Raw genomic sequence first — 55,879 nt, forward strand, 5'->3', positions numbered from 1 at the left:
GCGGCAGGCGCCTCTCCCCCCGCCATGGCGGGCGCCGCCAGAGCGCCGCTGGCAACGGCGGCCTCGATGCGTTTCACCAGCTGGCCCGGATCGGGCATATCGGCGGCATGGACGCAGCGCAGCAGCGCCATTTCAGCTGCCACCAGCGGATCGGGCGCGGTCTTGACCTCCTCGAAGCCCTTGAGCAGCAATTGCCACAGCCGATGGAGCTGGCCGGGCGTCAGGCGTTCGGACCAGTCGCGCAGGGCAGCGCGTTCGTCGTCGGAAATGGCCGTGGCCTGCCCCTTGCCCAGCTGCGTCACCGTCACGCGATGGGTCAATTCCATCGCGCTGCGCATCAGCGAGAGCGGCTCGACACCCAGCGCGAATTGCGCCGCCACCACATCGAGCAGCGCCGCACCATCCCCGCCCAGCAGGGCAGTGAACAAGCGGCGCTGCACCGTTTTGTCGGCCAGGCCCAGCATCTCCTGAACCTGCTGCGCGGTGACAAGCGTGCGGCCAGCCTCGGCGTCACCCGCCAGATCGGCATGGGCAATCGCCTGATCGAGGATCGAGAGACCGTCGCGCACCGAACCCTCGGCGGCCTCGGCGACCATCGCCAAAGCCTCGGGCTCGGCCTCGACGCCTTCCTTCTTGCAGATGCCCGCGAAGTGATCGGCCAGCAGCGGCGCCGGAATGCGCTTGAGGTCAAAACGCTGGCAGCGCGACAGCACCGTCACCGGCAGCTTGTCCACCTCGGTGGTGGCGAAGAGGAACTTCACATGCGCCGGCGGCTCCTCAAGAGTCTTCAGCAACGCATTGAAAGCATTGCGCGACAGCATGTGAACTTCGTCGACAATATAGATCTTGTAACGCGCCGAGACCGCCGCATAGCGCACCGCCTCGATGATCTCTCGCACGTCGTCCACGCCGGTGTTGCTGGCGGCGTCCATCTCGATCACGTCGATATGGCGGCCCTCGGCGATGGCGACGCAGGGCTCGCAGACGCCGCAGGGATCGATCGTCGGCCCACCCTTCCCATCCGGCCCCACGCAGTTGAGCGCCTTGGCGATCAGGCGCGCGGTGGAGGTCTTGCCCACCCCGCGAATGCCGGTCATCAGGAACGCATGCGCCAACCGCTCGCGCCTTATGGCGTTGGCCAGCGTCTGCACCATGGCGTCCTGGCCGATCAGCTCGGCAAAGGTCTGGGAACGATATTTGCGCGCCAGCACGCGATAGGGCTGCGCCGGGGCAGCGGCCACGGCAGGCGGAGCAACAGGCTTGGGCGAAGGTTCGGGCCCAGTGTCCAGAGCGCCGAACATCGCCGATTGCCCGGCAGCCTCCAGCTCGGCGGCGGAGGGGGCTTCGTCGTCGGCGAAATCGCCGGAGATGTCGGATGAATCGACCATATGGCCTTATGTTAGGCGCGCGCGGGCCATTTGTCGAACAGCGGCCCGCTGCCATCCACGCTTAAAGCAACAAAAAAGGCCGGTGTTTCCACCAGCCTCTTTGCTTCGATAGGAGCCGGCCGACCCGCCGCAACCCGTTGTGGCTGCTTCCTTCCGGACCTGACCAGGTTGGCGAGCGCAAACGTCCGACCGACTCCCGGAGCGCCCTATGGCGATGCAAAATGCATTAGGCAAGGCCATTTGTGACAGTTCCCGCAAAGCCCACAACGCAAAAGGCCCGCGCTCCATCTGGAAGCGCGGGCCTTTTAAGTGCCGTAACGGCGAAACAATCAGCGGAAGTTGTCAGCGTAGGCCTGAATCTTCAGGCGGCGCGGCGGCGTGGCGTGCACCGTGGCGGCAATGCCATAAAGATCGGCATAGGCCTGAGCCTCCGCCTGCGAGCCGAACTTCAGCTGCACCTGAGCCTGCGTGTCGCTCGACCCGGCCCAGCCCATCAGCGGGTCAGGCCGACGCGCCTCGGCAGGCGCGAATTCGAGGATCCACTGGCCAAGCAGGGCCTTGCCCGACTGCATGGCGTTCTTGGGGCGCTGATAGATGCGTGCGGTCATGGGCGTTTCCTTGACCGCGAATCACGCCAAAATCAAGCCGGAGTTAAGGCCTATGGAGGAAAGAACGACGTAGAAGGACAAAGGAAATGCGAGGGTCATCACCCTCGCGCTCCCTTGTGTTGTCAGCATCGCGCCACGGGTTCGGCCTTGAGGTCGGTCGCAGCCTCGGATTCAAGGCCTGCGCTGGGCCTCGAAGGCGTTCTTGGTTTTCAGGCTCGGGTCTTCATCCCATGGCGCATCGGGCCAGCGGTGTTTGGGGTAACGGCCCTTCATGTCCTTCACCACATCGCGCCAGCTTCCGCGCCAGAAACCCGGCAGATCCCGCGTGGTCTGGATGGGCTTGCCCCCCGGCGAGGTCAGTTTGAGCAACAGAGGCTGGCTGGGCTGCCCAAAACCCGGATGGCGATCCAGGCCGAACAGCGCCTGCACGCGAATCTCGATCGAGGGGCCACCCGGATCATCATAATCGATGGCATGGCTGGTGCCCGCGGGGCTGCGGAACTCCTGAGGGGCAAGCTTGTCCAGCGTCTGCTTGCCATCCCAGCCCAGCCGGTCGAGCAAGGCCTGATGCAGCGCCCCGGTGTTCACATTGTCCAGACGGCGCACCAGATGCGGTGCGGCCCAGTCTTCCAGATCGGCCAGCAGGCTTTCATCGGACAGCGCCTCGATTCCCGCATAGCGCGCACGGCGCAGCAGCGACTGGCTGGTCTTGCCCAAAGGCAGCAAATCCAGCCCATCAGAGCGAATTCGCGCGCAGAGGAAAGCAGCAATCGCCTTGGGATCGGGCGACGGATCGCTCCCCCGCGCGAAGGTAATCGCCCCCAGCCGCTGCTCCAGCAGAGCCTCGACCCGGCGTTCATCCGCCATCCAGCGCAAGGCAGGGCGGCGCTCGATGCGATGGCGCAGATGCTGCAACACCTCGGCCTCGGTCAAAGCGATGGCTCCGGTGATGCGCGCGCCCTTGGCCTGCCCCTGAGCCTCGCCCACAGCCAGATACTCCGCGCGGGCCAGAGGGCTGAGCGGATCGAGAATCAGCCCCCTGCCCCCGGCGGCGATCCATTCCTCGCCCCTGGCATCGCGGCGCTTGGCCAGATTGTCGGGGAAGCCCTCAGCCAGCAGCACGCCGGGCGGCGGGGCATCATCATCCACCTGCTTTGCCAGAGCACGCGCCCGCCTGGCCCAGCCACGCGCCATCTGCCGCGCCGCATCAGCCTTGGCGCCACGATCATGGCGCCAGCGGTCGGCCCGCGCGGCCAGATCCTCACCCCGCCCGCCTAAGCTGCGTTCCTGAAGCAGCAAGGCCAATCCCGCAGCCTCCTCGCTCGCCCCATGCGCGGCGGCGTAGAGCAGCATATGCGCCTGCTCCGGCCCCATCGGCAGAGCCGCCATGGCGCGACCATGATCGGTGATGTGGCCTTCCTCATTCAGCGCATTCAGCGAGGTCAGCTTGGCCCGCGCGGCGCCCATGGCGGCGGAGGGCGGCGGATCGATCCACGCCATCGCCTGAGCATCGCCCGCGCCCCATTGCGCAAGGCTCAGCGCCAGAGGCGCCAGATCGCTGGTCAGGATTTCAGGCGGATCATAGGCTGCGCGACCGGCATGGGCCGCTTCCTCCCACAGGCGATAGGCCACGCCCGGGCCCTGACGCGCCGCGCGCCCCGCACGCTGGGCTGCCGAAGCCTGCGAGGCCCGCGTGGTGATCAGCCGTGTGACGCCCGCCGCCTTGTCGAACTCCGGGCGGCGCGAAAACCCGCTGTCCACCACCACGCTGACGCCGTCGAGGGTCAGCGAGGTTTCCGCGATGCTGGTCGCCAGCACGATGCGGCGGCGGCCTTCGGGATCGCGGCGGATCGCGGCGCGCTGGGCGGCGGGCTCGCACTGGCCATGCAGCGGCAGGATCGGCACATCGCGCAGGCGTTCGGTCAGGCGGTCACGGGTGCGTCCGATCTCGCCCACGCCGGGCAGGAAGGCCAAGAGATCGCCTTCCGTTTCGCGCCATGCCGTCAGGATGGCGGAGGCCATCGCCTCATCGGTGCGCTTATCCGGCGCGGCGCCCAGCCAGCGGTGTTCGAGCGGCCAGGCCTTGCCCTCGCTCTCGATCACCGGGACGTTTGCCCCCAGCAGGCCGGCGAAACGCTCGCCATCGATGGTGGCGGACATCGGCACGATGCGCAGATCCTCGCGCAGCACCTGCTGGCATTCCACCGCCAGAGCCAGGCCCAGATCGGAATCGAGATGCCGCTCATGCGCCTCGTCGAACAGCACGGCGGAGATGCCATTCAATTCCGGATCGCCCAGAATGGTCGAGACGAAAATCGCCTCGGTGACGATCAGGATGCGTGTGGCGGCGCTCTGCCTGCTGTCCATGCGGGTGAGATAGCCAACGGTCTGCCCGGCCTTCTCGCCCATCACCTCCGCCATGCGCTCGGCAGCAGCGCGCGCGGCCACGCGGCGGGGACTGAGCAGGATGACCTTGCCCGTGCACCACGGCTGATCGAGCAGGGCAGGCGCCACGCTGGTGGTCTTGCCCGCGCCCGGCGGGGCGATCAGCACGGCATTGGGCCCGGCCCTCAGCGCGGAGAGCAGGTCTGGCAGGACGGCATGGATCGGCAGGTTCGTCACGCAGCGGGCTTTGGGCGAATTGCGGAAGAAAGGGAAGATGCGAGGGCGCCATCGCTTGTGCCACAAAAAATACACGCCCGAAAATCGGCGGCGCGACGGATCGGATGCGTCTAGATGCACGCCATGCTGTTTGACCTTCCCGACCGCGACACGCTCTACGCCGCCCTTCTCGCCCGCGACGACCGCTATGATGGGCAAGCCTTCGTCTGCGTGTCCTCGACCGGCGTGTTCTGCCGCCTGACATGCCCGGCCCGCAAACCGAAGCTGGAGAACTGCACCTTCTTTCCCACCATCGGCGAATGCATCGATGCGGGCTTCAGGGCCTGCAGACGATGCCATCCCCTGCAGGCGGCGGCGCAAGCCGACCCGGCCATCGGCGCACTGCTTCGCGCCCTGGATGAACGCCCGAACCTGCGCTGGACCGAGCAGCATATCGAACGCCTCGGCTATGACCTTTCAACCGTGCGGCGCGCCTTCAAGCGCCATTTCGGCATGACCTTCCTCGACATGGCCCGCCAGAGGCGCATGCGCGAGGGCTTCGAGACGCTGGCCTCGGGCGGCAAGGTGATCACCGCGCAGCATGAGGCCAGCTTCGAATCCCCCAGCGCCTTCCGCGCCGCCTTCGCGCGCCTGCTGGGCTGCGCGCCGAGCGATCTGCAGGCCGGCGGCCTGCTGCGCGCGACATGGATTCCCACGCCTCTGGGCGACATGATTGCGGTCGGCAGCCGCAGCCATCTGCATCTGCTGGAGTTCCTCGACCGCAAGGGGCTGCCCGCCGAATTGAAGCGCCTGCAGGCCTCTTGCAAGGAAGGGATCGGGATCGGCGGGTCGTCGCCCTGCGAACAGGCCGCGCATGAACTGGCCGCCTATTTCGCGGCGCGCAGCGGTGTGTTCGAAACGCCGCTGGCGCCGGGCGGAAGCGCTTTTACCCGGCAGGTCTGGGATGAACTGCGGGGCATCCCCGCAGGCGAAACCCGCAGCTACAGCGAGATCGCCCGCAGGATCGGCCGCCCTTCCGCGACCCGCGCCGTGGCCCGGGCGAATGGGGCCAATCAGATCGCCTTGATGATCCCCTGCCATCGCGTGATCGGCGCCGATGGCTCGCTGACGGGCTATGGTGGAGGCCTGTGGCGCAAACAGCGGCTGATCGAGATCGAGCGGGCGCTCAAATCATAAAGACTGGAAGATAAAGATGAAATGCGAGGGTGTTACACCCTCGCGCTCCCATAACTGTCTACGTGGGCGTCAGGGGTTCAGCCATTGAGCAACGTCGCGGCGGCGCAGGCAAATATCCCAATAACAGTGCTATCGGATTGAGAGCCTGCGGCGCCATAGGTCACGCAAATGGAGGGGCAAGGCGCAACATTGCGTCGGGAGACGTCATGGGAGCGCGAGGGGGTACCCCCCTCGCACCTTCTTAATACCTGCGGGAAACCGCGAACAAAGCCGCCTCGCCCATCGCAGCGCGCGCCTCACTGGCCGGGAACCCGGCGATGGCATCAATCGCCCGCTGAGCGAAATGCCGCGCCCGCTCACGCGTCGCCGACACCGTATCGTATTTCGCGATCAGCTTCACCGCGTGAGCCAGATCCTCGTCGCTGGTGCAGAAGCCCGCGATGGCGTCGCGCCAGAACTGGCGCTCCTCGTCATTGCCGCGCGCGTAGGCCAGAATCACCGGCAGGGTCATCTTGCCGTCGCGGAAATCGTCGCCCTTGGCCTTGCCCATCTCGTGAGCATCCGAATCGTAGTCGATGGCGTCATCGGCCAGCTGGAAGGCAATGCCCAGATTGCGGCCATAATCGTCCAGAGCGCGCTCCTCGGCCTCGCCACGCTCGGCCACGACCGCGGCGATGCGGCAGGCGGCGCAGAACAGCGCGGCGGTCTTGGCGCCGATGATCGAGAGATAGCGCTCCTCGCTGGTCTCGATCTGGCGCTGGGCGGTCAGCTGGTCAACCTCGCCCTCGGCGATGATCGCGCTGGCGCCCGCCAGGATCTTCAGCACTTTCAGGCTGCCGTCTTCCACCATCAGCTCGAAAGCGCGCGAGAAGAGGAAATCGCCCACCAGCACCGTGGCCGGATTGCCGAAGACGATGTTGGCGGTTTCCTTACCGCGCCGCAGATCCGAGCCATCGACCACATCGTCATGCAGCAGCGTGGCGGTGTGGATGAACTCCACGGCGGCGGCCAGCTTGTGGTGGCGGTTGCCCTGATAGCCGATCAGCTCGGCGCAGGCGATCGTCAGCATGGGGCGCATGCGCTTGCCCCCGCCGGAGATCAGATGCCCGGCCAGCGCCGGAATCAACGGAATCTCGCTCTGCATCCTGTCCAGAATCACCGCGTTCACGGCGTTCATGCCCGGCGCGGTCAGCGCCAGGATGGGGTCGAGCGAGGGCTTGGCGGGCGTATCGCCCTTCTGGCCACGGAGGGGGATAATCTGGGCAGTCATCACCGGTGAGCCATTGCTCGCCTGAGGGCCCGATGGCAAGTCCTATCGGGCTGGCCGAAGGTCGAATGAGGCGAATACCGGGATTGAGACCTGACAGGTGGCGCAACAATGCGCGCATCGCTGCATCCTGTCTTGGAATTTACGGACAGGCCGTGTAGCTGGCAGAGCATGTCCGATCTCTCCGCCACGTCCGACCCGGTGCTTGCCGGTTTCCGCAACAGCATCGACAACATTGATGCCGCGCTGATTCACATGCTGGCCGAGCGATTTCGCATCACGAAGGCCGTGGGCGCCTACAAGGCCGAGCACGAGCTGCCCGCCAGCGACCCGGGCCGCGAGGAGCGCCAGATCGAGCGTCTGCGCAAGCTGGCCGAGGACGCGCATCTCGATCCGGATTTCGGCGAGAAGTTCCTGCGCTTCATCATCGATGAAGTGATCCGCCATCATGAGCAGGCCAAGCAGGTTGGTTGATTTTCAGGAAGTTTAAAGGGGAAGGTGCGAGGGCCATCGCCCTCGCGCTCCCTTTGGTTGTCCGCCTTGGCGCCATGGTTTCGGCATTGGGTGTTGCTTGCAGAGTTGCGAGCGGTTTGGCGCCTGCCACGCCATGATGCTTCGCACGCGAATTTAAAGTACGCTAAAACGATTTTCAAATCGAAAGCGGACTGTCGGGACAAGACAACGTTGCGGACATTCGATAGCTGATTTGGCAATCCAGCGCACCGCGTGTTAGCCTGAAGTTATGGGCGATCCCGTGCCGGGCACGCAAGAGCTTTGGTGGCGAAGAATTCCGATTTTCCTACCGACAATCGCAGTAGTGACGATGAGCTTCTTCATAAGCAGAGCATTAATTCGTCTGTTCAAGAGGGATAGCAGCTAACCCAACTTAGCCGCCATTCCCTGCTGCGAAGCAGCCTTCAAAAGCTGCCACACTGCGTTATGCTCCAAGGCTGATCATTCAGCGCAGCGCAAACAATAAAGGGATGGCAAAGGGCGCCCCAGCTTGTCGCGTGCGACACGTGCGCGCTTAGGGCCCTTTGCCCGCCGGAGGCAAAACTCCGAAAAACCTTACCCCTTCGTCCGGGGCAGCTTCATCTTCACGAGCAACCCGCCCATATCCTCGCTCTCGCCAAGTTCGACGGTGCCGCCGTAGATTTCCACCACATCGCGCACGATGGCCAGCCCCAGCCCGGTCCCCGGCTTGCCGGTGTCCAGACGCGCGCCGCGATCGAAGATGCGGGTGCGCTCGGCCTCGGGGATGCCCATGCCGTCATCTTCCACCCAGATCTCGCAGACATCGGCGTCGCCCGGCACGGCATCGACGGTGACGAACACGCTGCCCCCGCCGTATTTCGCGGCATTCTCGATCAGATTGCCCATCAGGTCGTCCAGATCCTGCCGCTCGATGGCGACGCTGGCGTCGTGATTGCCGTCGAGGTCGAAGCGCGCCTGCTCATAGAGGCGCGTCACCGCGCGCACCACGGCCTCGGCGCTGGCCCAGACACCCGCCCTTGCCTGCCCTGCCCCGCGGCGCCCCACGGCGCGGGCACGCGCCAGATGATGGTCGACCTGGCGGCGCATCGCCGCCGCCTCGCGCAGCACGGTCTCGGCCAGATCGGGAGCCTGCGCGCTGGCGGCCGTGGTCACCACCGCCAGCGGGGTTTTGAGCGCATGGGCCAGATTGCCCGCATGGGTGCGCGCCTCTTCCGCCTGCCGCTCATTATGAGCCAGCAGTGTGTTCAGCTCTTCCACCAGCGGCTGCACCTCCAGCGGCAGGGCTTCTTCCATGCGGCTCGCGCCGTTCGAGCGCATCTTCTGCAGGGCCAGCCGGATGCGACGCAGCGGCGACAGACCATAGAGGCTCTGCATCGCCGCCATCAGCAGCAGGCCAAGGCCCAGCACGGCGAAGCTCTCGATCAGGATGGTGCGGATGCGGTGGATCTGTCCGGCCAGTTCGGTGCGGCGCTCGGCCACGGTGAAGCGCCAGACGGTATCGCTGCCCGGCAGGATGATCGAGCGCTCGATGATGCGCAGCGGCTCGCCCTCGAACTGTTCCGAATCATAGAAATGCGGCACATTGTCAAAGTGGTTGGTGGTGACCTTCAGGCTGCGGTCCCACAGGGATCGGCTGGGGTAATCCTCATGCCCCTTGCCGGTGATCTGCCAGTAGAGACCCGAATTGGGCTCCATGAAGCGCTGATCGCCAAGGGGGCGGTTGAAGAAGATTTCGCCGTCCGGGCCGATCTCGGTGCTGCCCACCATGGCGGTCAGCGTGTTGGCGAGCTGCTCGTCGAAGCTGCGGGTCACGAAGGAGGTCAGGGCGGAATCGAGCGCCACGCCCCCGGTCAGCAGCAGGATCGAAATCCACACCGCCGCGATCATCATCATGCGCTGGGCGAGCGAGCCGGTGTGCGAACGGTTGCGCGCCCTGCGCCACAAACCCCGGCGCGAAGCAGGCGCGCCCTGGGCGGCGGACGCGCCACCAGCAGCAGACACGGGGGAGCGCTGATCGCTGTGCGCCTCCCCGGTCATCGCCGCCTCCATGTCCTGCTCCGCTTAACGCCTCAGCCGCGCTGGCCGACGGGCTCGTCCAGGCTGTAGCCCAGGCCGCGAATGGTGGTGATCACGTCCGAACCCAGCTTCTTGCGGATGCGGGTCACGAAGACCTCGATGGTGTTCGAATCGCGGTCGAAATCCTGATCGTAGATATGCTCGATCAGCTCGGTGCGGCTGACCACTTTGCCCTTGTGATGCAGCAGGTAGGACAGCAGCTTGTATTCCTGCGCCGTCAGCTTCACCGGCTCGCCATCCAGCGTGACGCGGCCCGAGCGCGTGTCGAGGCGCACCGGCCCGGCGATCAGCTCGCTGGAGCTATTGCCCGAGGCGCGCCGGATCAGCGCGCGCAGGCGGGCGATCAGCTCTTCGGTCTGGAAGGGCTTAGCCAGGTAATCGTCGGCGCCGCCATCGAGGCCCGCCACCTTGTCCGACCAGCCATCGCGCGCGGTCAGCACCAGCACGGGGAAGGTGCGGCCTTCCTTGCGCCACATGCCCAGCACGGTCAGGCCATCGATCTCGGGCAGGCCAAGATCAAGCACCACGGCATCGTAATCCTCGGTGGCGCCCAGGAAATGGCCGTCCTCGCCATCGGTCGACAGGTCGACGGCATAGCCGTTCTGCTCCAGCGTGTTCTTCAGCTGGGGGCCCAGCGTCGGTTCGTCCTCGACGATCAGAATGCGCATGGAATAAGTTCCTTGATGAGTGGCCCGCCGCAGCGGGACTGATGGAAATGGGCGTGAGGGCGCGTAACGTCAAGCAAATGGGCGTCAAGCAGGCTGACGGTCAGAAGCCGTCGCTGCCTGTCAGCGGCCACGCGGCGGGGCATGCATGATCTGTCCGGTGCGCGCATCGACATCGACGAACACCACCCGGCCCTGACGGATGAATTTGAGGCGATAGGCCATGGCGGCCGGATCATACTCCGGCCCCAGATATTGCATGCCGCCCATGCCGGGCAGCACTTCCCGCTCGATCTGACGCAGGGAGCGCACCGCGCCCGAACGCGCCGCCATGCGGGCTTCGGTCTGGGGATCGGGCGGCCCGGCGAGCGCCGCATCGCCATAGGCCAGAGCGCCGGCGATCACGCCGCCAGACAGCACCAGCGCCACCATTATGCGAGAAAGCGAAACTCTGCTCATGATCCAAGCATTATGAAGCGGCATTTGAACCCTGTGTGAATATCGATGCCGTCAACACCGGCGACCTGCGAAATCATGGCCCTTGCCACCTTAAAGCCCGGTTTACGGCTCCGGTTCCCTCATCGAGGGGCCACTTCCCCTTGCCATGGCATGGCGCTGGGGGCTAGGGCGCGGCTCTATGGCAGCAGCACCTATTCTCAGCTGGGAAGGGCTTGGTCTCATTCAGGGATCGGGTTGGCTTTTCCAGGGTCTCGACATCAACATCGCCCCGCGTGACCGGCTGGCGCTGATCGGCCGCAATGGCGCGGGCAAATCCACGATCCTGAAACTGATCGCGGGCACGGTGGAGGGTGACAAGGGCAAGCGCTCGGTCCAGCCCGGCACGCGCGTCATCACGCTGGAGCAGGCGCCCGATTTCACCGGCTGCGAGACGCTGATGGATTACTGCCTGCGCGCGCCCGACGCGCCGCCCCGGCACGAGGTGGAATCGATCGCGGGCCAGTTGGGCATCGACCTCACCCGCGTGGCTTCCAGCGCCAGCGGCGGTGAGCAGCGCCGCGCCGCGATCTGCCGCGCTCTGGCCAGCGAGCCCGATCTGCTGCTGCTCGACGAGCCGACCAACCATCTCGACCTCGACGCCATCGACTGGCTGGAAAGCTGGCTGCAGCGCTACAATGGCGCCTTTGTGGTCATCAGCCACGACCGTACCTTCCTCACCCGCCTGACGAAGGCGACGCTGTGGCTCGATCGCGGTTCGCTGCGCCGCCGCGAGATCGGCTTCGGCGGCTACGAGGCCTGGGAAGATCAGGTCTATGCCGAGGAGGCCCGCGCCGCCGAGCGGATGGACGCCAAGCTCAAGATCGAGGAGCACTGGAAGGAGCGCGGCGTGACCGCGCGGCGCAAGCGCAACATGGGCCGCCTGGAAAAGCTCTACGAAATGCGCGAGGCCCGAGCGGCGATGATGACGCCGCAGGGCGTGGCCAAGATGCAGATCACTGGCGATGGCTCGAAAACCAAATCGGTGATCGTGGCCGACAAGATCGTGAAGCGATTCGGCGAACGGACTGTCATCAAGGACTTTTCCCTGCGCATTCAGCGCGGTGACCGCATCGGTCTGGTCGGCGGCAATGGCGCGGGCAAATCGACGCTGTTGAAGATGCTGATCGGCGAGCTGGAGCCCGATGAGGGCACGGTGACGCTGGCGCAATCGCTCTCCGCCGTGGTGATCGACCAGCAGCGCAGCCTGCTCAGCCCCGACAAGCGCGTGCGTGACATCGTGGCCGAGGGCAGCGACTGGGTCGATGTGCGCGGCACCCGCAAGCATATCCACGGTTACCTAAAAGACTTCCTGTTCGATCCCGGTCTGGTCGAGGCGCGGGTCGGCACGCTGTCGGGCGGTGAGCGGTCTCGCCTGCTGCTGGCGCGGGAATTCGCGCGCTTTTCCAACCTGCTGGTGCTGGACGAGCCGACCAACGATCTCGATCTGGAAACGCTCGATCTGCTGCAGGAGGTGATTTCCGATTACGACGGCACCGTGCTGATCGTCAGCCATGACCGTGACTTCCTCGACCGCACCGTCACCGTCACGCTGGGGCTGGATGGCAGTGGCAAGGTGGACATCGTGGCGGGCGGCTATGCCGATTGGCAGAAGCAGCGCACCCAGCGCAATGCGGTCAAGCCCAAGGCCGATGCCGGCGAAAAGGCCCCGCCGCCCCCGCCGATGCCGGTGAAGAAGGGCAAGCTGAGCTACAAGGATCAGCGCGATTACGACCTTCTGCCCGCCCGCATCGAACAGCTGGACGCGGATATGGTGAAGCTGGAGGCTGCTCTGGCCGATCCGGCGCTTTACAGCAGCGATCCAAAGCGGTTTGCCCAGCTGACCGCCGCGCTGGACAAGGCCCGCGCCGAAAAGGACGGCTCGGAAGAACGCTGGCTGGAACTGGCCGAAATGGTGGAAGGCTGAAGCGGCATGGATCAGCGGTGGCGGAGAATCATCCGCCACCCGATCCGGCGCCTGCTCATCGCTGCATCCGGGCGCTTCGTCCAGATTGGCCGCCGCGGCCCCCGCAGCGCGCCTGTTTCGCGCATGCAGCGCCGCCTTGCCCCGGCGCGATGACAGTTTCGCGCACTTCCAGCAGGGGTCTTGTTCATTTTCTCTCTATTGCAGTGCAACATTTGCGAGACAACATGCCAGAAGCACGCTAGTGTAGGGCATAGTTAAACCATATCGGTTAGAGGCCCTCCCGCTCATGATTAACCGCATCCGCGACATCCGTAAGCAGAAGGGCCTGACTCTGGCCGATGTGGCCGCCCGCTGCGTGCCCGCCACCACGGCGCAGACCATCGGCCGCCTTGAGACCGGCACGCGCAACCTCTCGCTGGTGTGGATGAACCGCATCGCCGCCGCGCTGGAGGTCGAGCCCGAGGTGCTGGTGCGCTCGGAAACCGACAGCCAGACACGCATCGTCGCCCGTCTGGTCGAAAGCGGCGCAGAAGCGCTGACCGCCCCGCGTGACGCCATCCTGCCCACCGCGCTGTCGGGCGACGCCACGCTGGTGGCCATGGCCGTGGAAGCCAGCGCGGGCGAGTATCGCGCCGGGGACCAGATCTGGCTGCGCCATGTCTCGGCGGAAGACTATCCGCGTCTGGTCAACCGCGACGTGCTGGCCCCCCGCCCCGGCGGCCGCTTCGCCTTCGGTCGCCTGATCGACCGTGACGACCACCGCGTCGCCCTGCTGCCCCCCGGCGTAGGCCAGCGCCAGCTGGTGATCGACAGCCCGCCATGGCTGGCCGTGGCCGAAATGCTGGTGCGCCGCCTCTGACGCGGATTTAACGGCTGATCCATAAACCCTGCGTAGGAATAGCGGCATGACCAACCCGCCCTTGCGCATTCTCTCGATCAGCACGCTGTTTCCCGCGCCCATGCGCCCGGCGTTTGGCGGCTTTGTCGCCAATCAGATGAAGGCGGTGGCCGCTGGCGGTCTGGCCCAGGTGACGGTGGTGAACCCCATCGGGCTGCCGCCCTTTCCGCTCTCCCGCCGCGAGCCTTATGCCACGCTGGCGACTTGCCCGGAGCAATCCTCGCTGGGCGGGATCACGGTTTATCATCCGCGTTTCACGCTGATCCCGCTGATCGGGGGCGACAGCAATCCCGCGCGCATCGCCCGCGCCATTCTGCCGCTGGTGAAGGGATTGCATGCTCAGGCGCCGTTCGATGTGGTCGATGCGCAGTTCTTCTTCCCCGATGGGCCGGCGGCTGCGCTGATCGCCAAGGCTTTGGACCTGCCGCTGACGATCAAGGCGCGCGGATCGGATATCCATTACTGGGCCACCCGCCCCAAGGCTCTGGCGCAGATTCGCGCGGCGGCAGATCAGGCGGCGGGGATGCTGGCGGTGTCGGGGGCGCTGAAAGCCGATATGGCCGCTTTCGGCCTGCCCGAAGGCAAGATCACCGTCCATTACACCGGGCTGGATCATCAGCGCTTCACGGTGACGCCGCGCGCGCAGGCCCGCGCCTCGCTCACCGAGATCGCCCTGCCCGCAGGGGCACCGCTTTTCGTCACGCCCGGCGCGCTGATCGCCATCAAGGGGCAGGCGCTGACCTTATCCGCTCTGGCACAGATCCCGCAGGCCCATCTGGCGCTGGCCGGGAAAGGCGCGGATGAAGATGCCCTCCGCGCTCAGGCCCAGCAGCTGGGCATCGCAGACCGCGTCCATTTCCTCGGCCAGGTCAGCCATGATCGCCTGCCTCTTCTGATGAGCGCCGCCGACGCCGTGGCACTCCCTAGCGAACGCGAGGGCCTCGCCAATGTCTGGATCGAGGCGCTGGCCTGCGGCACGCCTCTGGTGATCCCGCCCATCGGCGGCGCTGCGGAGGTGGTGAAGGCCCCCAGCGCGGGCCGTCTGGCCCAGCGCACGCCGGAGGCCATTGCTCAGGCCCTGCAGGCGATTCTGGCCGATCCTCCGGCTCAGCAGGATGTCGCCGCCAATGCCGCCGGTTTCAGCTGGCACGCCAATGCGCAGGCCATCGCCAGCTTCTGGCGGAACGCCTCACGCTGACAGCAAAACGCCGGGCCAGTCCAAAAACCGCCCGGCGTTTCAAAACCCGCGAAAGCGCTGAACCCAATCAGCGCTGTTCGCGCGCCAGCCGTTCCTGACGGTCCAGCTTGCTCTCGGTGGCGACAAAGCTGGAGGGCGTCACCTTCAGCCAGATCAGCATCGGGGCCGCGGCATAGATCGAGGAATAGGTGCAGACGAAAATGCCCAGGATCAGCGCGGCCGAGAAGCCGAAGATCACCTTGGGGCCCAGCACCGCCAGCGCCAACAGCGTGATCAGCATCGTGCCCGAGGTCACCACGGTGCGCGCCAGAGTCTCGTTGACCGAGAGGTCCAGCAGCTCGGGCAGAGGCATCTTGCGGAATTTCTTCAGATTCTCGCGGATGCGGTCATAGACCACGATGGTGTCGTTGAGCGAATAGCCGATCACCGTCAGGATCGCGGCCACAGTGGTCAGGTCGAACTCCATCTGCGTGATGGCGAAAAGGCCCAGCACCAGCGTCACGTCGTGAATAAGGCTGATCAACGCGCCCACGCCGAACTGCCATTCGAAACGATACCAGATGAAGATCGAGATCGCCAAGGCCGCCGCGCCCAGCGCCTTGATGGCGGTGGTGCCCAGCTCGCCCGAGACCTTGCCCGACACCGAATCGACGCCGTCGATGCGCGCATCGGCATGGGCCGCCTTCACCTTGGCCGAAACGGTCTTGGCCATGGCCTCGGCGGCGGCGGGGTTCTTGTCGGAGCCTTCGGGCAGGCGCAGGCGGATCGAGATCTCATTGGGCGCGCCATAGGTCTGGATGATCGGCTCGCCGAAGCCTAGCCCTTCCACCTCGCTGCGCAGCTGCGCCAGCGGGGCCGAAGCGCTCTGGGTGAAGGTGACGCGGATCATCTGGCCGCCCACGAAATCCACGCCAAGGTTCAGGCCGTGCGTGAGGATCAGCACCCAGCTCAGCACCATCAGCGCGACGCTGATGATGGTGGTGGGCCACTGCCACTTCAGAAAGTGGATGTTGGTGTGATCGGGAACGAGTTTGAGCAGGCGCATGAAACAGGCCCCCTTAAATGGTCAGATCGCTGGGGCGCGTCTTGCGCAGCCACGACGCCACCCACATGCGGGTGAGATAGACGGAGGTGAACACCGAGGTGACGATGCCGATCATCAGCACCACGGCGAAGCCCTTGATCGGCCCCGAACCCAGCACGAACATCAGCACGGCCGAGATGATATGGGTGATGTTGGCGTCGAAGATGGTGCGGCTGGCTTCCTTGTAGCCCAGCTCCACCGCCTGGAACACCTTGCGGCCCCGGTGGCGCTCCTCGCGGATACGCTCGTTGATCAGCACGTTGGCGTCGACCGCCGCGCCGATGGTCAGCACGAAACCGGCAATGCCCGGCAAGGTGAGCGTGGTGTTGAACACCGCCATGATGCCCAGGATCATGATGACGTTGATGATGACCGCGGCATTGGCATACATGCCGAAGCGGCCATAGGTGACGGCCATGAAGACCACCACGGCCAGCGTGCCCACGCCCATGGCGATGGCGCCCTTGTTGATCGAATCGGCGCCAAGGTCGGGGCCGACGGTGCGCTCTTCCACCACCTTGAGGTCGATCGGCAGCGCGCCCGAGCTGAGCGCGATGGCCAGCTGACTGGCGCTCTGCACGGTGAAGCTGCCCGAGATCACGGCGGTGCCGCCCAGAATCGCCTGATTGATGTTGGGAGCCGAGAGCACCTTGCCGTCAAGGATGATGGCGAAGGGCTTGTGAACGTTCGCGCTGGTCAGCGCGGCGAATTTCTCGCCACCTTGCTGGTTGAAGTTGATCTGCACCTGCGGCTCGCCGGTCTGCTGATCGAAGACCTGATGCGCGCTCGCCAGCTGGTCGCCCTTGATGCCGCCCAGACGCTTGACCGCGATGTTGCCCGCGCCAGCGGCGTAGGGCACGATCTCGTCACCCGGAGGGGCCACGCCCGACTGCACATCGGTGGGCGAGGCGGCGGTGTCGACCAGCTTGAACTCCAGCTTGGCGGTCTGGCCCAGCAGGGCCTTGAGCTGCGTGGGATCCTTCAGGCCGGGCACCTGCACCACGATGCGGTCGGCGCCCTGACGGATGATGGTCGGCTCACGGGTGCCCAGCGCGTCGATGCGCTTGCGCACCACTTCGGTGGCGGTGGTCATCGCGTCGGAGACGGCCTGATCGATGCCGGCCTTGGTGGGCGTCAGCACGATGCGGGTGGTGTCCACCACCTTGATGTCCCAGTCGCGCTGGCCCGAAAGTCCCGCGCCATTGGTCAGCGGCAGGATGGCTTCGCGCGCGGCATCGATGTCGGCCGGGTTGCTCACCATGAAGCTGAGCGAACCGTCCTTGTTCGAGATGTCGCCGATCTGGACCGGGTGGCTGCCCTTGCCCAGCGCGTTGCGGACCTCTTCCTCCTTGGATTCGAGGCGCAGGCTGGTCACCTGATCGGGGTTGGCCTCCAGCAGCAGATGGCTGCCGCCGGCAAGGTCGAGCCCGAGATTGATCTTGGGGTTGGGCAGTCCGGCAGGCCAGGCATAACCGGCGACCGACACGAAGGACGGCACAGCCGCCGCCATCGCCACCAGCGCGATGAACCAGAACCAGAGCTGTTTCCAGCGGGGAAAATCGAGCATGTGTTTGCGGCTCTGTCAGCGATCCCGGCGGAAAGCACGGGAAGATTGAGGAAAGCGGGAGATGGGCATCGGCCCCTGCGGCGTCAACCGCCCTAAGGCGTCAACCCCCTGGGGCCTTCGCGCCAGCTCAGTCGTTGGCGGGGGCGCCGCCCGAAGGCGGGATCACATCGCCGATGGTGGATTTCAGCGCCTTGACCTTCAGGCCCGGCGCCAGCTCCACATCCACATAATCGGCATCGACCTTGACCACCTTGCCGATGAAGCCGCCGCCGGTCAGCACCTGATCGCCCTTCTTGAGCGCTTCCAGCTTGGCCTTCTGCTGCTTTTGCTGCTGCATCTGCGGGCGCAGCAGGAAGAACCACATGACCAGACCCATGCCGATAAAGGGCAGGAATTGCAGCCAGGCGGGCGGGCTGTCAGCCGAGGCGGCGGCCAGCACGGGCAGGAGGGAAACGGTCATCGGGCGGTCTTTCGTGATGGAATCGGGATGGTCGCGGAAAGTCATGCTTCACGCGCGCAAAGCTCATGACGAGCCGCGCGCGGGGCACGCCCCCGGCCAGCGGCGGCGCCTAGCAGGCTTTCGCGCGCAAGGCAACGAAGCGGCCCGGCGAGCGGGGCAAGCGGTTGTGTTCGGGTATTTTTCCACAGGCATGCGCAGGGGCCGGATCATTTTTTGCAAAACAGGCGCTTGCCATCCGGGAAAGCCCCGCATATAGGGCGCCCTCCGGTCGGGACGTAGCGCAGCCTGGTAGCGCATCACACTGGGGGTGTGGGGGTCGGAGGTTCGAATCCTCTCGTCCCGACCAATTGAAAAAGCCGTTTCCTGCCCCGCGCAGGAAGCGGCTTTTTCAATTTGCGGCCCTCGAATTTGACGATCCGCGAACCGCAATTGACGGCGCCGTTTTTTCCGCCAACGTTGCGCACCATGAGCAACAAAGACATCGTGATCGTCGGCGGGGGCCATGCAGGTGCGCAATGCGCCATTGCCCTGCGCCAAGGGGGATTTACCGGCAGCATCGCGCTCATCGGGCGCGAGCATGAGCCGCCTTATGAGCGTCCGCCGCTCTCCAAGGAATATTTCGCCCGCGAAAAGACCTTCGAGCGACTCTATATCCGCCCGCCCCAGTTCTGGGTCGAGAAAGAGATCGAGCTGCTGCTGGGCGTGGAAGTCACCAAGGTCGATCCCGAAGCTCACACCGTCACCCTCTCCACCGGCGAGGACATCACCTATGGCCAGCTGGTCTGGGCGGCGGGCGGCGATCCGCGCCGCCTCTCGGGCGAAGGCGCCGATCTGGCGGGCGTCCATGCCGTGCGCACCCGCGAGGATTGCGACCGCCTGATGGGCGAGGTCGATGGCGGCGTGAAGAAGATCGCGGTGATCGGGGGCGGCTATATCGGGCTGGAGGCAGCCGCCGTGCTCACCAAGCTGGGCTGCCATGTCACCCTGCTGGAGGCCGCGCCCCGCGTGCTGGCCCGCGTGGCGGGCGAGGAACTCTCCGCCTTCTATGAAGCCGAGCATCGCGCCCATGGCGTCGATCTGCGCACCGGTGTCAGCGTGGCCGGGCTGATCGGCCAGGGCCGGGTGCGCGGCGTGAAGCTGGGCGATGGCACTGAAATCCCCGCCGACGCCGTGATCGTGGGCATCGGCATCATCGCCGCCGTGGCGCCGCTGATCGAAGCCGGCGCGATGGGCGCCAATGGCGTGGATGTGGACGAGCTGTGCCGCACCTCCCTGCCTGACATCTATGCCATCGGCGACTGCGCCAGCTTCGCTTGCGATTATGCGGGCGGCGCGGTGATGCGCGTCGAATCGGTGCAGAACGCCAACGATCAGGCCACCTGCGTGGCCAAGGCGATTCTCGGCAATCCGGCGCCCTATCGCGCTTTCCCGTGGTTCTGGTCGAACCAGTATGATCTGAAGCTGCAGACCGCAGGCATTTCGCTGGGCCATGACGCCACCGTGCTGCGCGGATCGCCCGAGGCGCGCGCCTTCTCGGTGATCTATCTGAAGGGCGGCAAGATCATCGCCATCGACAGCGTCAATGTGGTGAAGGACTATGTGCAGGGCCGCAAGCTGATCGAGGCCGGCGCCAGCCCCGATCCCGCGAAGCTGGCCGACACCGCCGTGCCGCTGAAGGAACTGCTGTAAGTCGAAATGCCGCGCCGGACACTGCTTCCGGCGCGGCATTTTCCTAACATCACCCATTCGGTTATTTTTCGAGATCCTGCCCGCCAAGAAGGATCTCACCCATGCCCCTGCTCGACACGCTGATCTCGCCGGTCTCCGCCCTGCTCGACCGCATCATCCCCGACAAGGCCCAGCGCGACGCCGCCAAGCTGCAGCTGCTGCAGCTGCAGGGCACGCAGGAACTCCAGACCCTGCAGACCCAGCTCTCCGCCATCGTCGCCGAGGCCAATTCCAACGATCCCTGGACCAGCCGGGCCCGCCCCAGCTTCCTCTATGTGATGTACATCATCATCCTCTGCGCGATCCCCATGGGCATGCTCTCGGCCTTCCGGCCCGATATGGCCAAAGCCATCGCCACGGGGATGAACGCCTATCTGGAAGGCATTCCGGACTCGCTCTACACGCTCTTCGGCAGCGGCTATCTGGGCTACACCGCCGCGCGCCAGTGGGGCAAGGCCAAGGGCACCGACAGGTAATGCAGGCCCCGCAAGGGCGGCTCCCCGCCCTTGCACCCCCGCCCTCTGCCTGTATGACGGACGAAACTCCCGAAACAGGTAGATACCATGAGCGACAGCACCTCCACCTCCGGCACCGTCTATGTTCTCAACGGCCCCAACATCAATCTGCTGGGCACCCGCGAACCACATATTTACGGTCACGAGACGCTGGCGGACATCAACGCGCGGCTGGTCGCTCAGGGCGAAACGCTGGGGCTGACGGTCAAGGCCCTGCAGTCCAACCACGAAGGCGTGCTGATCGACTGGCTCCACGAAGCCAATGCGACGGGGGCCAAGGCCGTGATCCTGAACGGCGGCGCCTACACCCACACCAGCCTCGCCATTCATGACGCGATCAAGGCCATCACCGTGCCGGTGATCGAGGTTCACCTCTCAAACCCCCACAAGCGCGAGGAATTCCGCCACAAGAGCTACATCGGCATGGCCGCGATGGCGACGATTGCGGGTTTCGGCGCAAGGTCCTATACGCTGGCCATCGATGCCGTGGCGGCGCTGTAAGGCGCGGGCCCGGCAAAAACCCTGCGCCTGCCCCTTGCCCCCCGGTTTCCACGGGCCTAGGGGCACGCGCTGATCTATTTTTCGCCAAGGGGACCCCATGAGCGACGACAACAACACGGGCCGCGACGGCAAGACCGGCGACCTGGGCATGAATATCGACGGCACGCTGGTGCGCGAACTGGCCGAGCTGCTGGCCGAAACCAACCTGACCGAGATCGAGGTCGCCGATGGCGCTCGCAAGATCCGCGTCGTGCGTGGCGCCCCCAATGTGGTGGCTGCCGCTCCCGTGGCCTATGCGCCCGCGCCGCTGGCCGCCGCGCCTGCCGCCGCTGCCCCGGCTGCCGCTGCCGAGCCCGCCTTCGATGGCAAGCCCGTGAAGTCGCCCATGGTCGGCACCGCCTATCTGGCCGCCGAGCCGGGCGCTCCCGACTTCGTCAGCGTGGGCAAGGCCGTGAAGGCCGGTGACACGCTGCTGATCGTGGAAGCCATGAAGGTGATGAACCCCATCACCGCCCCCACCGCCGGCACGGTCAAGGCCATCCTGATCGACAACGGCCAGCCGGTCGAATTCGACCAGCCGCTGGTGGTGATCGGCTAAGCCGACCATGGCCATCAAACGCATCCTGATCGCCAACCGGGGCGAAATCGCTCTGCGCATCCTGCGGGCCGCGCATGAAATGGGCATCGAGACGGTGGCGGTCCATTCCACCGCCGACGCCGATGCCATGCATGTGCGCCTGGCCACCAATGCCGTGTGCATCGGGCCGCCCGCCGCCAAGGACAGCTATCTCAACGTGGCCGCCATCATCAGCGCGGCCGAGATCACCGGCGCGGATGCGATCCACCCCGGCTATGGCTTCCTTTCGGAAAATGCCCGCTTCGCCGAAATCGTCGAAGCGCATGGCATCACCTGGATCGGCCCCAAGCCCGAGCATATCCGCACCATGGGCGACAAGGTCACCGCCAAGAAGACGGCGGGCGATCTGGGCATGCCGCTGGTGCCCGGTTCGGCAGGCGCGGTTTCGGATGTGGATGAGGCCCATGCGATCGCCGAGGAAATCGGCTATCCGGTGATCATCAAGGCGGCCAGCGGTGGCGGCGGGCGCGGCATGAAGGTGTGCAATGCACCCGAAGAGCTGGAAACGCTGATGCAGCAGGCCGGCTCCGAGGCGAAGGCCGCTTTCGGCGACGCCACGGTCTACATCGAGAAGTATCTCGGCAATCCGCGCCACATCGAATTCCAGATCTTCGGCGACGGCAAGGGTGAAGCCATTCACCTGGGTGAGCGCGACTGCTCGCTGCAGCGCCGCCACCAGAAGGTGCTGGAAGAGGCCCCCTCGCCCGTCATCACGCCGGAAGAGCGGGCGCGCATGGGCGGCATCGTGGCCAAGGCCATGGCCGACATGCAGTATCGCGGCGCCGGCACCATCGAGTTCCTGTGGGAAAAGGGTGAGTTCTACTTCATCGAGATGAACACCCGTCTGCAGGTGGAGCATCCCGTCACCGAAGCCATCACCGGCCTCGATCTGGTGCGCGAGCAGATCCGCATTGCCGACGGCCAGCCGCTGTCGGTCCGCCAAGAGGATGTCGAATTCCGTGGCCATGCCATCGAATGCCGCATCAACGCCGAGGATCCCTGGACCTTCGCGCCCTCGCCCGGTCTGGTGGAGCATTATCACGCCTCGGGCGGGTTGAATGTGCGCGTGGATAGCGGGCTCTATGCCGGTTACCGCATCCCGCCCTACTACGATTCGATGATCGCCAAGCTGATCGTCTATGGCCGCACGCGTGAGGGCTGCATCATGCGCCTGAAGCGCGCTCTGGAAGAGATGGTGATTCAGGGGCCGAAGACCTCGATCCCCCTGCATCAGGCTCTGCTGCAGGAGCCCGACTTCCGCAGCGGTGATTACACCATCAAGTGGCTGGAAGAGTGGTTGGCCAAGAAGGTCAATTAAGGAAAGAGAAGTGCGAGGGGGTTACCCCCTCGCGCTCCCATGACGTCTCCCGACGATAAGGCAGCGGCATCCCAAGGGTGCGCGACCTTCCCACGGGCACAGAAAAGGCGCCGCAGGCAGGAATGCCCGGGCGCCTTTTCTCGTTTGGAGGCCTGCGGCGCTGCAAGCTGGGCGCAAGGCCGAACCCATGGCGCAACGTAGACATTAAAGGGAGCGCGAGGGCGATGGCCCTCGCATCTTCCCTTTTAACCCCTTGAAAACATCAAACCTCCAACGGCACGCCCGGAATATGCTTCGAGGTGCGGATCGTCAGCGAAGTCTTAACGCTTGCAACGTTAGGCGCGGGTGTCAGCTTGCTGGTCAGGAACTCCTGGAAGCTCTGCAGGTCGCGGCTGACGATTTTCAGGATGAAGTCGATTTCGCCATTGAGCATATGGCATTCGCGCACTTCGGGAAGCTGGCGAACGTGATCTTCGAACTGCCTCAGCGAGTCTTCGGCCTGACTCTTCAGGGACACCATGGCGAAGACGGTGATGGCGAAACCCAGCTTGGCAGCGTCGAGTTCGGCGTGGTAGCCGCGAATCACGCCCATTTCCTCCAGCGCGCGCACGCGGCGCAGGCAGGGCGGTGCGGTGAGGCCGACGCGCTGCGCCAGTTCGACGTTGGTTACGCGCCCTTCGTCCTGCAGCTCGGCGAGCAGCCGGCGATCGATCTGGTCCAGATTGGCCATAAACCTCGTGAAAACCCCACCCTATGCAAAATGCAGGATTAGCCTACATTGGAGGAAACAAACGCTGCCTGCGTTGCGGCAGCTGATAATAATATTGTCTATGCCCGCAATCGTCCCGCTTTGCAACGTGCTCTGCGATGGGTCTTTCGCCTTATGGCCAAGCTGCTAGGCAAGGTCATGACGGAGGCTGAGGCGGGATATGCCCCGGCTTTGTCGCGTTGGCATTCGGCTCCGCCGCGTTGGCATCGCCGTAACCAAATGCGTTGTAATCATATGGGCTGCTTGCCCCCAGAGGTGCTTCGAATCGCTTGATGCTCTATGATGATCGCCTTGCCACGGTGTTGCGGCTGGTCCCGATGGGGGCCAGTGTCGCGCGCATTCAGCTGCGGCAGCTGATCGATCTGCTGGGCACCATGCCGGCGGAGGCGAGCGGCCCGCTGGTGGATAGCGCCTATCAGCGGCTGGGCGAACTCGCGGCGAAGATCCCGGCAACGGACCGCGCGCGGATGCTGGGCCAGCCGGGGCAGCGCCTGCGCTCGCCGCGCCTGATGGCGGCGCTGTGCGGCATGGAGCCTGCCGTGGCGTCGGCGGCGATCCGCTCGGCGGAGCTGGGCGATGAACAATGGCTGGATCTGATCCCCGCCCTGCCCCTGCATGCGCGCGGCACTCTGCGCGAAAGGGCCGATCTGCCGCCTCGCGCCCGCACTTTGCTGGCACGGCTGGGCATTGCCGAAAGGGGCCTGCCCGCGCCCGAAGAGCCTGTCCCTGAAGAGGTTATCGCACCTCAACAGGCCGAGCCGATCATCGCGCAGCCTGCCCCGCTTGAACGGGTGGCGGAACGTCCCACGGTCGAACCGCAGCCCCCAAGCTTTCTGGGTCAACCGGCTGAGGCCCCGCCGCCCGGTGACAGCAGCATCGGCGCCATCGTCCGCCGGATCGAGGCGTTCCGCCGCGCCCGCAACGCCACGCCTGCCACCGATGCGCCGCAACTGCCGCTCGATGGCGATGTCACGCCGTTCAACCCGATTCGCGCCTTCGATTTCACCAGCGACACCGAAGGCCGCATCACCTGGGCCGAGGGCGGCATGGCCCCCATGGCGGTCGGCCATCTGCTGGCCCATCATCCGGCGCTGGCGCTGGCGGTGCGGCAACATCAGCCCTTCCGCGCTATCACCATCGCGCTGGAGGGCGCTCAGGGCATCGCGGGTGACTGGCAGGTCGATGGCGTGCCGCGCTTCGATGCGCTGAGTGGTCGCTTCGTGGGCCATATGGGCCGCTTGCGCCGCCCGGTGGGCAATGAGGCGCAGAAGGCCCCGCCTTCCGGTGGGGGCGACCGGCTGCGTCAGGTGCTTCATGAGCTGCGCACGCCGGTCAACGCCATTCAGGGCTTTTCCGAGATCATCCAGCAACAGCTCTTCGGCCCCACGCCGCATGAATATCGCGCGCTGGCCGCCGTCATCGCCGCTGACAGCGCGCGCATGCTCGCCGGTTTCGAAGAGCTGGAACGCTTCGCCCGCCTCGACAGCGGCGCCATGGAACTGGCCAGCGGCGCCTGCGACATGGCCGAATGTCTCACGGTCGCGCTGGCCCGGCTGGCGCCTCAGGCGCGGGCGCGCGGGCTGCATATGGCGCTTGCGGGCGCAGAGGCCATCGTGCCCGTCGCCCTGCCCGCGCTGGAGGCCGAAAGGCTGGTCTGGCGCCTGCTCGCCGCGCTTTCCAGCCATGCGGTGGCGGGCGAGCAGCTGACGGTCTCGCTCACGCAGGCGCCGGAGCAGGCCGGGGGCCAGATCACCATCGTCATGTCGCTGCCCGCCGCTCTGGCCGGGCTCGGCAATGTCGGGCTGTTCCATGCCGGCACCGGCGATGGTCATGGGTCAGGCGGCGCGCCATGGGCGGGCATGTTCGGCACCGGCTTCGCCCTGCGCCTTGCCGCCGCCGAGGCGCGCGCGGCAGGTGGCCGCCTGCTGCGTGAAAAAGATCGATTGTCATTACTTTTGCCGGGGTTGACCCGCATGCCGCTCGAACCTAGCGAAGACCATCCCGGCGACAAGGGACAGTCCGCAAGCTCAGCGGCCTGAGCGCGCCGGATGAGGCAAGATGTGGCAAGCCCTCGATTGAGCGACGCTCCGGCTCCCGATGCTCTGGTGCGTTTCAGGGATGGCATGGGCCAGCGCTTCCTGCTGACCGTGGACACCGAGGAAGAATTCGACTGGACCCAGCCGCTGCGCGCCAGCGGCCACACCGTGGATACGGTGGGCTGGATCACCAAGTTTCAGGAGTTCTGCGGCGGCTTCGGCGTGGTCCCGGTCTATCTGATCGACTATCCCATCGCCACCTCGCCGCTGGCCGCCGAGGTGCTGCGCGAACCGCTGGCGCAGGGCAAGGCCGAGGTGGGCGTGCAGCTGCACCCCTGGGTCAACCCGCCGCATGAGGAAGAGGTCAACCAGCACAACAGCTTCGCGGGCAATCTGCCCTATGAGCTGGAGCGCGCCAAATTCATGCATCTGCATGAGACGATCCAGCGCAATTTCGGCGTGAAGCCGCTGATCTACCGCGCCGGGCGCTATGGCACCGGGCCCAACACCGCCGCCATTCTGCAGGAAGCGGGCATCGCCATCGACACCTCGGTGCGCTCGCGCTTCGATTATTCGCCGGGCGGCGGGCCCGATTACAGCCATCTGGGCCTGCGCCCCTGGTGGGTGGATGAGGCGCGCACGCTGATGGAGCTGCCGCTGACCTCGGTCTTTGCGGGCGGCATGCGGCGCTGGGGGCAGAGCCTGTTTCCGGCGGTGTCGCGCATGGGGCGGATGCAGGGGCTGATGGCGCGGCTGCGCCTGCTCGACCGCATTCCGCTCACCCCCGAGGGCGTGACCATCGCCGAGGCCTTGCGCGCGGTGGATCTGGCGGTGGCGGCGAAGCTGCCGGTGGTGGTGCTGTCGTTCCACAGCCCCTCGCTCAGCCCGGGCTACACGCCCTATGTGCGCACGGCGGGCGATCTGGACCGCATGTATGACTGGTGGCGCGCGGTGTTCACGCGGCTGATCGCGGCGCGGGTGAAGCCGACATCGGTGAAGGAAATCATGGAATCGGTGGTGCTTGCCTAGCGCGCCTCTCGCCGCTAACGGACATGCACCGGTGGGGCCTGTAGCTCAGCGGTTAGAGCTGGCCGCTCATAACGGCTAGGTCGCGGGTTCGAATCCTGCCGGGCCCACCAACGCCTTTGCAAGCGCCTGAAAAAGCGCAGGGCGTCGCAAATCAGCGCGTGCCATACGTCTGCTGTGAAGCAAGCCGATCTTCACCAATCGCCATGGATGGTCTAAACCCGCCCCCATGACGAGGCCAAACAAGGCCATGCATGGAGAGACACTTGAGCGCAGCGCTGGACAGCTTCAACACGACTCTGGCCCATCTGCTGCTGCCGCATGGCCCGGCAGCGGCTGCCACGGCCAGCAGCTATGCGCCGGGCGACTATTCGATCCATTTCTTCCTCCAGCTGGCGATCATCATTCTGGCCTGCCGCGTGGTCGGCTGGATCGGTGAGCGCTTCCTGGGCCAGCCGCAGGTGGTGGGGGAGATGATCGCCGGGGTGCTGCTGGGCCCCTCGCTGCTGGGGCTGATCTGGCCCGATCTGCAACTGGCGATCTTTCCCAAGGAAACCAAGAACGTCCTTTACGCCGGATCGCAGCTGGGGGTCGCGCTCTACATGTTCCTGGTGGGGCTGACCCTGCGGCTCGATCATTTCGAATCGAAAGCCCGCAGCGCCGCGGCCGTCTCGGCCTCGGGGGTGATCGCGCCCTTTCTGATCGCCGCGGGTTTCACGCCCTTTCTGCTGCGCGTGCCCGGCCTGTTCGCCCCCACCGTCAGCACCGCCAATGCCACGCTGTTCATGGGCGCCTGCATCGCGCTGACCGCCTTTCCCATGCTGGCGCGCATCATCAATGAGCGTGGTCTGGCGGGCAGCCCGCTGGGCACGCTGTCCCTCTCGGCGGGGGCTTTCGACGATGCCGCCTCATGGTGCGTGCTGGCGATCGTGCTGGCCACCTTCGGCGGCGGCCCGGGCGTGGCCATTCTGGCGATTGGCGGCGCGGTGCTTTACGCCGGTTTCCTGCTGCTGTTCGGGCGGCGGATGCTGGCCCCGCTGGGCCGCGCCGTGGAGGCGGAGGGCAGCATGAGCATGGGCGTGCTGGCGATCACGCTGATGGCCTTCTGCCTGTCGGCCTTCATCATGGACGCCATCGGCATTCACGGCATCTTCGGCGGCTTTATTCTGGGCGTCTTCATGCCGCGCGGGCTCTTCGCGCAGGAGCTGAAGGCCAAGGTCGAGCCGGTGGCGGTCGTGCTGCTGCTGCCGATGTTCTTCACCTATTCGGGGCTGAACACGCGGCTCGACATGGTGAACTCGCCCTCGCTGCTGCTGATCGCGCTGGGCATTCTGGCGGCCTCCATCGCCGCCAAATTCGGCGCCTGCTACATCGCGGCGCGGCTGTGCGGAGAGGACAAGCCCACCGCGCTGGGGATCGGCGCGCTGATGAACTCGCGCGGGTTGATGGAGCTGATCATCATCAACATCGGCCTGCAAAAGGGCATCATCGGGCCGACGCTGTTTTCCATGCTGGTGCTGATGGCGATTGTCACCACCATGATGGCCAGCCCGCTGTTCGAGCTGGTCTATGGCCGCAGGGCGCGCGAAAGCGGCGTGTTGGGGAGCGTGGGAGCGGTCAGCCCTCAAGTTTGAACAGGCGGTCCAGCGACCAGGCTCCGCCGCCCCGCGCGATCAGGGGCAGCAGCAGCCCTGCCCAGCTCAGATGGGTGGGCCAGGCATCGGGATAGACGAAGATCTCGATCACGCCGGTCATGCCCAGCAGGGCCAGCGCGGCGGGGCGGGTGAACAGGCCCGGCACCAGCAGGATGGGGAAGAGATGTTCCGAGTAGGTGGCGATATGCGCGGCCACCACCGGATTGGCGAAAGGCAGCGCATAATCGGTGCGGAACAGCTCATAGGTGGCATCGGTGATGGTCAGCAGACCCTCCACCTTGGTGCGGCCCGAGAGGAAGAAGATCGCGGCGATGCCCAGCCGCGCGACAAGCAGCAGCGCCGCCTCGGGGATCAGGCGGGTCGCCCCGGCGCAGGCCCGGCGATAGAGGGAAAGCAAGGGTGTCATGAGGCCGGCCTTTCGGATCACGGACAAACGCCGCCGGGTCGTCCCCCCGGCGGCGCTCGGACATCGCGGGGGGGCCCTCAGGCCTTGGGGGTCAGCGAACCCATGCCCTTGGGCGTCTTGATCGCGGTGCAGGTGCCGGCCTTCACCAGCTTCCAGGCGTCGCCCTGATAGTTGGTCTTCGAGGTGCCCGCGCAGGTGGTGCCCGCCCCGGCCTTGCAGTCATTGTGCCCGGCCAGCGCCACGCCATAGCATTTTTCCATAGGCTGCTTGGCGCCATCGGCGGCCTGAGCGGCGCCGGCGGTCAGGGTGAGAGCGAAAGTGGCGGCGAAAGCGGCATGGGTACGGTTCATGAGATGTCTCCTGTTCGAATGGGGGTGCGCAAGGCGCCCCGTCATGGCAGCGCCTTGCGCCGATCCGACCGGATGGGAACGGCGGATCATGCCCTGACTTACGCAGGCCGGACCGCGCCGGTTACACGCAGGCCATCAGGAAAAATTTTTCAGCCGCCGGAAAAAAGGCTGTAACCAGTCCTCCTCTTGCACCGTAACCCCTGCCGGAGGGCGCATGCAGGCAAGCGAAGCACAGTTGAAGGCATGGATGATCGCGGGGCTCGGAGGCGATGCCACGGCGCATGAACTACTGCTGCGCGCGCTGGTGCCGCTGCTCACCGCCTTCTACCGCCGCCGGATGCGTGACGCGGACAGCGATGTCGAGGATCTGGTGCAGGAAACGCTGATCTCGGTCCATGGCAAGCGCGCCACCTATGACCGCGACCGGCCCTTCACCGCCTGGCTCTATGCCATTGCGCGTTACCGGCTGATCGATCATGTGCGCCGCCGCCGGCTGTCCGTGCCCATCGAGGATGTCGAAACCATCCTGATGACCGAGGGCTTCGAGGAGGCGCTGGCCGCCCGCATGGATGTCGAGGCGCTGCTCTCCACCCTCTCGCCCAAACAGGCGCGCGCTATCCGCGACACGCAGGTCGAGGGGCTGAGCATCGCCGAAGCGGCCCAGCAGGCCGGTCTTGGAGAATCCGACGTGAAAGTATCTGTCCACCGCGGTCTCAAGGCGCTGGCCGCCCGCCTGCGGGGAGAAAGCCATTGAAGAACCGGGACATCAACACCGAGGATCTGATCCGCTCGCTCAGCCGCGATGTGCCCCGCGTGCCGCGCGGCGCGCTGGGGCGTCGCCTGGCTTTGGGCATGGTGGCGGGCGCGCTGGTGACGGCGCTGCTGGTGGCCGGCGTGCTTGGCATCAGGCCCGATCTGCACAGCGCGATGCATGGCTTCTCTTTCTGGATGAAATGGACCTACACCGCATCGCTGGGGATCGGCTCGGTGATGGCGGTGCTGCGCCTCGCCCGCCCCAACCCGCAAAGCCTGCGCGCGCTTTGGTGGCTCAGCGTGCCGGTGCTGCTGCTGGCCGGGATCGGCATCGGCGAGCTGGCCAGCACGCCTTCGCGCGCATGGCTGGCGATGTGGCTGGGGGCCAGCTGGAAGGTCTGCCCATGGCTGGTGCTGACCCTGGCCATGCCGATCTTTATCGGCCTGCTGTGGTCCTTCCGCCGCATGGCGCCCACGCGACTGCGGGAGGCGGGCGCGGTGGCGGGCCTTGCGGCGGGCGCATGGGCCGCCACCATCTATTGCCTGCACTGCCCCGAGGTTTCGGCGATTTTCGTGCTGACATGGTACAGCCTCGGCATTCTGCTGGCCGCTGGCATCGGCGCTTTGCTGGGCCCTAAATTGATGCGTTGGTAAGCGGTGTAACCAAAGCACGATCCCCTGCGTAGAAGGGATGCCAACAGGGCAAATCTTTCTTCAGGAGTTCGATGATGACCGCTTCCAAATCCGCCGTCAGCTTTGCCGCCGCCGCTGCGCTTCTGGCCCTTTCGGGCGCCGCCACCTCCACCCCCGCGCTGGCCAAGGGCAGCAGCTCCATGAAAGTCGAGTGCTTTGGCGTGAACGCCTGCAAGGGTCAGTCGGACTGCAAGTCGGCAGGCCACGACTGCAAGGGCATGAACGAATGCAAGGGTCAGGGCTTCAAGAGCGAAACCGCCAAACAGTGCAAGGCCGATGGCGGCAGCCTGACCGCGCCGAAGTAAGATACATGGCCCGGCCGCCGAGGGTGGCCGGGCCTCTTTTTCAGGAGGATGGGCATGGCTGCCTCTCACCGGTTCGGCCTCGGCCTGCGCAAGCCGCATTATGGCGATTTTCTCGATGGCGATGCCCCCGTGGCCGTCGATTTCGTCGAGGTGATTTCCGAGAATTTCATGGTGCCCGGCGGGCGCCCTCTCGACGTGCTGCGCCGCGTGCGCGAACGCCATCCGGTGGCGCTGCATGGCGTGTCCATGTCGCTGGGTTCCGCCGATGGTCTCGATGCGGACTATCTGCGCCGCCTGCGCAGTCTGGTCGATGCGGTGGAGCCGCTGTTCGTCTCCGATCACCTCAGCTGGTCGCGCATCGGCGGCTTCAATTCGCATGATCTGCTGCCCCTGCCCTATACGCTCGAAGCGCTGGAGGTGGTCTGCGCCAACATTCATCAGGCGCAGGAGGCTCTGGGCCGCACCATGCTGATCGAAAACCCCTCCAGCTATCTGACGCTGGATGGCGAGATGAGCGAATGGGCCTTCCTCGACCAGATCTGCGCGCGCACCGGCTGCGATCTGCTGCTCGATGTCAACAACATCGTGGTCAGCGCCGCCAACCATGGTTTTGATGCGCTGGCCTATCTGGCGGGCATTCCGGCGCAGCGGGTCAGGCAGATCCATCTGGCCGGGCACAGCCAGGGCCGCGATCTGCTGATCGACACCCATGACAAACCCGTGCCGCCCCCGGTCTGGGCGCTCTACCGCCGGGCGCTGGAACGCACCGGCCCCGTCGCCACCATGATCGAGCGCGACGATGACATTCCGCCGCTGGCCGATCTGCTGGAAGAACTGGACCTCGCCCGCCAGATCGCCACCCAGCCCGAAAGGGAAAGCGCATGAGCCTGATCGCCCTGCAAACCGGCCTGCGCGACTGGTTGACTGCCGAGCAAACGCCTGCCCTGCAGGCCCCGCGCGCCAAGGCAGGCCTCAGCGTCTATCTCAACACTTACCGCGCGCAATTGATGGCCTGCCTGAGCGAGAGCTATCCCACGCTCCACGCCTGGCTGGGCGACGATGCCTTCGCGGCCGCCGCGGCAACCCACATCGACGCTTCTCCACCCTCCAGCTGGACGCTCGACGCCTATGGGCTGGGCTTTCCCGCGACGCTGCGCGATCTCTACCCCCACGATCCCGAAGTCGGCGATCTGGCCGCCCTGGAATGCGCGCTGGCTCAGGCCTTTATCGCGCCGGACAGCCCGCCGCTCGATCCGGCCAGTCTTGCCGACATCGATTGGGACCGCGCCCGCTTGCGCCTGATCCCCGCCCTTACCCTGCTGCCCGCCAGCAGCAATGCCGGAGCCATCTGGTCCGCCATCGCGCAGGGCGAAACGCCGCCGCCAGCCCAGCTTCTGCCGCAACCCGGCGCCATCCTCATCTGGCGCGACGGCTTCACCCCCGCCTTCCGCACCCTTGAAACCGCCGAGGCCCGCGCGCTGGAAGCCTTGCGGGAAGGCTGCGATTTCGGCGCGCTCTGCGCCATGCTGGTCGCGCGCGAGGGCGAGACCGCAGGCCCCCGGATCGCCGGAAGCTATCTGGCGCAATGGCTCCGCGATGGCCTTATCGCGCAGATTTCCGACCATCCGCTGTAACCGCAAACCATGGCGAGACGTAGGCCTTCCCACACAAGGAGGCCGCAACCATGATCGATGCACCAAAGCTTCTCACATCCCCGCTCACCCTGCCGAAGGACTGGGCCGCGCTGCCGCTGCGCCTGATCATCGGCTTCGGCTTCATGCAGCACGGCTTCGCCAAGCTGGCGCGCGGGCCAGAGGCCTTCCCCGCCATCCTGCATGCGATGGGCATGCCCTTTCCGCATCTGCTGGGTTACGCCACCATCGCCGTCGAGCTGCTGGGCGGCTTCTGCATGCTGGCCGGGGCGCTGGTGCCGCTGGCCGCCATGCCGATGATCGTCGTGCTGGTGGTGGCCACCGTCACGGTGCATTGGCCCAATGGCTTCAGTTCGATCAAGCTCATGTCCTTCGACGGCGCGGGCGCCCATTTCGGCCAGCCGGGCTATGAGACCGACCTGCTCTATATCGCGGGCATTCTGGCGCTGTGCCTGACGGGGGCCGGCCCTGTCTCGGTCGACCGGTTTCTGGTCCGGCTCTGGCGCCGCAACGCCCCTGGTCATGGGTAATTTGCACTATATGGGCGCGAAAGGGTGGCGGTATGGCCGATCAGGGCCTAAGCGCACCCCTATGCCCCGTCACCTGCCCTCCCCGCTGAAACGTCGTCATATCACCGTTGCGCAAAGGCGCGTGGCCGCGCTGGCGGGGGCGGTGCTGCTCGGTCTGGCCGCCATCGTCTTCGCCCGCTTTGGCGAGATCGCGCAAAATCTGTTCCTCAAGCTGGCGACGGCCTTTCCGCTGGCGCCCTTCCTGCTCACCCCCGCGATGTTTGCCGGCGTGGTCTGGATGACGCGCCGCTGGTGGCCTGCGGCGCGCGGTTCGGGCATTCCGCAGGTGATGGCCGCCAGCCATGATCCGGAAGGGCAGAAAAAGGGCGATCTCGTCTCGCTGCGCACGGCGCTGGCCAAATTCGCCTGCACGCTCGCCATGTTGCTGAGCGGCGGATCGGTGGGGCGCGAAGGCCCCACGGTGCAGATCAGCGCCGCGCTGATGGTGGCGGTGCATCGCTGGCTGCGCGTGCCGGTTTCGGCCGGAATCATCATCGCGGGCGGCGCGGCGGGCGTGGCGGCGGCCTTCAACACGCCGCTGGCCGGTGTCGCCTTCGCCATCGAGGAGCTGGCCTCCGCCTTCGAGCAGAAGGTCGCGGTGCTGGTGATGGCCGCGGTCATGATCTCGGGCCTCGTCAGCCTGGGCCTGACCGGGGACTATGTCTATTTCGGCGCCATGAGCGGCGCCATGCCGATTGGCACCATGCTGATGGTCGCGCCGATCGCGGGCATTCTGGGCGGGCTTGCAGGCGGCGGCTTTTCCCGCAGCCTGATCGCCATGGGGCAATCGCAGAACAGTGTTCTGGTGAGGGTCCGCGCGCGCCCGATCCTGCTGGCGGCGGTTTGCGGCCTGGTCGTCGCCGCCACCGGCTGGCTGAGCCACGGGCTGAGCTGGGGCACCGGCTATGAGACCACCCGCCATCTGCTGATGGGCCAGCAGGCCCCTGTCACCTTCGGTCCGGCCAAATTCATCGCCACGCTGGCCACCGCGCTCAGCGGCGCGCCGGGGGGTATTTTCGCGCCATCGCTGTCGGTCGGGGCCGGGCTTGGCCAGTTGATCGCCATGCTGTTTCCCGGCGGTTCGGCAGGCGCCATCGTGCTGCTGGGCATGGTCGGCTATTTCACCGGCGTGGTGCGCGCACCGATGACCTCGGTGATCATCATGATGGAGATGACGGCGGACCGCACCATGATCCTGCCGCTCTTCGCCACGGCGCTGATCGCCGACGCCGTGAGCGGCAGCGTCTGCCGCGAGAAGCTCTATCACGCCCTTTCGCGCCCCTTTATGGCGTGATGCAGGGTCTCACCCCACAACCATCGGAAGGCTCCCATGGCCGAGAAATTCGAACGACACCGCCAGCCCTGGACCGCCGCCGAAATCCAGAAGCTGCACACGCTGGCGAAGAAAGGCATGGCCCTGAAAGCCATCGCCAAGGCGCTGACCCGCAGCGAGGAATCGGTGAAGGACCGCGCCAAGAATGACGGGTTGAGCATCGCCAAGCTGCGCTGAGCAAGCCGGGACCGGGGGCATGCCCCCGGCGTCTCAGGCCTCGAAGGCGGTGGAGCGCGACAGGGAGTCCCACCGGGTGAGCTCGGCCTTCATGCTCGCCAGCTTGGCCTCGACCAGCCCCAGCGCATCCTCGCCCAGAAACAGGCGGGTGGGCGGATGCTCTGCCGCCACCAGCGCCAGCAGGGCCTGCGCCGCCCTGGCGGGATCGCCCGGCTGGTTGCCGCTCTTGGCCTGCCGCGCGGCGCGGATCGGGTCCATCACCGCGTCATAATCACCGATGCTGCGCGGCGTGCGGTCCATCGAGCGCCCCGCCCAGTCGGTGCGAAACTGCCCCGGCGCCAGAGCGGTGACATGGATGCCCAGCCCCGCCAGCTCCTTGCCCAGCGACTCCGAAATACCCTCCAGCGCGAATTTGCTGCCGCAATAAAAGGCGATGCCCGGCATGGTGATGAAGCCCCCCATCGAGGTGACATTGACGATATGCCCCTTGCGGCGCGCCCGCATGCCCGGCAGCACCGCCTGGATCATCGCCACCGGCCCGTAGACATTGGCGGCGAACTGACGCTGCAGATCGTCGAGCGAGGATTCCTCCAAAACGCCCTCATGGCCGTAACCGGCATTGTTCACCAGCACGTCGATGCCGCCCAGCTGCTGCTCGATGCGCGCCACGGCTTCGGGGATAGCGTTGAAATCGGTGACATCGAGCAGCAGCGGATGGGCATGTTCGGGATGCAGCGCGGCGAAAGCCCCGGCATCCTGTGGGCGGCGGACGGTGCCGATCACACGGTGGCCAGCCTCCAGCGCGCCTTGCGCAAAGGCCCGGCCCAACCCCGAGCTGACGCCGGTGATCAGGAAGGTCCTGGAAAGGGGAGCGGACATGATCTAACTCCTGCATGACAGTTTAACTATATCGTGATATAGATAATGCCATGACGATCGACAAGACCAAAACCGTCAAAAGCCGGGGCGAGCCGGTGCGCCAGGGCATCATCGACGCTGCCGAGCGGCTGTTGCGCCAAGGCAAGGCGGAGTTTTCGATGCGCGATCTGGCCGCCGAGGCGCAGGTCAGTTTCGCCACGCCTTTCAACCATTTCGGCAGCAAGGCGGCGATCATGCAGGCGCTTTCCGCCCGGCGGATCGACGAGATGCAGGCGCGCTATCTGGCCGCCCGCCCGGATGGTGACGCCCACGCCCGCGTGCTGGCCGCCATCGCCATCGCCGCCGGGGTGATGCTGGAGGAAGCGCGGGTCAATCGCGTGGTGATGGGGTGGCTGGGCACGCCGGTCACCGTGCCGGGGCCTTTGGAGCAGTCGAGCGCGCTGTGGGCGCTGGCGCTGGGCGATGGCGACGGATTGAGCGCAGATCGCGCCCAACAATTGCCCCGGCAGCTGGCTTTCGGCTTTCGCGGCGTGCTGTCGTTCTGGACGGCGGGCGAATTGCCCGACGAAGAGCTTGCCCCGCAGGCGCAGGCCGTGGCGGCCACCGTGCTACGCGGCTTCGCCTGACCCGGCTCCCTGCCCCGGCGTGAACCGCCCGAGTCCCTCGGTGGCATCGCGCGTGGCATCGCGGCGAACCGGATACATTGTGCATTCCTATCGATACACAGAGGATTTGTCCCCTTGTGCCGTCAGGGCCTTTCAAGCACCATCCCCTCGAGAAACGAAATGGGGTGAAGATCATGACAGACATCAGCTTCAGCACGCCGGCGAAACTGCTGGCCTTTGACGGGCAGCAGGGTGGCGAAGCCGGTTTTCGCGACAGTTCGGTCGATGAAGGCACGCTTGGCCGACTGGTCGGCATCGTGATGGCGGCGGAACCCGCCGAGCGGTGGCGCTACGCCATCCAGACCGGGGAGCAATCCCGGCTGCGCGCCGAGCAAATCGCGACGCTGGCCGGTTCGCGCAGCTATGCGGACTGGCACGCCGGACAACTTTGATACGCCAGCTTTAAAGAACTGCGGGGAGGCATGGCGCCTCCCCGCCAGACACCGGATTTGGCTGACGATTACCCGGCCTTATGGCAGCTTGCCGCGGGAAGTGGCGAGAGCGGCGGCCTGTCCGTCATAGTCACCGGCAGGATGCGCCCGTCCGGCGCATAATGGATGGCATCGATCGCCACCTCGCGCGTGCCCTTGTAAGGCCCTGCCCCCGGCCCGCGTTCCCAGCGGTGATAGGCCATGAACCATTGATGGGTCGCCGGATTTTCCGCGAAGGCGTGATGGCCGGGCCCTTGATGGGTGGCGTCCGCCTGCAGGATCGCACCGCGATAGGTCCAGGGGCCAACCGGCGAGGTCGAGGTCGCATAGTGGACGGAATAGTCGGGCCCGTCGAAGTGGCCATGGCTGTAAGACAGGTAATAGATGCCCTTGCGCTCGTGAACGAAGGCGCCTTCGGTGAAATTGGGCGGCGTGGTGACGGGGATCTCATGGTCGATCTCCGTCATGTTGTGCTTCATTTCGAAGATGCGCAGCTTCGCGCCCGCGCTGCCACCGGCGTAGAGATAGGCTTTCCCGCTTTTGGGATCGACGAAGACCATCGGGTCGATCGCCTCGAAGCCGTTGCCGCCGGTCAGCAGGGGCTTGCCGCTGTCCGTGAAGGGGCCGTCCGGACGGTCGCCGACCGCCACGCCCAGACGGCTCGGCGTCGGGTTCTGCGGGCCGACGGAATAATAGAGGTAATAGCGGCCATTCGCCGCCGTCAGGCTGGGCGCCCACAGGCCGTGGCTGGCGGCGCCATCCGCCTTGATCCAGTCGATCCTGTCCATCTCCAGCAAAGGCTCGGACTGGCGCCAGTGCTGCAGATCGGAGGACGACCAGGCGTAGAAGCGCGAGGCGGCAAAGCCATCCTTCGGGTCAAGCGCATTGGTCGGATAGACCCACCACCGGCCACAAAGCGCGACCATATCGGGATCGGCGCCCGTGAAGACCGGGTTGGTCGGGCTGGCCGCAGTCTGCGCTGCCGCAGTCTGGGCCGCTGCAGTCTGGGCCTGGGCCGGAGCCGCCGCCATGCTCAGCAGAGCCACGGCAAGAAGGGGGAAGCGCATCGCGCAAGGCCTCGCAAAAAGATGGCCGGGAGCCAGAAGGCGCCCGGCCAGTGGGGGGAGGGACTTATCAGAGACGGAACCGCGCGCCGATCGAATAGGTCGTGTCGTCGAAGCGGATGTCGTGCGGGTTGGCCGGGTCACCGTAGAAGCTGCGGTACGGCGTCCTGGTGATGTTGGTGCCGTCGAAGGTCAGCGTCACGTTCTTGGTCAGGTCATAGCCGATGCTGAAATCGAGGCGGCCCGCGGCGCGCACGCCATTCAGGAAGGTGCCCTGATTGACCGGACGCAGATTGACCGAGGTGGTGTTGTCGCCATCCATATATTGCGAGCGGTGGTTGTAGACCAGGCGCGCCGACAGGCCGTACTTTTCGTAAATAAGGCCGGCATTGTAGTTATACTTGGAGACGCCGAGCAGCGGCTGGCCATACAGGCTGTCGCTGCGTGCGGTCACCTTGCTGTCGGCCAGCGTGAAGTTGCCGTAGATGCCGAAACCGGAGAGCGCGCCGGGCAGATAGTCGAAGAAATATTGCGCGCTCGCCTCGATGCCCTTCAGCTTGGCCGAGCCAAGGTTGCGCGGCGTCTGGATCAGATAATTGATCCCGGCGATCTGCGTGAGCACGCCGGTGGTGATGACGCGCCCCTTGATGTCCTTCTGGTAGACGCCCAGCGAAATCGCGTTCGACTTGCCGAAGTAATATTCGGCGATCGCATCGAATTCATTCGCCGTCTGCGGCTTGAGGTCCGGGTTGCCCTGCGAACCGCCGTTCTGGATGTTGGCGTTGGTGGACACGGCATAGCTCAGGCCCGGATTGAGCGAGCCGAAATCAGGCCGCGACAGTACCTTGGCATAGCTGGCGCGCAGCTGCAGGCCGCCACCCAGCTTCAGGCGAGCGCTGAAATTGGGCAGGAAATCGGTGTCGCTGGTGGTGCGGCTGACGGGGACCAGCGTGGTCGTGCCGTTCGGATTGGTGACCGTGCCCGTGCCGGCAATGGTGCGGTCCGTGCGGGAGATGCGCAGGCCGACCAGGCCGTCCAGCGCGATCGGGCCGCCCAGATCGATGCCGTATTTGGCCTGCACGTAGCCGGAATAGGTGCTTTCGCGGGCATGGAAGCTGCGCGCCGGATCATAGGGCTGGTCGCCGGTCGGCTGGCCGAAGATGGTGAGCAGGCGATCCTCGACCCCGCGGTCGAGCAGCACATCCGTGCCCGGCTGCAGCCAGGACTGGCCGCCATAGATGCGCGGCACGCCGGGGACCGGCTGCAGGAAGTTGGCGGGCAGCCCCTGCCCGTCGATCGGCGTGACATAGCCGCCGCCGGGCGCGCCGGGGTTGACGATCACATCCTTGAAGTCACCCACACGGCCAGCATAGCGCGCGCCGACCTGAATCTCCTTCAGGATGCCGCCCACCTCATATTTGGTGTTGAGCGCGGTGGCGAACAGCGTGCCGGTCGATTTGGAGCGCTCGTCATACAGGCCGTTGGTGAAGGTCCAGCCGCCCTGCTGCCCCAGCGGATTGCCGGGCGCGGAGAAGTTCACGCCGCCATCGTCATTGGTGGTGACATCGAGCTGCGGGATGTTCTTGCCGATGTCGATGATGAAGGTCTTGTTGCGATAGGTCGATTTTTCATACGACACGTCGAGATCGGCGTGGAAACGGTCCTGATCGAACTTCATGCCGCCGCCGAAGATCAGATCATCGGTGCTTTGCTTATGCGCCTGATTGCTGGTGAAGCCGCGACCGTTGAGGGCGGTGTAGGAGGTGGCGTTGCACAGATGCTCGATCCCGCCATTGGGGTTGTAATAGCCGTCCGTGCCGACCTGATAGTCGTTGCACTTGTTGCTATCGACCTTGAGGTTGGTGATGCTGCTGCCCGGCGCATAGGCGTCGTTGATGATGAAGGCGGTGGAGGAGGTGTTGCGGTAGCCCGCCCACAGCCCGTCGGCATAGACCTGCAGATGATCGCTCGCCTGCCACTGGAACGAGCCATTGACCTGCGGGCGCGAATAGGTGCCGAACTGGTTGAGGCCGCCAACGCCGGTGGGCATCAGCGCGCCCTGCGAGCCGGTGCCCGCATGATGGTTGCCCGAGCGCATCAGATCGTCGAAGGCCACCGGGCGATCGAACTTGGTGCGCGAATAGGAGCCGCTCAGCAGGAAGCCCATTTCACCGACATCGGTGTCAAAACGGTCCGCAATCAGCAGGCTGACGGCGGGATAAACCTGCTCCAGATTGCTGGAGCGCGACAGCTTGGCGCTGCCCGCCAGCGTGAATTTCTTGAAATCGAACGGACGGTGCAGGTCCATGTTGATGACGCCGGCGACGCCGCCCTCGATCATGTTCGCGCTGTTGTTCTTGTAGACCTGCGCGCCGGCCAGCGCCTCGGCGGGCACGTCCTGGAACGAGAAGCCACGGCCCGCGCCGGTGAAGACCTCGCGCCCGTTCAGCGTGGTGAGAATATCGCCGAGGCCGCGCACCAGCGGGTTCACGATCTCATTGTTGTCGCCGACGGACACCTGCACGCCCGGCACGCGCTGCAGCGCGGCGGCGACGGTAGGATCAGGGAACTTGCCGATGTCCTGAGCGACGATGGCATCGACGATCTGGTCGGAATTGCGCTTGATGGTCTCGGCGGCCTTCATGGAGCTGCGGATGCCGCTCACAATGATCTCCGGCGTGTCAGCGGCAGGGGCCTGCGCGGCTTCGGCGGGGGCCGGAGCACCTTGCGCATGAGCATTCGCGGCCACGAGCCACATCGCGGCAAACGACACCGAGCACAGGAAATTCTTCCGATTGGTCATCTTTACAACACCCTCCCTTGTTCCGGCCTTCGGCTCGGAGATTCGCCACCAGTCCGCTTTCGTCGCGGCCGCGTGGCAGGTTGAGGTCGCATTTATACGACAATTACTCTCCCGCCAAGGGGGTGTTGCTCACTTATTTCAATTATTCCGCCAGAAGGATTGCAGCCCTTGCCGACACGCCTTCACGGAAGGCTGCGCGCAGCGCCTATTCGCGATCAAGATCGATGAGGGATGCTTGTTGATTCTTGCGCAATCAAACGATTTCATTGAGCCATCGGCCCTGTTGATCATCGTGAAACCAGGTCACTTCAGGCCTGATCGCCGCATGTTTTGCTTTTGCGCACAACCTCTGGATTCAGTTCGGGCAGCGAACGCCATATCAGTCCGAAGCACTCGCCAGACCGGGAAAGTATTATCATACATTTTTCGCCGTCAGCCGGGCAGCATGTCTGAGGTCAAGGCCTGGAGACCGGAGCCGGAAAAGCATGGCGACGGCCGAACAAGGGCAGTAGAGTCCGCAAGACAGACGCGACCGCTCCAGACAGGCGTTATTCAGGGCTTTAGGGGAAAGTGGTCGGGGAGACAGGATTCGAACCTGCGACATCTTGCTCCCAAAGCAAGCGCGCTACCGGGCTGCGCCACTCCCCGACGCGACACCGCCCTTAGGTTTGCCGAACAAGCAGCGCAAGCGTAAAAGCGACATGTCTGTGACAGACCTTCACGCAAAGCCCGCAAACACCTTGGGCCATCGCCCTTGTCCATCCTGACATTTGCCCGTCACGCAATTGCCGCTACACCGGACAGGAAAGGATTCTTCCCCCCTCATGACCCATCACTCGCTGCTTCACGACGGTTTCCTGCTGCTTGGCTTCGCCATGGTCTTTGTGCTGCTGTTCCGGCGGCTGGGTCTGGGCGCCACGCTGGGCTATCTCGTCGCGGGCGCAGTCGTGGGCCCTCAGGTGCTGGGTCTGGTGGGCGAGGCCGACCAGAAAATGGGCATCGCCGAGCTGGGCATCACCCTGCTGCTGTTCCTTGTCGGGCTGGAGCTGAACCCCTCGCGCTTGTGGCGGATGAAGCGCGATATTCTGGGCCTTGGCCTGCTGCAGGTCACCTTCTGCGGGCTGGCGCTGGCCGGCATGATCGCGCTGGGCACCGGCTTTTCCACCACCGCCGCTCTGGCGCTGGGTCTGCCCTTGGCGCTGTCCTCCACGGCGCAGGTGCTGCCGATGCTGCAGGCCTCGGGCCGGATGCGCACGCCCTTTGGCGAGCGCACCTTCGCCATCCTGCTGTTTCAGGATCTTTCGATCATCCCGCTCATCACCATCATCGCCACGATGAGCCGCAACCCGGCCGATGCCAACGGCCCTCCCGGCTGGCAGCTGGCGCTCTTCACGCTGCTGGCGGTGGCGGGTCTGATTCTGGCGGGCCGCTATCTGATCCGGCCCCTCTTCCGCCTGATCGGCAATCTGGGCGAGCGCGAGATGTTCATCGTCGCCGCGCTCTTCACCGTGATGGCCTCCGCCGCCGTGATGGAAACGCTGGGCCTCTCCACCGCGCTGGGCGCCTTTGTCGCGGGCGTGATGCTGGCCGACAGCCCCTATCGCCATGAGCTTGAGGCCGATGTCGAGCCCTTCCGCTCGATCCTGCTGGGCCTGTTCTTCCTGACGGTCGGCATGATGCTCAACCTGCATGCCATTGCCGAGCGCCCGCTTTTCGTCATCGCCATGGCGCTGGCGCTGGTGCTGGTGAAGACGCTGGTGATCTTCCTGATCGGCCTCGCCTTCCGCATGACATGGCGCGGCGCGCTGGCGCTGGGCCTGCTGCTGAGCCAGGGCGGCGAATTCGGCTTCGTGCTGTTTGCGCAGGCCCAGAATGCCTATCTGATCGCCCCGGATGCGGCCAGCCTGTTCGGCGCCATCGTCACCGTCTCCATGGCCACCACGCCTTTCCTGATGGCGCTCACCAAGCCGCTGCGCAAGGAGCCCGCCAAGCCCCAGGGCGAGCGTGAAGGCCCCGCTCAGGCCGATCAGGCCGCCGCCATCATCGTGGGCTATGGCCGCTTCGGCCAGACGGTGGCGCAAATGCTGATCGCCAGCGAAATCACCGTCACGCTGGTGGACCGCGACATCGAAATGATCGACATCGCCGAAAGCTTTGGCGCCAAGGTCTATTTCGGCGACGGCACGCGTCTGGACCTGCTGCGTCAGGCCGGAGCCGAGGAAGCCCAGCTGATCCTTTTCTGCCTCGATGGCGATCAGATCTCGCCCGATCTGGTCGAGGCGGTGCATCAGGCCTTCCCTCAGGCCGGGATCTATGTGCGCGCCTATGACCGCCGCGCGCTGATCCGTCTGAAGAAGTCGCCGGTCAGCCGAGTGGTGCGCGAGCTGATGGAATCGGCGGTGAAGATGGCCCGCCTCGCGCTGGAAGACAGCGGCGTGAGCATCGACGCCATCAACCGCGCCGAGGACATGTACCGCACCCGCGATCGCGAACGCCTGAAGATCCAGATCGAAACCGGCGATATCCGCGCCTCACGCGACAGGATCATCACCACCCCGATCAGCGACATGCCCGCCGTCGCCACCGAAAGCGAGCGCTGACGCCTTACCGGATCAGGCTGAGAAACAGCGTCACCGTCCCCAACGACAGCACGGTGGAGATCAGCACCGCCCGCGCGGTGATGCCCGCCTCGCGCCGGTAGAACTCGGCCACCATGAAGGGCCCGGTGCCGGTGGGCAGCGCGGCCAGCAGCGTGGCCATTTCCGCCAGCGGTCGCGACAGATGGAAGACATAGGCGGCCAGAACCCATGTGACGGCGGGCTGGGCGATCAGCTTCAGCGCCACCAGCAGGGTTGTGGCGCCGCCCTCCCCAGCCCCGCCCTCGCGTTTTTCCGCCAGAAACAGCCCCAGCGCCACCAGCGCGCAGGGCGAGGCCGCCGCGCCGAGCAGCTTGAAAAACGCATCGACCGGCCCCGGCAGCGCCAGCCCGAAGGCCAGCGGCACCCCGCCCAGCACCGGCGCCACCAGCAGCGGATTGCGCGCCAGAGACAGCGCCACCTTGCGCGCCATATGCAATGGATGCGCCTCGGCCTGCAGCCCCAGCTCGATCAGCACCAGCGCCACGGCGAACAGCACGCAGACCGTCAGGATCGCCGCGATCAGCGTGGGCGCCATGGCGCTCGGCCCGAACACGGCCAGCAGCAGCGGAAAGCCGATGAAACCGGTGTTGGCATAGGCCGCATTCAACGCATCGATCGCCGCATCGGCCAGCGGACGCCCCTTGCGCCAGCGCAGCGCCAGAGTCAGCGCGAAGACCACGCCCATCCCCAGCGCGCAGGCCGCCACAAAGCCCGGTTGCCAGATGTCATGCCAATGCGCCTTGGCCACGATGTCGAACAGCAGCGCGGGCAGCGCCAGCCACACCACGAAGCGGTTCAGCTCCCCGGTGGCATGCGGCCCCAGCACGCCGCTGCGCCGCGCGCCCCATCCGGCGAAAATCAGCGCGAAGATGGGCAGCACAATGCCCACGACCGACAACATTCAACGTCTCCACTGGCCAAGCTTGGGCGCTTAGACACCCCGCCCCCCACTGGCCAGCGCCTTTCCACGCAGACTTTCGTCGATAACGCCCCCTTGCGAGGCCGCCGACGCTTACCCTTGCGGCTCCGCCGCCTGTGCCCCACAAGCCCCTGATGAAACCGACCCGCCCCCTCAACGAAGGCCCGCCGATCACCCCCGCCGGCTTTGCCGTGCTGCGCGCCCGCTATGACCACCTGCTGGGCACCGAGCGCCCCCAGATCGTCGAGGTCGTCAGCTGGGCGGCGGGCAATGGCGACCGCTCCGAAAACGGCGACTACCTCTATGGCCGCAAGCGCATGCGCGAGATCGACCGCGAACTCGCGCACCTCGCCCGCCGCATGAAGGCCGTGCGCGTGGTCGATCCCGCCGGGCAGCAAGACCAGTCGCGCTGCTGGTTCGGCGCGACCGTGACCATCGCGGATGAGGACGACAACCACCGCAAACTCACGCTGGTCGGCGATGACGAGCAGGACGCGGGCAAGGGCATGATCGGCTGGTCGGCGCCCTTGTCGCGGGCTTTGCGCGGGGCGGCTGTGGGGGATCTGCGCCGGGTCGTGCTGCCGGGCGGGGATAAGGAGTGGGAAGTGATCGGGATCGAGTACCCGGTTAAGGGGTGAAGAAAGATCGATGCGAGGGGGTTACCCCCTCGCGCTCCCATGACGTCTTCCGGCGCATGGGCCGTGGCACCCGGTCGTAGCGCTCAGACTATCCACCTGCGGCGCCGCAGGCTCTAACCCGATAGCGCCCCGCCGCGAATCCAGCCTGCGGCGCGGCGACGTTGCTCCAACGCTGACCCCGATGCGCCACGCAGACAGCAAATGGGAGCGCGAGGGTGTAACACCCTCGCCTTGTCTCTTCTTAAAGTCTTGAAAAGAAATCGGGCCACAAGGAGCTTCCCTTCTCCTTGCGGCCCGCTCGCTTGAGACATGGCGCGGACAGGCTTGACTGCCCGCGCCTCTCGCTGACTGCGTCTCGCTTACGTATGCTCTCTAACCCGATTCCCTCGGCTTGGATGCTCTTTAAATGCGGGGCCCGTCACTTTCCCGCAACAGCGTATCTTTCCCGCCACAGGCACCCCCGCGCAATTTTACGCCTACAACGTATTCCATCACAAAAATGTCATTGCGCGATCTTTTCCAACATCACAAAGGCACTTCAGGATGAAAAACGTCGCTCCGGCTGGCCCGGCGCGAATCTGGAGGGATTTCGATGCAACTTCGCGCGGTCTGGCGGCCGGGATTCGTGGCGTCCCTGGCGGGCGCTCTGGCGCTGTCGTCGCCAGCTCAGGCCGCGGCGGCCACAACGGGGCCCAGCGGGTCGGATACGGTCTGGATCATGACGGCCTCGGCGCTGGTGATGCTGATGTGCCTGCCGGGGCTCAGCCTGTTTTACGGCGGTCTTGTGCGGGGGAAGAACTTCCTCTCGGTGCTGGTGCAGGTGGGCGCGATTGCGGCGGCGGCCTCGCTGCTGTGGGTGCTGGTGGGCTACTCGCTGACCTTCAACGGCGACATCGGCGGCTGGATCGGCGGCCTCGGCCAGTTCGGCCTTGCCCATCTGGCCCCGGTGCGCAGCGGCACCAACCTGCCTGAAAACAGCTTCGCCCTGTTCCAGCTCTGCTTTGCCGCGATCACGCCGGCGCTGATGGCCGGCGCATGGGTGGACCGCGCGCGCTTCGGCTGGGTCGTGGGCTTCTGCGCGCTGTGGGGGCTGGTGGTCTATGTGCCGGTGGCGCACTGGATCTGGGGCAATGGCTGGATGGTCACGCGGTTTGGCACGCTGGATTTCGCGGGCGGCATCGTGGTGCATACCACGGCGGGCGTCTCGGCGCTGGTGGCCGCATGGCTGCTGGGGCCGCGCATGGGCTGGCCCAAGACGCTGATGCTGCCGCATAGCCCCTCGCTGACGATGATCGGCGCGGGGCTGCTGTGGGTGGGCTGGTTCGGCTTCAACGGCGGGTCGACCTTCACCGGCAATGGCGCCGCCGCCAGCGCGATCCTTGCCACGCATACCGCCGCCGCCACCGCCGCCCTCACCTGGCTGGCGCTGGAGCGGATCGTGGTCGGCAAGCCCACCAGCATTGGCTTCGCCACGGGCGCTGTCGCCGGTCTGGCCACGGTGACCCCGGCGGCGGGCTTTATCGCGCCGGGCGCGGCGGTGGTGTTCGGCGCGCTGTCGGTCGCGATCTGCTTCCCGATGATCCATCTGGTGAAGAACCGCTGGCGCATCGACGATTCGCTCGACGTCTTCGCCGTGCATGGCGTGGGCGGCATGACCGGCTCGATCCTGCTGGCGATCTTCATCGCCCCCTCGCTGGGCGGCGCCGGTTATGCGCCGGGCATGGATTTCACGCGGCAGCTTGAAGGTCAGGTGCTGGGCGTGGTCGTCACGGCTGCGTGGTCGGCTCTGGCCAGTCTGGCGCTGGGCTGGGGCGTGGCCAGGATCCTGCCCATGCGCGCCGACGCCGATGAAGAGCGCGAAGGCCTCGACATCACCGCCCATGGCGAACGCGCCTGGGAGATGGATTGAAATCATGCGCTGAAACACGATGAAGTTGCTAAGGGGGCGGTCGATGCGACTGCCCCTTTTTCTTGCCCCGATTCTGGCCCTCTTCGCCGCGCCGCTGCTGGCAGCCCCGCCCGCCAAGGATGTGGTGCGCGAGGAACGACAGGTCATCATCCACGGCGTGAAGGAAACATGGCGGCTGATCTGGCGCGGCAAGCCCAAGGATAGCACCTGCAGCCCGCAGGATCTCGACACCGCCGTCGCCTGCCCTTGCAACAGCTTCGCCTATGCGCAGGAGGGCGTTCTGATCCTTGAACGCCAGCGCCCCCACGCCAAACCGGAACGCCTGCCCCTGGCCCCTTTCTTCGCGCAGGCGGGCTTCAGCCCCAGCGACGCCCCCACCGCCCTGCTGCAACGCTGGCCCTTCGACGTGGCCGACATCGGCCGCATGAGCCGCGACAACACCGCCCTGCGCGCCGAAATCCACGCCCGCCCGGCCCCCGCCATCATGCATCTCGTCGATTACAACCATGACGGGATCGCCAGCGAATTCCTGCTGCCCATGGGCAACTCCACCTGCGGCCACCGCTACGCCATCGTGGTGGGCATCACGCGCGACAACCCGCACCTCCACGCCTTCACCAGCAAGGCCCACCCGCGCCGCCCGCTGCTGCTGCAATTCCACGAGTGGCAGGCGCTGGCCACCTCGCCTCACCCGGCCCCCATCATCGACTGGCAGTGCAACGATCACGGCACGGACCGCCGCTCCATGCTGACCATCTCCGCCGACAAAGGCGAAATCCACGGCACGCTGGACCAATACGCCTGCAAGGCGCCGCCCCCGGCAAACCACGCCGCGAAGCCCAAAGGCAAACCCCGCCGCCTCTCCCGCAAGGTGATCTAGCCCCCGCGCGCCCTTTCTGTCATGAGAGCGCGATGAAGCGCCTGCTCCTGCTGCTCCCTCTTCTGGCCCTGCCCTCTTCCGCCCTCGCCCGAGACAGCCTCGGCATGTTCGGCGCATGGGGCGCCTTCCGCGACGCCGCCGTGCCCCGCTGCTACGCCATCGCCATGGCCGAGCCCGGCAGAGGCCCCCGCGCCTTCACCCCCTATGCCGATGTCGGCTCATGGCCAAAACGCGGCATGCGCGGGCAGTTCCATATGCGCCTCTCCCGTCACCTTGAGGCAGGCCGCCCCGTGGTGCTGAACATCAACGGGCAGAAATGGCGCCTCGCCTCGGGCGGAGGCGACGCATGGGCCCCCTCCCGGCGCGAGGACGCCGCGATCACCGCCGCGATGCGCTCGGCCAGCGGCATGGTGGTGAGCGCGCATGGGGCCGATGGCCATGTGTTCAGCGACAGCTACGTGCTGGACGGGGCGGCGACAGCGATGGATGCCGCGTTGTTGGGGTGTGCTTCGGATCGTTAAGAAGGGAAAGGAAGATGCGAGAGGGTGTAACACCCTTGCATGTCCTGCCTTCCTCCCCACCTATCTTTTTCCCGCAAAACGGCGTACAGGCCCGCGCCATGGCAGACATCGACATCCAGCTTCCCACCTCCATGCCCATTGCCGGTCACATCGACCCGGTGGTGACGCCGCGTGCCGTCACCGCGCGCCCTGATGGCAAGATCGACCTTCTGGGCCTGCCAAGGGCCGAGATCACCCGCCTGATGACCGAGGCCGGGCTGGATGCGAAGGCGGCGAAGCTGCGCGGCAAGCAGGTGTTCCACTGGATCTACCACCGCGGCGTCAGCGAGTTCGAAGCGATGACCGACATCGCCAAATCCATGCGCCCCTGGCTGGCCGAGCGCTTCGTGGTGGGCCGCCCGGAGATCGTCGTCTCGCAGCACAGCGAGGATGGCACGCGCAAGTGGCTGCTCAGCACGGCGGATGGCCATGAGTTCGAGATGGTGTTCATTCCGGACGCCGATCGCGGCACCCTCTGCGTGTCGAGCCAAGTCGGCTGCACGCTGAACTGCCGCTTCTGCCACACGGGCACGATGCGTCTGGTGCGCAATCTGACCCCGGGCGAGATCGTGGGCCAGGTGATGCTGGCGCGCGATGCCCTGGGCGAGTGGCCCAAGGGCGCGATGAACGGGCTGGATGACGAGGAAACCGAGGGCGACTACTCCGCCGATGGCCGCCTGCTGACCAACATCGTGATGATGGGCATGGGCGAGCCGCTGTATAATTTCGACAATGTGCGCGATGCCCTCAAGATCGTGATGGATGGCGACGGGCTGGCTCTGTCCAAGCGCCGCATCACGCTGTCCACCAGCGGCGTGGTGCCGATGATGGCCCGCGCGGGTGAGGAAATCGGCGTCAATCTGGCCGTTTCGCTGCATGCCGTGAACAAGGATGTGCGCGACGAGATCGTGCCGGTCAACCGCAAGTATGGCATCGAGGAGCTGCTTCAGGCCTGCGCCGATTACCCCGGCGCCAGCAACGCTCGCCGCATCACCTTCGAATATGTGATGCTGAAGGACAAGAACGACAGCGACGAGGACGCACGCGAGTTGGTGCGCCTGCTCAAGCAGTACAAGCTGCCCGCCAAGGTCAATCTGATCCCCTTCAACCCCTGGCCGGGCGCGACTTACGAATGCTCGACGCCCGAGCGGATCCGCCGTTTCTCGGAGATCGTCTTCGAGGCGGGCATCAGCGCCCCGGTGCGCACGCCGCGCGGCCGCGATATCGACGCGGCCTGCGGCCAGTTGAAGACCGCTGCCAAGAAGATGAGCCGCGCCGAGCTGGACCGTCTGGTCGAGGAAAAGCAGGCCGCTCTGGGCTGATCGCGCTTGGCTCGATGCGGGCGCGGGTCTAGCCTTACGCCCGCATGGACACGATCGCCTACGACCACTGGTTCACGCCCGCCGAGCTGATCGCGCTGACGGATCGCGTCGGCGCGCAGCTGGCCGAGACCTGCGATATCCGCTCCCAGATTGGCAAGCCCTATCGCGAGGCGTGGATCGCGGCGCGTTTCGCGGCGATGCGCGGTGCCCAGGCCGTGCGGCTGATCGGCGAGAAGCACTGGCAGACGCCCGATTTCGCGATCCATCTCGACAATCGCACCCTGCTCTTCGAAAACACCGAGGCCGACGACCCCACCCGCCAGCGCAACCGCGATTATCTGGACGCCTGCCACCTCTTCCTCTCGCAGGCCGATTATGCGGTGCTGGGGCCCGGACCCGTTGCGCCGGAACTTTACGCCCAAGAGATAGCCCGGCTGGTCGCGAAGAAATGCGCCAAGCATTATGCGCGCTGCGACGGGCTGGTGCTGCTCTCTCACGCAGCATGGATTGCAGGGATGCCCACGCCGCCCCAGAGCTGGTGGGAAGCGGCCTGCGCCGAGGCGCAAACCCACTTCCCCGAGGTCTGGATCTTCCACGACCGCGCCTTCCAGCGCCTTTTCGTCGAGGCTCAGACGCCCGTCAGCGTGCCCCCCACCGACACCGCCGCGACCTTGCCACCGACCCAGACGTCATCGCCCTCACGGCTGACATAGGCGCGGCCATCGGCGCCCACGCAGCGGCCCTGCGCGGCGACATAGGCCTCGCTCGCCAGCCCGGTTTCGAACAGATACTGCCCGAGACTGGCGTTCAGGCTGCCCGTCACGGGGTCTTCGATGATCGCGCCGGTCGCACCGGCGAAGAACGTGCGCACCTCCCAGTCGATCCCGGGTTCCTGCGACGGCCCGACAAGCGCCAGATCGGTCGGCACCGGACCGCGCGCGGGGCACTCCACCGCCAGCACCGCCCCGGCGCTGGCCAGTCGCAGCAATTGCCAGCCCGGCCCATTGTCGGCCCAGACGGCATCCAGCACGGCTTCACGCGGGAGATTGAGCAGCTTGAGCGCCTCGGCCAGCTCCGTTTCACCCAGCGGCCCGGAGCGGATCAGCGGCGGCGCGCGGAAGGCCAGCTTTTCTCCCGTGAGGCGCACCTCGACCAGACCCACGCCGCATTGCTGCATCACCACGCCTTCGCGAGCAGGCTTGCCGCCGGCGTTCAGCCATGCCCATGCGGTGCCCAGCGTGGGATGACCCGCAAAGGGCAGTTCCCCACGCGGGCAGAAGATGCGCACATGGTAATCCGCGCCCGGATCGGTCGGCGGCAGCAGGAAGGTGGTCTCCGAAAAGCCCAGCCAGCGGGTGAGCTTGATCATCTGCTCATCGCTCAGCCCCTCGCCGCCATGGACCACGGCCAGCGGGTTGCCCGTGAGAGGCCTGTCGCTCGGGAAAACATCGACCAGATCGAAATTCATGGGTGAATATCCTTTCAGGGGATCAGTTTAGGGCGAAAAAAGAAAGATGCGAGGGGGTAACCCCCGCGCGCTCCCATTTCGTCTCCCGACGATATCGCAGTGGTGCCGCAGGCATCAGGAGTCCTGCTTGCGGCGCAGCGACGTTGCTCTTTGGCCGAACCCTTGGCGCAACGCAGACATTCAAGGGCGCTTATGGCCCTCGCATTCTCCTTTTCCTTCTTGCCCCTATCCTCCCCTCCCCTTACCCAAACACAAATGACCACTCCCACCGTCCTCATCACCGGCGGCGCCAAGCGCATCGGAGCGCAAATGGCGCGCGCTTTCGGAGCGGCGGGCTGGCATGTGATCATCCATTATGGGCACTCGCGCGAGGACGCCGAGGCCTTGGCTCAAACGCTGCCCAGCGCAGAAACCGCGCCATGCGATCTGGCCGATGGCGATGCGGCGGTGGCCATGGTGCGGCGCCTGTCCGCCACACATCCAAACCTGCGGCTGCTGGTCAATTCCGCGGCGGTGTTTCGCTATGACGGGGGCGACGCCCTCGATCCGGCAATCTTTGCCGAGGCGATGCAGGTCAATGCGCAGACCCCGGCGCGGATGGCTCAGGTGTTCCTGAAGGGTGCCGATGATGGCCGCATGGTCATCAACATGCTGGATATGAAGCTGGCCAACCCCAACCCGGATTTCTTCAGCTACACCATGGCCAAGCATGCGCTTTCGGCCACGGTGCGAATGCTGGCGATGGCCTATCCGGCGCATCGCGTTTATGGGCTAGCGCCGGGCGCGATGATGCCGAGCTGGGACCAGCAGCCCGACGAGCATCTCACCAGCGGGCGGATGAACCTGCTGCAACGGCTGACCGATCCTGCGGAACTGGCCGATGCCGCGCTGTTCATGGCCGACGGGGTGCTGGCCAGCGGCGAGACGCTGTTTATCGATTCGGGGCAATTCCTGCTTTCCCAGCCGCGCGACGTGCTTTACCTGGCCCGCGCATGAGCCCGCTTTTCATCCTCCCCGGCCTGTTGTGCAATCTGTCGATGTTCTCGGCCACGATGGAGGCCTTCCCCGGCGCCAGCGGAATCGACGATTTCTACGGGCGCGAAACCAGCCTGAGCGCGATGGCGGAGTATGCTCTGGCGCGCGCGCCGGAGCGCTTTGTGCTGCTGGGCCATTCGATGGGCGCGCGCATCGCGCTGGAGATCATGCGCCGCGCGCCCGAACGTGTCGAAGCGCTGGTGCTGGCCGACACCGGCATCCACCCGATCCAGCCCAAAGAGCGCGAGAAGCGCTATGCCCTGCGCGACATCGGGCGCGAACAGGGCTTTGCCGCGCTGGTCGATACGTGGCTCCCGCCGATGTTGACGCCTGCCGCCTTGGCTGACACCGCGCTGGTGGCCGATCTGCGCGCCATGTGCATTTCCGCCGGGCAGACCCGCTTCGAGGAGCAGATCGAGGCCCTGCTGGCCCGGCCCGAGGTGGAGGGCCTGCTGCCCTCGATCGCCTGCCCCACCCTCTCCATCGTGGGCGAACTGGATCGCTGGAGCCCGGTGGCGCAGCATGAGCAGATCGCGGCGCTGATCCCCGGCGCGGCGCTGTCGGTGATTGCTGGCGCGGGCCATATGCTGCCTGCGGAAGATCCTGCGGCTTTCATCGGCGCAATCCGCAACTGGCTGGCCTGATCCCAGCGAGGAGCACAGGGCATGAGGCTTCGGCCCCATGCGTCGCTCTCGCCGGAAGACGGAATGGGAGCGCGAGGGTGTAACACCCTCGCACCTTCCTTTTCCTTCTTGCTTCCCGCCCCCTTCCTCCTTGCCCCTGCCCCCCCCGCCTGCTAGTCGCCCGCGCTGATCCTATCCCTCCCAGCGGAGCGCCTGCCTCATGTCTGACATCAAGCGCGTCGTTCTCGCCTATTCCGGCGGCCTCGACACTTCGGTCATCCTCAAGTGGCTTCAGGTCACCTACAATTGCGAGGTGGTGACCTTCACCGCCGACCTCGGCCAGGGTGAGGAACTCGGGCCGGCGCGCGCCAAGGCCGAGCTGATGGGCGTGAAGCCCGAGCATATCTACATCGACGACCTGCGCGAGGAATTCGTGCGCGATTTCGTCTTCCCGATGATGCGCGCCAATGCCCGCTATGAAGGCGACTATCTGCTGGGCACCTCCATCGCGCGCCCGCTGATTTCCAAGCGCCTGATCGAGATCGCGCGTGAAACCGGTGCCGACGCCGTGTCGCATGGCGCCACCGGCAAGGGCAACGATCAGGTCCGCTTCGAGCTTTCGGCCTATGCGCTGGAGCCGGGCATCAAGGTCATCGCCCCCTGGCGCGAGTGGGACCTGACCAGCCGCACCGCGCTGATCGCCTGGGCCGAGCAGCACCAGATCCCCGTTCCCAAGGACAAGCGCGGCGAGAGCCCCTTCTCCACCGACGCCAACCTGCTGCACACCTCGTCGGAGGGCAAGGTGCTGGAAGATCCGTGGTCGGAAGTGCCCGATTACGTCTACTCGCGCACGGTCAACCCCGAGGACGCGCCTGACGCCCCCGAATACATCGAGATCGAGTTCGAGAAGGGCGACGGCGTGGCCCTGAACGGCGAGGCGATGAGCCCCGCCACCCTGCTGGCCGCCCTGAACGATCTGGGCCGCAAGCATGGCATCGGCCGTCTCGATCTGGTCGAGAACCGCTTCGTGGGCATGAAGTCGCGCGGCATGTACGAAACCCCGGGCGGCGAGATCTATGCCCGCGCGCATCGCGGCATCGAATCGATCACGCTGGATCGCGGCGCGGCTCATCTCAAGGATGAGATCATGCCCAAATATGCCGAGCTGATCTACAACGGCTTCTGGTTCAGCCCCGAGCGCGAGATGCTGCAGGCCGCCATCGACCATTCGCAGGCCAAGGTGTCCGGCACGGTGCGTCTGAAGCTCTACAAGGGCGGCGCCTATGTGGTGGGCCGCAAGTCGCCCCACTCGCTCTATTCCGAACGCCATGTGACCTTCGAGGATGACGCCGGCGCCTATGACCAGAAGGACGCGGCTGGCTTCATCAAGCTGAACGCGCTGCGTTTGAAGCTGCTGGCGAACCAGAAGTAAGAAGAAGGGATAGGTGCGAGGGTGTTACACCCTCGCGCTCCCATTCCGTCTCCCGGCGCAAGGTTTGCTCTGTGCCGAAGCCGAATGCCCCGCCCTCACCGGCGGGGTTTTCATTTGTCGGTGGCAGGTGCCGCATTGCCGATCATGTCGATCTTGAAGCTTTTGTCTCTGGCGCTGACATAGATCAGCTCCGCCACAAGGCAGGTCATTTTCCCAAATCGGGTTTCGTCGAAAGCCTCGGGCGCGGACCGCAGCATCACGCCATCGCGGCTTGCCATAAGAAACTCCCCCGGCTTGCCGCCGCACCGCTGTTCCAGCGCCTGAGCAAACAGACCGTTCGAGGCAAAATCGGATCTTGCGGGAAAGCCCGCCAGCAAACCGCGCTTTTCCAACGCCGTGGTGGCGTAAGCCAGCATCTTCTGCCGATCCAGTTCCTCCTGCTGATCGGCATAGGCTTGTTGCATGGCCGCATTTTTGTAAGTGACCACCTCAGGCCCGGCAGCCTGCCGAATACAGCCGAACATATCCTTGGTGGCGCCGGCTGGTTCATCGATGATGATCTCGATGCTCTGCAACTCCTGCCGATAGACGACAGTCAGCCCTCCGGCCTTCAACCCGCACTGCTGCAGCTTCTGTTCAATCGCATAGGTTGAGGGCGGCGGAGCAGGCGCATCAATCATACCAACCCCCATATGTTCAACGAAGACGACAACCTTCGCAGCCCGCTGCCTTGGCGGGATATCAAACCCCGCCAAGGCCCGGCCTACTTACTTCCGCTTCAACAGCGGCTTGAGATAATGCCCGGTGAAGCTGGCCTTGTTCTTGGCCACCTGCTCTGGCGTGCCTTCGGCCACGATGGTGCCGCCGCGCACGCCGCCTTCCGGGCCCATGTCGATCAGCCAGTCGGCGGTCTTGATGACGTCGAGATTGTGCTCGATCACCACCACGCTGTTGCCCTGATCGACAAGGCGGTGCAGCACCTCCAGCAGCTTGCGCACATCCTCGAAATGCAGGCCGGTGGTGGGTTCATCGAGTACGTAAAGCGTCTTGCCGGTGGAGCGCCGCGCCAGTTCCTTGGCCAGCTTCACCCGCTGCGCCTCGCCGCCCGAAAGCGTGGTGGCCTGCTGCCCCACCTTCACATAGCCCAGCCCCACTTCGTTGAGCATATGCATGCGCTCACGGATCGGGGGCACATTGGCGAAGAAGCTTTCGGCGTCCTCGATGGTCATATCCAGCACATCGGCGATGGAATGGCCCTTGAACTTCACCTCCAGCGTCTCGCGGTTGTAGCGCTTGCCGTTGCACTCCTCGCAAGTGACGTAAACGTCAGGCAGGAAGTGCATCTCGATCTTGATGAGGCCATCGCCCTGACAGGCCTCACACCGCCCGCCCTTGACGTTGAAGCTGAAACGCCCGGCCTTGTACCCACGCGCCTGAGCCTCGGGCAGACCCGCGAACCAATCGCGGATCAACGTGAAGGCACCGGTGTAGGTTGCCGGGTTAGACCGCGGCGTGCGACCGATAGGCGACTGGTCGATCTCGATCACCTTGTCGCAGTTTTCCAGGCCCACGATCTTGTCATGCGCCCCGGCGATCACCCGCGCGCCATTAAGCGTGCGCGAAGCCCCGGCCTGCAGCGTATCAAGCGTCAACGTTGACTTGCCCGAGCCAGACACACCGGTCACGCAGCAGAAGGTGCCCAGCGGGAACTTTGCCGTCACACCCTTCAGATTGTTGGCCCGCGCATTCTCGACCACGATGGACAGGCCATTGCCCTTGCGGCGCTCCTTGGGCACCTCGATCTTGCGCGCGCCGGTCAGATACTGGCCGGTCATGCTGTTCGGGTTGGCCAGAATATCGGCCAGCGTGCCCTCGGCCACCACCTCGCCACCATGCACACCCGCGCCCGGCCCCAGATCGACGACATAATCGGCGGCGCGGATCGCGTCCTCGTCATGCTCGACCACGATCACCGTGTTGCCCAGATCGCGCAGGCGCTTCAAAGTCGCCAGCAGCATGTCATTGTCACGCTGATGCAGGCCAATGCTCGGCTCATCCAGCACGTAAAGCACGCCCGAAAGCCCGCTGCCGATCTGGCTGGCCAGACGGATACGCTGCGATTCACCGCCCGAAAGCGTGCCGCTGGTGCGATCCAGATTGAGGTAATCCAGACCCACATTGTTCAGGAAACCAAGCCTTTCGTTGATTTCCTTCAAGATGGCCTTGGCGATCTGCTTCTGCTGATCGGTCAGCTTCTCCTCCA

53 protein-coding genes, 3 tRNA genes and 1 other RNA gene (1 of these 57 cut by a window edge) are annotated in these 55,879 nt (G+C 65.7%); 35 read left to right on the forward strand and 22 right to left on the reverse strand.

Annotated elements, in window-relative coordinates; translation table 11 throughout:
• The 4 genes from SR3_RS03355 to hrpB form a co-directional block, all read right to left on the reverse strand.
• Positions 1 to 1,388: DNA polymerase III subunit gamma/tau (locus SR3_RS03355; RefSeq protein WP_068080719.1), on the reverse strand; the 1,388-nt coding region annotated here is incomplete at its 3' end.
• 105 nt (positions 1,389 to 1,493) lie between these two features.
• Positions 1,494 to 1,588, reverse strand: an RNA gene (gene ffs / locus SR3_RS03360) — signal recognition particle sRNA small type.
• Between the two features lie 129 nt (positions 1,589 to 1,717).
• Positions 1,718 to 1,996 (reverse strand): ETC complex I subunit, encoded by a 279-nt coding sequence (locus SR3_RS03365; protein ID WP_068080722.1) that lies wholly within the window; start codon positions 1,994 to 1,996, stop codon positions 1,718 to 1,720.
• Positions 1,997 to 2,167: 171 nt separating this feature from the next.
• The gene (gene hrpB, locus SR3_RS03370; protein ID WP_068080872.1) at positions 2,168 to 4,618 is read right to left on the reverse strand and encodes an ATP-dependent helicase HrpB; all 2,451 of its coding nucleotides are present in this window, start codon (positions 4,616 to 4,618) and stop codon (positions 2,168 to 2,170) included.
• Positions 4,619 to 4,741: 123 nt separating this feature from the next.
• Here hrpB and SR3_RS32595 point away from each other — a divergent pair, with 123 nt between their 5' ends.
• A complete protein-coding gene (locus SR3_RS32595; protein ID WP_068080724.1) occupies positions 4,742 to 5,794 on the forward strand; it encodes a bifunctional transcriptional activator/DNA repair enzyme AdaA in 1,053 nt (350 codons plus the stop codon).
• 241 nt (positions 5,795 to 6,035) lie between these two features.
• Here the strand turns inward: SR3_RS32595 and SR3_RS03380 are convergent, their stop codons facing one another.
• On the reverse strand, positions 6,036 to 7,064 hold the full coding sequence (locus SR3_RS03380; protein ID WP_068080727.1) for a polyprenyl synthetase family protein: 1,029 nt from the start codon (positions 7,062 to 7,064) through the stop codon (positions 6,036 to 6,038).
• Positions 7,065 to 7,232: 168 nt separating this feature from the next.
• On the opposite strand from SR3_RS03380, the gene SR3_RS03385 reads away from it, so the two are divergent.
• Positions 7,233 to 7,535, forward strand: coding sequence for a chorismate mutase (locus SR3_RS03385; RefSeq protein ID WP_068080730.1), 303 nt, complete (start codon positions 7,233 to 7,235; stop codon positions 7,533 to 7,535).
• A gap of 594 nt (positions 7,536 to 8,129) precedes the next feature.
• Here SR3_RS03385 and SR3_RS03390 read toward each other — a convergent pair.
• The 3 genes from SR3_RS03390 to SR3_RS32350 all read right to left on the reverse strand — a co-directional run bounded on the left by SR3_RS03390 (position 8,130) and on the right by SR3_RS32350 (position 10,756).
• Positions 8,130 to 9,593: a sensor histidine kinase gene (locus tag SR3_RS03390; RefSeq protein ID WP_407668142.1), complete on the reverse strand. Its 1,464-nt coding sequence runs from the start codon at positions 9,591 to 9,593 to the stop codon at positions 8,130 to 8,132.
• A gap of 32 nt (positions 9,594 to 9,625) precedes the next feature.
• A complete protein-coding gene (locus SR3_RS03395) occupies positions 9,626 to 10,300 on the reverse strand; it encodes a response regulator transcription factor (protein ID WP_068080732.1) in 675 nt (224 codons plus the stop codon).
• A 120-nt stretch (positions 10,301 to 10,420) separates the two neighbouring features.
• Positions 10,421 to 10,756, reverse strand: a complete 336-nt coding sequence (locus tag SR3_RS32350; protein ID WP_068080734.1) for a PepSY domain-containing protein — start codon at positions 10,754 to 10,756, stop codon at positions 10,421 to 10,423.
• A gap of 178 nt (positions 10,757 to 10,934) precedes the next feature.
• Between SR3_RS32350 and SR3_RS03405 the strand changes: the two genes are divergently transcribed.
• From SR3_RS03405 to SR3_RS03415, 3 genes are all read left to right on the forward strand, one after another.
• The gene (locus SR3_RS03405) at positions 10,935 to 12,719 is read left to right on the forward strand and encodes an ABC-F family ATP-binding cassette domain-containing protein (protein ID WP_068080737.1); all 1,785 of its coding nucleotides are present in this window, start codon (positions 10,935 to 10,937) and stop codon (positions 12,717 to 12,719) included.
• Positions 12,720 to 13,005: 286 nt separating this feature from the next.
• Positions 13,006 to 13,578, forward strand: a complete 573-nt coding sequence (locus SR3_RS03410) for a helix-turn-helix domain-containing protein (RefSeq protein ID WP_068080740.1) — start codon at positions 13,006 to 13,008, stop codon at positions 13,576 to 13,578.
• Between the two features lie 46 nt (positions 13,579 to 13,624).
• Positions 13,625 to 14,815, forward strand: coding sequence for a glycosyltransferase (locus SR3_RS03415; RefSeq protein ID WP_245653752.1), 1,191 nt, complete (start codon positions 13,625 to 13,627; stop codon positions 14,813 to 14,815).
• Positions 14,816 to 14,882: 67 nt separating this feature from the next.
• On the opposite strand, the gene secF is transcribed toward SR3_RS03415, so the two are convergent.
• From secF to yajC, 3 genes are all read right to left on the reverse strand, one after another.
• Entirely contained in the window at positions 14,883 to 15,860 is a 978-nt protein-coding gene (secF, locus tag SR3_RS03420) for a protein translocase subunit SecF (protein ID WP_068080746.1), read from the reverse strand.
• A 13-nt stretch (positions 15,861 to 15,873) separates the two neighbouring features.
• Positions 15,874 to 17,466 carry a protein translocase subunit SecD gene (secD, locus tag SR3_RS03425; protein WP_068080749.1) on the reverse strand — a complete coding sequence of 531 codons (1,593 nt, stop codon included), beginning with the start codon at positions 17,464 to 17,466 and terminating at the stop codon, positions 15,874 to 15,876.
• A gap of 127 nt (positions 17,467 to 17,593) precedes the next feature.
• Positions 17,594 to 17,926: a preprotein translocase subunit YajC gene (yajC, locus tag SR3_RS03430; protein WP_068080881.1), complete on the reverse strand. Its 333-nt coding sequence runs from the start codon at positions 17,924 to 17,926 to the stop codon at positions 17,594 to 17,596.
• 269 nt (positions 17,927 to 18,195) lie between these two features.
• Between yajC and SR3_RS03435 the strand changes: the two genes are divergently transcribed.
• From SR3_RS03435 to accC, 6 genes are all read left to right on the forward strand, one after another.
• A tRNA-Pro gene (locus SR3_RS03435) sits at positions 18,196 to 18,272 on the forward strand.
• Positions 18,273 to 18,391: 119 nt separating this feature from the next.
• A complete protein-coding gene (locus SR3_RS03440; protein WP_068080753.1) occupies positions 18,392 to 19,615 on the forward strand; it encodes an NAD(P)/FAD-dependent oxidoreductase in 1,224 nt (407 codons plus the stop codon).
• 101 nt (positions 19,616 to 19,716) lie between these two features.
• Positions 19,717 to 20,130: a holin family protein gene (locus SR3_RS03445; RefSeq protein WP_068080760.1), complete on the forward strand. Its 414-nt coding sequence runs from the start codon at positions 19,717 to 19,719 to the stop codon at positions 20,128 to 20,130.
• 87 nt (positions 20,131 to 20,217) lie between these two features.
• Entirely contained in the window at positions 20,218 to 20,670 is a 453-nt protein-coding gene (aroQ, locus tag SR3_RS03450) for a type II 3-dehydroquinate dehydratase (protein WP_068080762.1), read from the forward strand.
• A gap of 148 nt (positions 20,671 to 20,818) precedes the next feature.
• A complete protein-coding gene (accB, locus tag SR3_RS03455) occupies positions 20,819 to 21,268 on the forward strand; it encodes an acetyl-CoA carboxylase biotin carboxyl carrier protein (RefSeq protein WP_084454884.1) in 450 nt (149 codons plus the stop codon).
• Between the two features lie 7 nt (positions 21,269 to 21,275).
• The gene (gene accC, locus SR3_RS03460; RefSeq protein WP_068080767.1) at positions 21,276 to 22,625 is read left to right on the forward strand and encodes an acetyl-CoA carboxylase biotin carboxylase subunit; all 1,350 of its coding nucleotides are present in this window, start codon (positions 21,276 to 21,278) and stop codon (positions 22,623 to 22,625) included.
• A gap of 262 nt (positions 22,626 to 22,887) precedes the next feature.
• On the opposite strand, the gene SR3_RS03465 is transcribed toward accC, so the two are convergent.
• A complete protein-coding gene (locus SR3_RS03465; RefSeq protein ID WP_068080770.1) occupies positions 22,888 to 23,355 on the reverse strand; it encodes an Lrp/AsnC family transcriptional regulator in 468 nt (155 codons plus the stop codon).
• Positions 23,356 to 23,666: 311 nt separating this feature from the next.
• Here SR3_RS03465 and SR3_RS03470 point away from each other — a divergent pair, with 311 nt between their 5' ends.
• The 4 genes from SR3_RS03470 to SR3_RS03485 all read left to right on the forward strand — a co-directional run bounded on the left by SR3_RS03470 (position 23,667) and on the right by SR3_RS03485 (position 28,090).
• Positions 23,667 to 25,433, forward strand: coding sequence for a sensor histidine kinase (locus SR3_RS03470; RefSeq protein WP_068080773.1), 1,767 nt, complete (start codon positions 23,667 to 23,669; stop codon positions 25,431 to 25,433).
• Positions 25,434 to 25,454: 21 nt separating this feature from the next.
• Complete coding sequence (locus tag SR3_RS03475; protein WP_407668143.1) at positions 25,455 to 26,459, forward strand: polysaccharide deacetylase family protein; 1,005 nt, start codon at positions 25,455 to 25,457, stop codon at positions 26,457 to 26,459.
• A 34-nt stretch (positions 26,460 to 26,493) separates the two neighbouring features.
• A tRNA-Ile gene (locus tag SR3_RS03480) sits at positions 26,494 to 26,569 on the forward strand.
• 153 nt (positions 26,570 to 26,722) lie between these two features.
• Positions 26,723 to 28,090, forward strand: a complete 1,368-nt coding sequence (locus SR3_RS03485) for a cation:proton antiporter (protein WP_245653753.1) — start codon at positions 26,723 to 26,725, stop codon at positions 28,088 to 28,090.
• On the opposite strand, the gene SR3_RS03490 is transcribed toward SR3_RS03485, so the two are convergent.
• Both SR3_RS03490 and SR3_RS03495 read right to left on the reverse strand, forming a co-directional pair.
• Entirely contained in the window at positions 28,074 to 28,517 is a 444-nt protein-coding gene (locus SR3_RS03490; RefSeq protein ID WP_068080784.1) for a DoxX family protein, read from the reverse strand. The two genes, SR3_RS03485 and SR3_RS03490, sit on opposite strands and share 17 nt — an antisense overlap.
• A 77-nt stretch (positions 28,518 to 28,594) precedes the next feature.
• Positions 28,595 to 28,867: a BufA1 family periplasmic bufferin-type metallophore gene (locus SR3_RS03495; RefSeq protein ID WP_068080790.1), complete on the reverse strand. Its 273-nt coding sequence runs from the start codon at positions 28,865 to 28,867 to the stop codon at positions 28,595 to 28,597.
• Positions 28,868 to 29,081: 214 nt separating this feature from the next.
• Between SR3_RS03495 and SR3_RS03500 the strand changes: the two genes are divergently transcribed.
• The 8 genes from SR3_RS03500 (at position 29,082) to SR3_RS03535 (ending at position 34,349) form a co-directional block, all read left to right on the forward strand.
• Positions 29,082 to 29,621 carry a sigma-70 family RNA polymerase sigma factor gene (locus SR3_RS03500; RefSeq protein WP_068080792.1) on the forward strand — a complete coding sequence of 180 codons (540 nt, stop codon included), beginning with the start codon at positions 29,082 to 29,084 and terminating at the stop codon, positions 29,619 to 29,621.
• 11 nt (positions 29,622 to 29,632) lie between these two features.
• Positions 29,633 to 30,274 (forward strand): DUF1109 domain-containing protein, encoded by a 642-nt coding sequence (locus SR3_RS03505; RefSeq protein ID WP_068080882.1) that lies wholly within the window; start codon positions 29,633 to 29,635, stop codon positions 30,272 to 30,274.
• Between the two features lie 74 nt (positions 30,275 to 30,348).
• Positions 30,349 to 30,618, forward strand: coding sequence for a BufA2 family periplasmic bufferin-type metallophore (gene bufA2 / locus SR3_RS03510; RefSeq protein WP_068080885.1), 270 nt, complete (start codon positions 30,349 to 30,351; stop codon positions 30,616 to 30,618).
• 48 nt (positions 30,619 to 30,666) lie between these two features.
• Entirely contained in the window at positions 30,667 to 31,503 is an 837-nt protein-coding gene (gene bufB, locus SR3_RS03515) for an MNIO family bufferin maturase (protein ID WP_407668144.1), read from the forward strand.
• Entirely contained in the window at positions 31,500 to 32,252 is a 753-nt protein-coding gene (locus tag SR3_RS03520; RefSeq protein WP_068080797.1) for an HvfC/BufC family peptide modification chaperone, read from the forward strand. Before bufB ends, SR3_RS03520 begins: the two co-directional genes overlap by 4 nt.
• Before the next feature lie 50 nt (positions 32,253 to 32,302).
• On the forward strand, positions 32,303 to 32,800 hold the full coding sequence (locus SR3_RS03525; protein ID WP_068080798.1) for a DoxX family protein: 498 nt from the start codon (positions 32,303 to 32,305) through the stop codon (positions 32,798 to 32,800).
• Positions 32,801 to 32,861: 61 nt separating this feature from the next.
• Positions 32,862 to 34,133, forward strand: a complete 1,272-nt coding sequence (locus tag SR3_RS03530; RefSeq protein ID WP_068080800.1) for a chloride channel protein — start codon at positions 32,862 to 32,864, stop codon at positions 34,131 to 34,133.
• Between the two features lie 36 nt (positions 34,134 to 34,169).
• Positions 34,170 to 34,349 (forward strand): hypothetical protein, encoded by a 180-nt coding sequence (locus SR3_RS03535; RefSeq protein ID WP_068080803.1) that lies wholly within the window; start codon positions 34,170 to 34,172, stop codon positions 34,347 to 34,349.
• Positions 34,350 to 34,382: 33 nt separating this feature from the next.
• On the opposite strand, the gene SR3_RS03540 is transcribed toward SR3_RS03535, so the two are convergent.
• Positions 34,383 to 35,228, reverse strand: a complete 846-nt coding sequence (locus tag SR3_RS03540) for an oxidoreductase (protein ID WP_068080805.1) — start codon at positions 35,226 to 35,228, stop codon at positions 34,383 to 34,385.
• Positions 35,229 to 35,278: 50 nt separating this feature from the next.
• Here SR3_RS03540 and SR3_RS03545 point away from each other — a divergent pair, with 50 nt between their 5' ends.
• Positions 35,279 to 35,854: a TetR/AcrR family transcriptional regulator gene (locus SR3_RS03545; RefSeq protein ID WP_068080807.1), complete on the forward strand. Its 576-nt coding sequence runs from the start codon at positions 35,279 to 35,281 to the stop codon at positions 35,852 to 35,854.
• A 173-nt stretch (positions 35,855 to 36,027) separates the two neighbouring features.
• Positions 36,028 to 36,285 carry a hypothetical protein gene (locus SR3_RS03550; RefSeq protein ID WP_157098610.1) on the forward strand — a complete coding sequence of 86 codons (258 nt, stop codon included), beginning with the start codon at positions 36,028 to 36,030 and terminating at the stop codon, positions 36,283 to 36,285.
• Between the two features lie 68 nt (positions 36,286 to 36,353).
• Here SR3_RS03550 and SR3_RS03555 read toward each other — a convergent pair whose 3' ends face one another.
• The 3 genes from SR3_RS03555 to SR3_RS03565 form a co-directional block, all read right to left on the reverse strand.
• Positions 36,354 to 37,391, reverse strand: a complete 1,038-nt coding sequence (locus tag SR3_RS03555; RefSeq protein ID WP_068080816.1) for a family 43 glycosylhydrolase — start codon at positions 37,389 to 37,391, stop codon at positions 36,354 to 36,356.
• A 67-nt stretch (positions 37,392 to 37,458) separates the two neighbouring features.
• Positions 37,459 to 40,191, reverse strand: coding sequence for a TonB-dependent receptor (locus tag SR3_RS03560; RefSeq protein WP_084454881.1), 2,733 nt, complete (start codon positions 40,189 to 40,191; stop codon positions 37,459 to 37,461).
• Between the two features lie 571 nt (positions 40,192 to 40,762).
• Positions 40,763 to 40,839: transfer RNA gene (locus tag SR3_RS03565), tRNA-Pro, on the reverse strand.
• A gap of 176 nt (positions 40,840 to 41,015) precedes the next feature.
• On the opposite strand from SR3_RS03565, the gene SR3_RS03570 reads away from it, so the two are divergent.
• Positions 41,016 to 42,791, forward strand: a complete 1,776-nt coding sequence (locus SR3_RS03570; RefSeq protein ID WP_068080819.1) for a cation:proton antiporter domain-containing protein — start codon at positions 41,016 to 41,018, stop codon at positions 42,789 to 42,791.
• Between the two features lie 4 nt (positions 42,792 to 42,795).
• Here SR3_RS03570 and SR3_RS03575 read toward each other — a convergent pair whose 3' ends face one another.
• Entirely contained in the window at positions 42,796 to 43,731 is a 936-nt protein-coding gene (locus SR3_RS03575; RefSeq protein WP_068080822.1) for an AEC family transporter, read from the reverse strand.
• A gap of 152 nt (positions 43,732 to 43,883) precedes the next feature.
• Between SR3_RS03575 and SR3_RS03580 the strand changes: the two genes are divergently transcribed.
• The 6 genes from SR3_RS03580 (at position 43,884) to SR3_RS03605 (ending at position 49,771) form a co-directional block, all read left to right on the forward strand.
• Positions 43,884 to 44,387: a GreA/GreB family elongation factor gene (locus tag SR3_RS03580; RefSeq protein WP_068080830.1), complete on the forward strand. Its 504-nt coding sequence runs from the start codon at positions 43,884 to 43,886 to the stop codon at positions 44,385 to 44,387.
• A 592-nt stretch (positions 44,388 to 44,979) separates the two neighbouring features.
• Positions 44,980 to 46,296 (forward strand): ammonium transporter, encoded by a 1,317-nt coding sequence (locus SR3_RS03585; protein WP_068080832.1) that lies wholly within the window; start codon positions 44,980 to 44,982, stop codon positions 46,294 to 46,296.
• 43 nt (positions 46,297 to 46,339) lie between these two features.
• Positions 46,340 to 47,176 (forward strand): hypothetical protein, encoded by an 837-nt coding sequence (locus SR3_RS03590; protein ID WP_068080838.1) that lies wholly within the window; start codon positions 46,340 to 46,342, stop codon positions 47,174 to 47,176.
• Between the two features lie 32 nt (positions 47,177 to 47,208).
• Positions 47,209 to 47,697 carry a hypothetical protein gene (locus SR3_RS03595; RefSeq protein ID WP_068080841.1) on the forward strand — a complete coding sequence of 163 codons (489 nt, stop codon included), beginning with the start codon at positions 47,209 to 47,211 and terminating at the stop codon, positions 47,695 to 47,697.
• Positions 47,698 to 47,795: 98 nt separating this feature from the next.
• Positions 47,796 to 49,058: a 23S rRNA (adenine(2503)-C(2))-methyltransferase RlmN gene (gene rlmN / locus SR3_RS03600; protein ID WP_068080844.1), complete on the forward strand. Its 1,263-nt coding sequence runs from the start codon at positions 47,796 to 47,798 to the stop codon at positions 49,056 to 49,058.
• 44 nt (positions 49,059 to 49,102) lie between these two features.
• On the forward strand, positions 49,103 to 49,771 hold the full coding sequence (locus SR3_RS03605; RefSeq protein WP_068080847.1) for a hypothetical protein: 669 nt from the start codon (positions 49,103 to 49,105) through the stop codon (positions 49,769 to 49,771).
• Here SR3_RS03605 and SR3_RS03610 read toward each other — a convergent pair.
• Positions 49,687 to 50,526 (reverse strand): PhzF family phenazine biosynthesis protein, encoded by an 840-nt coding sequence (locus SR3_RS03610; RefSeq protein ID WP_068080849.1) that lies wholly within the window; start codon positions 50,524 to 50,526, stop codon positions 49,687 to 49,689. The two genes, SR3_RS03605 and SR3_RS03610, sit on opposite strands and share 85 nt — an antisense overlap.
• Before the next feature lie 255 nt (positions 50,527 to 50,781).
• Between SR3_RS03610 and SR3_RS03615 the strand changes: the two genes are divergently transcribed.
• From SR3_RS03615 to SR3_RS03625, 3 genes are all read left to right on the forward strand, one after another.
• Positions 50,782 to 51,522: an SDR family oxidoreductase gene (locus SR3_RS03615; protein WP_068080852.1), complete on the forward strand. Its 741-nt coding sequence runs from the start codon at positions 50,782 to 50,784 to the stop codon at positions 51,520 to 51,522.
• Positions 51,519 to 52,205, forward strand: a complete 687-nt coding sequence (locus SR3_RS03620) for an alpha/beta fold hydrolase (RefSeq protein ID WP_068080856.1) — start codon at positions 51,519 to 51,521, stop codon at positions 52,203 to 52,205. The genes SR3_RS03615 and SR3_RS03620 overlap by 4 nt, the downstream gene beginning before the upstream one ends.
• 199 nt (positions 52,206 to 52,404) lie before the next feature.
• On the forward strand, positions 52,405 to 53,616 hold the full coding sequence (locus SR3_RS03625) for an argininosuccinate synthase (RefSeq protein ID WP_068080859.1): 1,212 nt from the start codon (positions 52,405 to 52,407) through the stop codon (positions 53,614 to 53,616).
• 110 nt (positions 53,617 to 53,726) lie between these two features.
• Here the strand turns inward: SR3_RS03625 and SR3_RS03630 are convergent, their stop codons facing one another.
• A complete protein-coding gene (locus SR3_RS03630; protein ID WP_068080861.1) occupies positions 53,727 to 54,296 on the reverse strand; it encodes a hypothetical protein in 570 nt (189 codons plus the stop codon).
• A gap of 87 nt (positions 54,297 to 54,383) precedes the next feature.
• Positions 54,384 to 55,879 carry the 3' portion of an excinuclease ABC subunit UvrA gene (gene uvrA / locus SR3_RS03635; RefSeq protein ID WP_068080863.1) on the reverse strand. It continues 1,402 nt past the right edge of the window, so only the last 1,496 of its 2,898 coding nucleotides appear in the window; its start codon lies beyond the right edge, outside the window; it ends in the stop codon at positions 54,384 to 54,386.

This window comes from Novosphingobium rosa NBRC 15208 (assembly GCF_001598555.1).
GTDB lineage: Bacteria > Pseudomonadota > Alphaproteobacteria > Sphingomonadales > Sphingomonadaceae > Novosphingobium > Novosphingobium rosa.

Bases quoted from the DNA above. Each gene is read 5' to 3' on its own strand.
- SR3_RS03625 (WP_068080859.1), top strand. From the start codon at position 52,405: ATGTCTGACATCAAGCGCGTCGTTCTCGCCTATTCCGGCGGCCTCGAC.
- SR3_RS03620 (WP_068080856.1), top strand. From the start codon at position 51,519: ATGAGCCCGCTTTTCATCCTCCCCGGCCTGTTGTGCAATCTGTCGATG.
- SR3_RS03595 (WP_068080841.1), top strand. From the start codon at position 47,209: ATGAAGCGCCTGCTCCTGCTGCTCCCTCTTCTGGCCCTGCCCTCTTCC.
- SR3_RS03535 (WP_068080803.1), top strand. From the start codon at position 34,170: ATGGCCGAGAAATTCGAACGACACCGCCAGCCCTGGACCGCCGCCGAA.
- SR3_RS03570 (WP_068080819.1), top strand. From the start codon at position 41,016: ATGACCCATCACTCGCTGCTTCACGACGGTTTCCTGCTGCTTGGCTTC.
- SR3_RS03415 (WP_245653752.1), top strand. From the start codon at position 13,625: ATGACCAACCCGCCCTTGCGCATTCTCTCGATCAGCACGCTGTTTCCC.
- SR3_RS03490 (WP_068080784.1), bottom strand. From the start codon at position 28,517: ATGACACCCTTGCTTTCCCTCTATCGCCGGGCCTGCGCCGGGGCGACC.
- SR3_RS03525 (WP_068080798.1), top strand. From the start codon at position 32,303: ATGATCGATGCACCAAAGCTTCTCACATCCCCGCTCACCCTGCCGAAG.
- SR3_RS03575 (WP_068080822.1), bottom strand. From the start codon at position 43,731: ATGTTGTCGGTCGTGGGCATTGTGCTGCCCATCTTCGCGCTGATTTTC.
- yajC (WP_068080881.1), bottom strand. From the start codon at position 17,926: ATGACCGTTTCCCTCCTGCCCGTGCTGGCCGCCGCCTCGGCTGACAGC.
- SR3_RS03530 (WP_068080800.1), top strand. From the start codon at position 32,862: ATGCCCCGTCACCTGCCCTCCCCGCTGAAACGTCGTCATATCACCGTT.
- accB (WP_084454884.1), top strand. From the start codon at position 20,819: ATGAATATCGACGGCACGCTGGTGCGCGAACTGGCCGAGCTGCTGGCC.
- SR3_RS03560 (WP_084454881.1), bottom strand. From the start codon at position 40,191: ATGACCAATCGGAAGAATTTCCTGTGCTCGGTGTCGTTTGCCGCGATG.
- SR3_RS03465 (WP_068080770.1), bottom strand. From the start codon at position 23,355: ATGGCCAATCTGGACCAGATCGATCGCCGGCTGCTCGCCGAGCTGCAG.
- SR3_RS03630 (WP_068080861.1), bottom strand. From the start codon at position 54,296: ATGATTGATGCGCCTGCTCCGCCGCCCTCAACCTATGCGATTGAACAG.
- SR3_RS03380 (WP_068080727.1), bottom strand. From the start codon at position 7,064: ATGACTGCCCAGATTATCCCCCTCCGTGGCCAGAAGGGCGATACGCCC.
- SR3_RS03615 (WP_068080852.1), top strand. From the start codon at position 50,782: ATGACCACTCCCACCGTCCTCATCACCGGCGGCGCCAAGCGCATCGGA.
- SR3_RS03365 (WP_068080722.1), bottom strand. From the start codon at position 1,996: ATGACCGCACGCATCTATCAGCGCCCCAAGAACGCCATGCAGTCGGGC.
- SR3_RS03540 (WP_068080805.1), bottom strand. From the start codon at position 35,228: ATGTCCGCTCCCCTTTCCAGGACCTTCCTGATCACCGGCGTCAGCTCG.
- SR3_RS03555 (WP_068080816.1), bottom strand. From the start codon at position 37,391: ATGCGCTTCCCCCTTCTTGCCGTGGCTCTGCTGAGCATGGCGGCGGCT.
- SR3_RS03385 (WP_068080730.1), top strand. From the start codon at position 7,233: ATGTCCGATCTCTCCGCCACGTCCGACCCGGTGCTTGCCGGTTTCCGC.
- accC (WP_068080767.1), top strand. From the start codon at position 21,276: ATGGCCATCAAACGCATCCTGATCGCCAACCGGGGCGAAATCGCTCTG.
- SR3_RS03405 (WP_068080737.1), top strand. From the start codon at position 10,935: ATGGCAGCAGCACCTATTCTCAGCTGGGAAGGGCTTGGTCTCATTCAG.
- SR3_RS32350 (WP_068080734.1), bottom strand. From the start codon at position 10,756: ATGAGCAGAGTTTCGCTTTCTCGCATAATGGTGGCGCTGGTGCTGTCT.
- aroQ (WP_068080762.1), top strand. From the start codon at position 20,218: ATGAGCGACAGCACCTCCACCTCCGGCACCGTCTATGTTCTCAACGGC.
- SR3_RS03395 (WP_068080732.1), bottom strand. From the start codon at position 10,300: ATGCGCATTCTGATCGTCGAGGACGAACCGACGCTGGGCCCCCAGCTG.
- SR3_RS03585 (WP_068080832.1), top strand. From the start codon at position 44,980: ATGCAACTTCGCGCGGTCTGGCGGCCGGGATTCGTGGCGTCCCTGGCG.
- SR3_RS32595 (WP_068080724.1), top strand. From the start codon at position 4,742: ATGCTGTTTGACCTTCCCGACCGCGACACGCTCTACGCCGCCCTTCTC.
- SR3_RS03500 (WP_068080792.1), top strand. From the start codon at position 29,082: ATGCAGGCAAGCGAAGCACAGTTGAAGGCATGGATGATCGCGGGGCTC.
- SR3_RS03590 (WP_068080838.1), top strand. From the start codon at position 46,340: ATGCGACTGCCCCTTTTTCTTGCCCCGATTCTGGCCCTCTTCGCCGCG.
- SR3_RS03605 (WP_068080847.1), top strand. From the start codon at position 49,103: ATGGACACGATCGCCTACGACCACTGGTTCACGCCCGCCGAGCTGATC.
- SR3_RS03550 (WP_157098610.1), top strand. From the start codon at position 36,028: ATGACAGACATCAGCTTCAGCACGCCGGCGAAACTGCTGGCCTTTGAC.
- bufB (WP_407668144.1), top strand. From the start codon at position 30,667: ATGGGCATGGCTGCCTCTCACCGGTTCGGCCTCGGCCTGCGCAAGCCG.
- SR3_RS03545 (WP_068080807.1), top strand. From the start codon at position 35,279: ATGACGATCGACAAGACCAAAACCGTCAAAAGCCGGGGCGAGCCGGTG.
- SR3_RS03390 (WP_407668142.1), bottom strand. From the start codon at position 9,593: ATGACCGGGGAGGCGCACAGCGATCAGCGCTCCCCCGTGTCTGCTGCT.
- SR3_RS03470 (WP_068080773.1), top strand. From the start codon at position 23,667: ATGCTCTATGATGATCGCCTTGCCACGGTGTTGCGGCTGGTCCCGATG.
- SR3_RS03440 (WP_068080753.1), top strand. From the start codon at position 18,392: ATGAGCAACAAAGACATCGTGATCGTCGGCGGGGGCCATGCAGGTGCG.
- SR3_RS03610 (WP_068080849.1), bottom strand. From the start codon at position 50,526: ATGAATTTCGATCTGGTCGATGTTTTCCCGAGCGACAGGCCTCTCACG.
- SR3_RS03410 (WP_068080740.1), top strand. From the start codon at position 13,006: ATGATTAACCGCATCCGCGACATCCGTAAGCAGAAGGGCCTGACTCTG.
- SR3_RS03495 (WP_068080790.1), bottom strand. From the start codon at position 28,867: ATGAACCGTACCCATGCCGCTTTCGCCGCCACTTTCGCTCTCACCCTG.
- bufA2 (WP_068080885.1), top strand. From the start codon at position 30,349: ATGACCGCTTCCAAATCCGCCGTCAGCTTTGCCGCCGCCGCTGCGCTT.
- SR3_RS03445 (WP_068080760.1), top strand. From the start codon at position 19,717: ATGCCCCTGCTCGACACGCTGATCTCGCCGGTCTCCGCCCTGCTCGAC.
- SR3_RS03580 (WP_068080830.1), top strand. From the start codon at position 43,884: ATGAAACCGACCCGCCCCCTCAACGAAGGCCCGCCGATCACCCCCGCC.
- secD (WP_068080749.1), bottom strand. From the start codon at position 17,466: ATGCTCGATTTTCCCCGCTGGAAACAGCTCTGGTTCTGGTTCATCGCG.
- rlmN (WP_068080844.1), top strand. From the start codon at position 47,796: ATGGCAGACATCGACATCCAGCTTCCCACCTCCATGCCCATTGCCGGT.
- SR3_RS03520 (WP_068080797.1), top strand. From the start codon at position 31,500: ATGAGCCTGATCGCCCTGCAAACCGGCCTGCGCGACTGGTTGACTGCC.
- secF (WP_068080746.1), bottom strand. From the start codon at position 15,860: ATGCGCCTGCTCAAACTCGTTCCCGATCACACCAACATCCACTTTCTG.